50 protein-coding genes (2 of these 50 cut by a window edge) are annotated in these 57,671 nt (G+C 50.2%); 28 read left to right on the top strand and 22 right to left on the bottom strand.

The features are described 5' to 3' along the window. The 3 genes in view from cpdA to parE are tightly spaced (at most 52 nt apart) and all read left to right on the top strand, a layout consistent with a single transcriptional unit that may run on beyond the window. Positions 1-279, top strand: the final stretch of a protein-coding gene (gene cpdA, locus ABWW03_RS01600; RefSeq protein ID WP_353405940.1) for a 3',5'-cyclic-AMP phosphodiesterase. The gene continues 534 nt to the left of window position 1, outside the view; only the last 279 of its 813 coding nucleotides appear in the window; its start codon lies beyond the left edge, outside the window; the stop codon is at positions 277-279. A gap of 52 nt (positions 280-331) precedes the next feature. After that, positions 332-928, top strand: coding sequence for a YqiA/YcfP family alpha/beta fold hydrolase (locus tag ABWW03_RS01595; RefSeq protein WP_353405939.1), 597 nt, complete (start codon positions 332-334; stop codon positions 926-928). 41 nt (positions 929-969) lie between these two features. Continuing rightward, complete coding sequence (gene parE, locus ABWW03_RS01590) at positions 970-2,853, top strand: DNA topoisomerase IV subunit B (RefSeq protein WP_353405937.1); 1,884 nt, start codon at positions 970-972, stop codon at positions 2,851-2,853. A gap of 209 nt (positions 2,854-3,062) precedes the next feature. Here the strand turns inward: parE and ABWW03_RS01585 are convergent, their stop codons facing one another. The 5 genes from ABWW03_RS01585 to ABWW03_RS01565 all read right to left on the bottom strand — a co-directional run bounded on the left by ABWW03_RS01585 (position 3,063) and on the right by ABWW03_RS01565 (position 9,520). Further along, the gene (locus ABWW03_RS01585; RefSeq protein WP_353405936.1) at positions 3,063-4,211 is read right to left on the bottom strand and encodes a GGDEF domain-containing protein; all 1,149 of its coding nucleotides are present in this window, start codon (positions 4,209-4,211) and stop codon (positions 3,063-3,065) included. A gap of 419 nt (positions 4,212-4,630) precedes the next feature. Beyond that, positions 4,631-4,825: a YgaP family membrane protein gene (locus ABWW03_RS01580; protein WP_353405935.1), complete on the bottom strand. Its 195-nt coding sequence runs from the start codon at positions 4,823-4,825 to the stop codon at positions 4,631-4,633. Between the two features lie 12 nt (positions 4,826-4,837). Next, complete coding sequence (locus ABWW03_RS01575) at positions 4,838-6,121, bottom strand: hypothetical protein (protein ID WP_353405934.1); 1,284 nt, start codon at positions 6,119-6,121, stop codon at positions 4,838-4,840. A 50-nt stretch (positions 6,122-6,171) separates the two neighbouring features. Beyond that, a complete protein-coding gene (locus ABWW03_RS01570) occupies positions 6,172-6,975 on the bottom strand; it encodes an outer membrane lipoprotein-sorting protein (RefSeq protein ID WP_353405933.1) in 804 nt (267 codons plus the stop codon). Continuing rightward, on the bottom strand, positions 6,968-9,520 hold the full coding sequence (locus ABWW03_RS01565; RefSeq protein ID WP_353405932.1) for an efflux RND transporter permease subunit: 2,553 nt from the start codon (positions 9,518-9,520) through the stop codon (positions 6,968-6,970). The genes ABWW03_RS01570 and ABWW03_RS01565 overlap by 8 nt, the downstream gene beginning before the upstream one ends. 185 nt (positions 9,521-9,705) lie before the next feature. Between ABWW03_RS01565 and ABWW03_RS01560 the strand changes: the two genes are divergently transcribed. Further along, positions 9,706-10,896: a M24 family metallopeptidase gene (locus ABWW03_RS01560; protein WP_353405931.1), complete on the top strand. Its 1,191-nt coding sequence runs from the start codon at positions 9,706-9,708 to the stop codon at positions 10,894-10,896. Further along, on the top strand, positions 10,883-11,269 hold the full coding sequence (locus tag ABWW03_RS01555; protein ID WP_353405930.1) for a hypothetical protein: 387 nt from the start codon (positions 10,883-10,885) through the stop codon (positions 11,267-11,269). The genes ABWW03_RS01560 and ABWW03_RS01555 overlap by 14 nt, the downstream gene beginning before the upstream one ends. Here the strand turns inward: ABWW03_RS01555 and ABWW03_RS01550 are convergent. After that, positions 11,250-12,254, bottom strand: a complete 1,005-nt coding sequence (locus ABWW03_RS01550) for a helix-turn-helix transcriptional regulator (protein WP_353405929.1) — start codon at positions 12,252-12,254, stop codon at positions 11,250-11,252. The two genes, ABWW03_RS01555 and ABWW03_RS01550, sit on opposite strands and share 20 nt — an antisense overlap. Positions 12,255-12,504: 250 nt before the next feature. On the opposite strand from ABWW03_RS01550, the gene ABWW03_RS01545 reads away from it, so the two are divergent. After that, entirely contained in the window at positions 12,505-13,476 is a 972-nt protein-coding gene (locus ABWW03_RS01545; protein ID WP_353405928.1) for an SDR family oxidoreductase, read from the top strand. A 42-nt stretch (positions 13,477-13,518) separates the two neighbouring features. Here ABWW03_RS01545 and ABWW03_RS01540 read toward each other — a convergent pair whose 3' ends face one another. Beyond that, positions 13,519-14,400, bottom strand: coding sequence for a LysR family transcriptional regulator (locus tag ABWW03_RS01540; protein WP_353405927.1), 882 nt, complete (start codon positions 14,398-14,400; stop codon positions 13,519-13,521). A gap of 143 nt (positions 14,401-14,543) precedes the next feature. Here ABWW03_RS01540 and ABWW03_RS01535 point away from each other — a divergent pair, with 143 nt between their 5' ends. Together ABWW03_RS01535 and fghA are read left to right on the top strand one after the other, a co-directional pair. Then, positions 14,544-15,668: an S-(hydroxymethyl)glutathione dehydrogenase/class III alcohol dehydrogenase gene (locus ABWW03_RS01535; protein WP_353405926.1), complete on the top strand. Its 1,125-nt coding sequence runs from the start codon at positions 14,544-14,546 to the stop codon at positions 15,666-15,668. A gap of 25 nt (positions 15,669-15,693) precedes the next feature. Next, the gene (gene fghA / locus ABWW03_RS01530; protein WP_353405924.1) at positions 15,694-16,545 is read left to right on the top strand and encodes an S-formylglutathione hydrolase; all 852 of its coding nucleotides are present in this window, start codon (positions 15,694-15,696) and stop codon (positions 16,543-16,545) included. A 66-nt stretch (positions 16,546-16,611) separates the two neighbouring features. On the opposite strand, the gene ABWW03_RS01525 is transcribed toward fghA, so the two are convergent. Further along, positions 16,612-16,986 (bottom strand): nuclear transport factor 2 family protein, encoded by a 375-nt coding sequence (locus ABWW03_RS01525; protein WP_353405923.1) that lies wholly within the window; start codon positions 16,984-16,986, stop codon positions 16,612-16,614. Between the two features lie 107 nt (positions 16,987-17,093). On the opposite strand from ABWW03_RS01525, the gene ABWW03_RS01520 reads away from it, so the two are divergent. Further along, positions 17,094-17,963 (top strand): LysR family transcriptional regulator, encoded by an 870-nt coding sequence (locus ABWW03_RS01520; protein ID WP_353405922.1) that lies wholly within the window; start codon positions 17,094-17,096, stop codon positions 17,961-17,963. A gap of 107 nt (positions 17,964-18,070) precedes the next feature. Here the strand turns inward: ABWW03_RS01520 and ABWW03_RS01515 are convergent, their stop codons facing one another. Further along, positions 18,071-19,504 carry an alpha/beta fold hydrolase gene (locus tag ABWW03_RS01515; protein WP_353405921.1) on the bottom strand — a complete coding sequence of 478 codons (1,434 nt, stop codon included), beginning with the start codon at positions 19,502-19,504 and terminating at the stop codon, positions 18,071-18,073. Positions 19,505-19,745: 241 nt separating this feature from the next. Here ABWW03_RS01515 and ABWW03_RS01510 point away from each other — a divergent pair, with 241 nt between their 5' ends. Continuing rightward, positions 19,746-20,888 (top strand): alkylhydroperoxidase-related (seleno)protein, encoded by a 1,143-nt coding sequence (locus ABWW03_RS01510; protein ID WP_353405920.1) that lies wholly within the window; start codon positions 19,746-19,748, stop codon positions 20,886-20,888. Positions 20,889-20,919: 31 nt separating this feature from the next. Here the strand turns inward: ABWW03_RS01510 and ABWW03_RS01505 are convergent, their stop codons facing one another. After that, positions 20,920-23,391 (bottom strand): putative bifunctional diguanylate cyclase/phosphodiesterase, encoded by a 2,472-nt coding sequence (locus ABWW03_RS01505; protein ID WP_353405919.1) that lies wholly within the window; start codon positions 23,389-23,391, stop codon positions 20,920-20,922. An 11-nt stretch (positions 23,392-23,402) separates the two neighbouring features. After that, positions 23,403-25,037, bottom strand: a complete 1,635-nt coding sequence (locus tag ABWW03_RS01500) for a FecR domain-containing protein (RefSeq protein ID WP_353405918.1) — start codon at positions 25,035-25,037, stop codon at positions 23,403-23,405. Positions 25,038-25,497: 460 nt separating this feature from the next. Between ABWW03_RS01500 and ABWW03_RS01495 the strand changes: the two genes are divergently transcribed. Both ABWW03_RS01495 and ABWW03_RS01490 read left to right on the top strand, forming a co-directional pair. After that, on the top strand, positions 25,498-26,592 hold the full coding sequence (locus ABWW03_RS01495) for a hemolysin family protein (RefSeq protein ID WP_353405917.1): 1,095 nt from the start codon (positions 25,498-25,500) through the stop codon (positions 26,590-26,592). 23 nt (positions 26,593-26,615) lie between these two features. Next, entirely contained in the window at positions 26,616-27,221 is a 606-nt protein-coding gene (locus tag ABWW03_RS01490; protein ID WP_353405916.1) for a pyridoxamine 5'-phosphate oxidase family protein, read from the top strand. Between the two features lie 23 nt (positions 27,222-27,244). On the opposite strand, the gene ABWW03_RS01485 is transcribed toward ABWW03_RS01490, so the two are convergent. The 6 genes from ABWW03_RS01485 to ABWW03_RS01460 all read right to left on the bottom strand — a co-directional run bounded on the left by ABWW03_RS01485 (position 27,245) and on the right by ABWW03_RS01460 (position 34,117). Next, positions 27,245-28,489, bottom strand: a complete 1,245-nt coding sequence (locus ABWW03_RS01485; RefSeq protein WP_353405915.1) for an NAD(P)/FAD-dependent oxidoreductase — start codon at positions 28,487-28,489, stop codon at positions 27,245-27,247. Positions 28,490-28,556: 67 nt separating this feature from the next. Beyond that, a complete protein-coding gene (locus ABWW03_RS01480) occupies positions 28,557-29,690 on the bottom strand; it encodes an LLM class flavin-dependent oxidoreductase (RefSeq protein ID WP_353405914.1) in 1,134 nt (377 codons plus the stop codon). Positions 29,691-29,937: 247 nt separating this feature from the next. Next, on the bottom strand, positions 29,938-31,095 hold the full coding sequence (locus ABWW03_RS01475) for an aromatic ring-hydroxylating oxygenase subunit alpha (protein ID WP_353405913.1): 1,158 nt from the start codon (positions 31,093-31,095) through the stop codon (positions 29,938-29,940). Positions 31,096-31,226: 131 nt separating this feature from the next. Beyond that, entirely contained in the window at positions 31,227-32,153 is a 927-nt protein-coding gene (locus ABWW03_RS01470; protein ID WP_353405911.1) for a sterol desaturase family protein, read from the bottom strand. 10 nt (positions 32,154-32,163) lie between these two features. Then, a complete protein-coding gene (locus tag ABWW03_RS01465; RefSeq protein ID WP_353405910.1) occupies positions 32,164-32,898 on the bottom strand; it encodes a hypothetical protein in 735 nt (244 codons plus the stop codon). Between the two features lie 22 nt (positions 32,899-32,920). Further along, entirely contained in the window at positions 32,921-34,117 is a 1,197-nt protein-coding gene (locus ABWW03_RS01460; RefSeq protein ID WP_353405908.1) for a hypothetical protein, read from the bottom strand. A 186-nt stretch (positions 34,118-34,303) separates the two neighbouring features. On the opposite strand from ABWW03_RS01460, the gene ABWW03_RS01455 reads away from it, so the two are divergent. Together ABWW03_RS01455 and ABWW03_RS01450 are read left to right on the top strand one after the other, a co-directional pair. Then, on the top strand, positions 34,304-36,769 hold the full coding sequence (locus ABWW03_RS01455; RefSeq protein WP_353405907.1) for a TonB-dependent receptor: 2,466 nt from the start codon (positions 34,304-34,306) through the stop codon (positions 36,767-36,769). Between the two features lie 113 nt (positions 36,770-36,882). After that, entirely contained in the window at positions 36,883-37,479 is a 597-nt protein-coding gene (locus tag ABWW03_RS01450; protein WP_353405905.1) for a TetR/AcrR family transcriptional regulator, read from the top strand. Between the two features lie 89 nt (positions 37,480-37,568). Here the strand turns inward: ABWW03_RS01450 and ABWW03_RS01445 are convergent, their stop codons facing one another. The 3 genes from ABWW03_RS01445 to ABWW03_RS01435 are packed head-to-tail and all read right to left on the bottom strand — an operon-like array spanning position 37,569 to position 39,990. Continuing rightward, entirely contained in the window at positions 37,569-38,954 is a 1,386-nt protein-coding gene (locus ABWW03_RS01445) for an amidase (RefSeq protein WP_353405903.1), read from the bottom strand. Then, positions 38,951-39,508 (bottom strand): NUDIX hydrolase, encoded by a 558-nt coding sequence (locus ABWW03_RS01440; RefSeq protein ID WP_353405902.1) that lies wholly within the window; start codon positions 39,506-39,508, stop codon positions 38,951-38,953. The genes ABWW03_RS01445 and ABWW03_RS01440 overlap by 4 nt, the downstream gene beginning before the upstream one ends. Beyond that, on the bottom strand, positions 39,505-39,990 hold the full coding sequence (locus tag ABWW03_RS01435; protein WP_353405901.1) for a flavin reductase family protein: 486 nt from the start codon (positions 39,988-39,990) through the stop codon (positions 39,505-39,507). Before ABWW03_RS01435 ends, ABWW03_RS01440 begins: the two co-directional genes overlap by 4 nt. Before the next feature lie 253 nt (positions 39,991-40,243). Here ABWW03_RS01435 and ABWW03_RS01430 point away from each other — a divergent pair, with 253 nt between their 5' ends. The 9 genes from ABWW03_RS01430 to ABWW03_RS01390 all read left to right on the top strand — a co-directional run bounded on the left by ABWW03_RS01430 (position 40,244) and on the right by ABWW03_RS01390 (position 49,965). Beyond that, positions 40,244-40,633, top strand: a complete 390-nt coding sequence (locus tag ABWW03_RS01430) for a Zn-ribbon domain-containing OB-fold protein (RefSeq protein WP_353405900.1) — start codon at positions 40,244-40,246, stop codon at positions 40,631-40,633. Next, the gene (locus ABWW03_RS01425; protein ID WP_353405899.1) at positions 40,634-41,788 is read left to right on the top strand and encodes an acetyl-CoA acetyltransferase; all 1,155 of its coding nucleotides are present in this window, start codon (positions 40,634-40,636) and stop codon (positions 41,786-41,788) included. 11 nt (positions 41,789-41,799) lie between these two features. Beyond that, positions 41,800-43,428, top strand: a complete 1,629-nt coding sequence (locus ABWW03_RS01420; protein WP_353405898.1) for a long-chain fatty acid--CoA ligase — start codon at positions 41,800-41,802, stop codon at positions 43,426-43,428. Between the two features lie 6 nt (positions 43,429-43,434). After that, positions 43,435-45,555 (top strand): 3-hydroxyacyl-CoA dehydrogenase NAD-binding domain-containing protein, encoded by a 2,121-nt coding sequence (locus ABWW03_RS01415; RefSeq protein ID WP_353405897.1) that lies wholly within the window; start codon positions 43,435-43,437, stop codon positions 45,553-45,555. A 10-nt stretch (positions 45,556-45,565) separates the two neighbouring features. Then, a complete protein-coding gene (locus ABWW03_RS01410; RefSeq protein ID WP_353405896.1) occupies positions 45,566-46,756 on the top strand; it encodes an acetyl-CoA C-acyltransferase in 1,191 nt (396 codons plus the stop codon). A 76-nt stretch (positions 46,757-46,832) separates the two neighbouring features. After that, positions 46,833-48,656, top strand: a complete 1,824-nt coding sequence (locus ABWW03_RS01405) for an acyl-CoA dehydrogenase family protein (RefSeq protein ID WP_353405895.1) — start codon at positions 46,833-46,835, stop codon at positions 48,654-48,656. After that, positions 48,625-49,161, top strand: a complete 537-nt coding sequence (locus tag ABWW03_RS01400; protein WP_353405894.1) for a DUF2889 domain-containing protein — start codon at positions 48,625-48,627, stop codon at positions 49,159-49,161. The genes ABWW03_RS01405 and ABWW03_RS01400 overlap by 32 nt, the downstream gene beginning before the upstream one ends. Positions 49,162-49,173: 12 nt before the next feature. Further along, a complete protein-coding gene (locus tag ABWW03_RS01395) occupies positions 49,174-49,557 on the top strand; it encodes a nuclear transport factor 2 family protein (RefSeq protein ID WP_353405893.1) in 384 nt (127 codons plus the stop codon). Between the two features lie 33 nt (positions 49,558-49,590). Then, positions 49,591-49,965, top strand: coding sequence for a YybH family protein (locus tag ABWW03_RS01390; RefSeq protein WP_353405892.1), 375 nt, complete (start codon positions 49,591-49,593; stop codon positions 49,963-49,965). On the opposite strand, the gene ABWW03_RS01385 is transcribed toward ABWW03_RS01390, so the two are convergent. After that, on the bottom strand, positions 49,960-51,339 hold the full coding sequence (locus ABWW03_RS01385; protein WP_353405891.1) for an MATE family efflux transporter: 1,380 nt from the start codon (positions 51,337-51,339) through the stop codon (positions 49,960-49,962). The genes ABWW03_RS01390 and ABWW03_RS01385 overlap by 6 nt on opposite strands. 95 nt (positions 51,340-51,434) lie before the next feature. On the opposite strand from ABWW03_RS01385, the gene ABWW03_RS01380 reads away from it, so the two are divergent. The 4 genes from ABWW03_RS01380 to ABWW03_RS01365 all read left to right on the top strand — a co-directional run bounded on the left by ABWW03_RS01380 (position 51,435) and on the right by ABWW03_RS01365 (position 54,803). Then, positions 51,435-52,520, top strand: a complete 1,086-nt coding sequence (locus ABWW03_RS01380; RefSeq protein WP_353405890.1) for a TetR/AcrR family transcriptional regulator — start codon at positions 51,435-51,437, stop codon at positions 52,518-52,520. A gap of 23 nt (positions 52,521-52,543) precedes the next feature. Then, the gene (locus ABWW03_RS01375; RefSeq protein WP_353405889.1) at positions 52,544-52,936 is read left to right on the top strand and encodes a hypothetical protein; all 393 of its coding nucleotides are present in this window, start codon (positions 52,544-52,546) and stop codon (positions 52,934-52,936) included. 45 nt (positions 52,937-52,981) lie between these two features. Next, positions 52,982-53,530: a DsrE family protein gene (locus ABWW03_RS01370; protein ID WP_353405888.1), complete on the top strand. Its 549-nt coding sequence runs from the start codon at positions 52,982-52,984 to the stop codon at positions 53,528-53,530. Positions 53,531-53,933: 403 nt separating this feature from the next. Beyond that, on the top strand, positions 53,934-54,803 hold the full coding sequence (locus tag ABWW03_RS01365; RefSeq protein ID WP_353405887.1) for a DUF1295 domain-containing protein: 870 nt from the start codon (positions 53,934-53,936) through the stop codon (positions 54,801-54,803). An 86-nt stretch (positions 54,804-54,889) separates the two neighbouring features. On the opposite strand, the gene ABWW03_RS01360 is transcribed toward ABWW03_RS01365, so the two are convergent. After that, entirely contained in the window at positions 54,890-56,014 is a 1,125-nt protein-coding gene (locus tag ABWW03_RS01360) for an alpha/beta hydrolase (RefSeq protein WP_353405886.1), read from the bottom strand. A 597-nt stretch (positions 56,015-56,611) separates the two neighbouring features. Here ABWW03_RS01360 and ABWW03_RS01355 point away from each other — a divergent pair. Beyond that, positions 56,612-57,671, top strand: partial view of an FG-GAP repeat protein gene (locus ABWW03_RS01355; RefSeq protein ID WP_353405885.1) — the 5' portion only. 164 nt of this gene lie beyond the right edge of the window; only the first 1,060 of its 1,224 coding nucleotides appear in the window; its start codon is at positions 56,612-56,614; the stop codon falls past the right edge of the window.

Raw genomic sequence — 57,671 nt, 5'->3', positions numbered from 1 at the left:
GATCGTTTTAAGGCATTGGTGGCTGAAGCCGGAAATGTCCAAGTGGTGTTGTGGGGGCATATTCACCAGGCGTTTGAAAGTGTTCTGGGTGATGTGAGGTATATGGCAAGCCCATCAACCTGCATTCAATTCAAACCGAATTCCTCGGATTTTGCCCTTGATCGAAAAATGCCCGGTTATCGCTGGTTTGAATTAACGGCTGATGGCCAGTTGGGGACTCGTGTTGAACGCATTAATGAGCGGAATTACCCCATAGACTACAGCTCCAATGGCTATTAATATCCTAGCTTCGGAACAGCAGCACAAGGCGGCTGTGCTTTAGGATATACGAATGCCCGCTCTGCTTTACATCCACGGTTTTCTCAGCTCACCCAACTCCTTTAAAGCCCTTCAGGTAAAAGACTGGCTGCAGACGCATCGCCCGGATATTGAATACCATTGTCCGTTTCTGACGGTCTATCCCGATCAGGTGCAGGCCGAGCTCGATGCTCTGGTTGCCGATATCCAAGCACGCGGGCAAGACCTATACGTGATGGGCAGCTCGATGGGGGGCTTTTGGAGCACCTATTTGGGCGAACGATACGACCTGCCAGCCCTGCTGATTAACCCCGCTGTCAGGCCCTCTATGTTAATGCCGGAGTACATAGGCAAATCACTGAAAAACTACCATACCGACGATGTTTATCAGTTGGAGGCCAGGCATATTGGCCACCTTAAAACCTTGCTTCCAGAAAGCATTACGCGTCCGGGGAACTACTGGGTGCTGTTGCAAACTGAAGACGAAACCCTGGATTACCGTCAGGCCGAGGCCCTCTATCAGAAAGCCCGGTTGACCATTGAAGAGGGCGGCGACCATGCTTTTCAGGGGTTTGAACGATTTATTGAGCCGGGCATCGCGTTTCTCGCCCAGCACTATCAGAAGGCCTAGTGCCTTGATGATAATACAGACGCAATAAGGATCCTGTATTTATGGCAAATTATAATGCCGAAGATATTGAAGTCTTAACCGGCTTAGACCCCGTAAAAAAACGTCCGGGGATGTACACCGAAACCACTCGCCCTAACCACCTGGCGCAAGAGATTATTGATAACTCCGTGGATGAAGCATTGGCTGGTCACGCGAGTCAGATAGAGGTTGTGCTGCACAAAGATCATTCCATGACGGTGATTGATGATGGTCGTGGCATGCCGGTGGATATCCACCCGGAACAAGGGCGCCCAGGGGTTGAGGTTATTCTGTCGACGCTTCATGCCGGGGGCAAGTTCAGCAACGACAATTATCAGTTTTCTGGTGGTTTGCACGGTGTGGGGGTGAGTGTTGTTAATGCGCTCTCCAAGCAGTTGCTGGTCACTATTCGCCGCGGCGGCGAAGTTCATCAAATGGAATTTCGCGACGGTGATAAGCACAGTGATCTTGCGGTAATCGACAGTTGCGGCAAACGCAACACGGGTACGGCCGTTAAGTTTTTACCTGACCCGCAATACTTTGATTCGAACAAATTTTCCATTTCACGCATGCGCCATGTTTTGCGTGCCAAGGCCGTGTTGTGTCCCGGCCTAAAGGTTGTGTTCAAAAACGAGCAGACCGGCGAAAAAGACGAATGGCATTATGAGGATGGTCTGCGCGACTACCTTAAGGCGGCCACTCAAGGTTGGGAAGTATTACCTTCCGACCCTTTCGTAGGCAGTTTCAGTGGCGACACCGATGCCGTTGATTGGGCTGTGCAGTGGTTGCCTGAAGGTGGCGAAGTGACACAGGAAAGCTATGTGAACCTGATTCCGACAGCCCAAGGTGGCACCCATGTCAATGGTCTGCGATCGGGTTTGCTGGATGCGGTGCGCGAATATTGTGAGTTTCGAAATCTTTTACCGCGCGGTGTAAAACTGGCGCCCGATGATATCTGGAACAACTGCTGTTTTGTCTTGAGTGCAAAAATGGCCGACCCGCAATTTTCGGGACAAACCAAAGAGCGTTTATCTTCCCGTGAAGCGGCCGCCTTTGTCTCCGGTGTAGCAAAAGATGCATTTGGATTGTGGTTGAATCAGCATACCGAAGAAGGCGATAAGCTCGCTGAGTTCTGTATCAGTAATGCGCAAAAGCGTGTTCGTTCCTCGAAAAAAGTTGCTCGTAAAAAAGTGACTCAGGGGCCTGCGTTGCCCGGCAAGTTAGCCGATTGCTCCAGCGGAGAGCCAGAGCGCGGTGAGCTGTTTCTGGTGGAAGGTGACTCAGCGGGCGGTTCGGCAAAACAAGCTCGTGATCGAGAGTTTCAAGCGATCATGCCGCTGCGCGGAAAAATTCTGAATACCTGGGAAGTCGATAGCGGTGAAATTTTGGCGTCTCAGGAAGTGCACGATATCTCGGTTGCTCTGGGCATTGATCCAGGCAGCGATGATTTGTCCAAATTGCGTTATCACAAAGTGTGCATTCTGGCCGATGCGGATTCCGATGGCTTGCACATTGCAACGTTGTTATGCGCTTTGTTTTTACGTCATTTTCGCCCAATGGTTGCGGCAGGGCATGTGTATGTAGCTATGCCCCCCCTGTATCGTATCGATGTGGGCAAAGACGTTTACTACGCATTGGATGAGGCTGAAAAAGCAGGGATTCTTGAACGCATCAAAGCCGAAAAGAAAAAAGGTAAAGTCGGCGTTCAGCGCTTTAAAGGTCTGGGGGAAATGAACCCCATGCAGCTGCGTGAAACCACCATGGCCGTCGATACTCGTCGTCTTGTTCAGTTGATTCTAGAGCCCGGTGATGACACTAATCAAGTTATGGATATGTTGTTGGCGAAAAAGCGTGCAGGTGACCGTAAAGTTTGGCTGGAACAGAAGGGCAACTTGGCGGACGTGTAGTCTTGAATGCAGCTCGCTTGCCAAATTGAAGGCCGGGCTGTTTCAACTTTTTCGAGGTTTTCGATGATGGCTTTGAAGTGGCTTTAATATTTCATGTGCCGTCGTTGAGATATCTACGCTAACGCTGGTGTATGCAATTCGTTAGCTATTCTTAAAATCTTTCAACGTTTAACAATAAAAGCACGATGATTTTCTGAACCCCTTTTTCCTCAGCTGCGACTCTTCCGTCGGTGATGGTGGTTCTCGTTGAGTGCAGTGGCCAACAATGTTTCATCGATTTCATGGGATGAGACGACCTTGTTTCGGCCGCTTCGTTTGGCTTCATATAAACAGATGTCTGCGAGTTTTAACCATTCGCTTTCATCATGATCCCGCTCTAACATGGCGACTCCCGCACTGATGGTGACAGTATTGTCTGGCAAAAGAGTTAACTTCTCCACATCCACTCTCACGGTTTCGGCCAGGTTCTCCAATGCATAAAGTTGGAAGTCTTTTGCCAGGAGTAAAAATTCTTCTCCTCCGATGCGCATAGCTTCTATGTTCCCGAGCTCTTCTGTTTTGCTGAGTATTGAGGCGATGCCGATGAGCACATCGTCTCCTTGTGAGTGTCCGTACTCATCGTTAATACTTTTAAAAAGATCGACATCCAACATGACTACACCATAGACAGTTTTGGGGTTGTCTGAAAAATCGCTCATGGCCTTTGCTATTTGTTCAGACATGTAGCGTCGGTTTTTAAGTCCGGTTAACGAGTCAGATTTGGACTGCATGACCAGGCGGTGTTGGAGGTTGAGGAGAATGGTCAGCATACCGTAGGAAATCCCCATGAGCACAAGTGCTGCGCCGACAAACTCAAACGCCACACTGAATATTTTTGTGCTGCTGTAGAGCAGCAGACCGCTGGTAGTAATCATGAAGAGGTTGTATGGGATTGAGATGGATCTATTGACCACGATTGCATGGCCCAGGATCAAGGGGAATAGCCAATAGCTGGAGGGCACGCCTTGAATATAAATATTGCTCAAGGAAATGGTGGATATCATCAAGGTGAAAATTGCGGGGGGTAAGAGCAGGTTTTTTTTTCGAAAGTATTGATAAAGCAAGCCGCCGATCACCAGAAGAAATGCTGCATCCAGAACGGTTAATAGGGTTTGCCCACGGCTATGGTGATATATCGTACTGGGAATGATAACCAGAAACGCGGCAATCGAAACCAGGATAATGACTTTTTGCTGAGACTCGGGCAGTTCATCTGGGGGTGACAGTAATGCCCAAAGATCAATTTGAAATTCGAGATTGGAAGGGCCTTTTGGAGTTTTTGATTTCAAAGGTACTGATTGCGACTTTGAATCTGACATTGTCTCTCGGTCCAATTGGATGGGGCATGCTGCTCAAAAGGTCTATCGCGACCCTCTCAAATAATTCTAGACCGTTTTGTCAATTTTTTCTCTTAAAATTCTATCAGTGGTCGTCATGTTGTTGTTTGCTATGAAAGGTGTTGCCGTTTGCCAATCGATGGATGGTTTCGCGCCAGGGTCTTAAGGGCAACTGAAAGCCAATAGTGTCGGAGGAGTGTCCTGAAAAGTGTGTTTATCGGTGCCCTCGAAGCCAAGTTATTAGGGTGGCCTCTATCCAACACGAATGGTGACAGCGGGAATGAAATAAGTTTACGCCGACAAAAAACGCAGGATTAAGTACTGATGCAGTGGCCAAATCAATCTTGGCTATTGCGAAAGTACTAGGCATTCATGATTTTTCATTCTCTATGCCCACGCTTTCAGGTCTCATCTCTGAGGCCGAATTTTTTCAGTATATCGGCCATCAGGCACCAGTTGCTAAAACCCGATTGAAACAGATTGGCACCCACAAAAAATGTAAAGATGAAAAACCAAGGGCTCATGTAATAGCCGAGTACAACGCTGATCATGATGAAAGTACCGGCAATAATGTGCAGGACGCGATTTACGGTCATTGTTGTTTCCTGTTAAAAACGAAAGCGGACTCGAAGGTAGACATTGCTGGAAGGCTCGAATTGTCCCCATTGTTGTTGCAGGTTGCGGCCACTAAATTCATTCATTCCTAAAGTGAAGCTCCAGTGATCATTGTGGCGATAGCTGACTTTGGGTTTGAGATAAACGTCACCTTCATCGGGCGAATAGAAGGTAAACAAAGACCAGTGCAATTTTTGCTGCATGCTCAGATAGTTCAGGCGCAAACTGATGGTGTGGTGCCAGCGTGCATTGAGAGGAAGGTTCTCCGGCTGGGCAGATCGGGCTGCCGTGTAGTCAAGTGTCAGTTCACTGAGCCACTGCAGGCCAAGGGTAAATTCGGAAGCCAATTCTCGCTCAAAGCCGAGTAGCATTTTGATCTGGCTATTGGGGCGAAATGGATCTGTGCCGGCTGTATCATCCCGGGATTGCCAATAGGCAAATTCGGCATTGGCTATTCCACCGGCTGCAGGCAGTCGAATGCTGGCTCCGTAGGCGTTTAGGGTTGAGAAATAATAACGATTATTTTCTGGGTTGATGCTGTTAGGTTGGGTATAAAAGCCGTTGTAGAAATACGCGGCGTATTCAACACTGTTATGTTGCTTTGATAATCGCATCGCCAGTTGACCATTGCTGATACGATCTTCGGGGTTATCTGCGAGCAAGCGTTGGTTTGTTGGTTCTCGAGAGTTTGGTTGTGCATAGGCGAAGCGTTCACCGCTAATATAAATGTCTGGGTGAAATTGAGGTGTCCACACGATATCCGCATTAAATGCTGTGTTGTAATAACTTAATTTGATGCTGGCTGATGGAGCTTTAAGGTATTCATCGTCCCTCCCGGAAAACATAGCTTGCCAGTTTTTGGGAAAGAAATCGTTGAGAAAAACAAAATCTCCAGTACCCCAAGTTAGAACCTGTTGGCCGAAACGCACATTGATTGAGTCAGTGAGAGGGGAGTCAATGTACAGCTCTCGCCAGCTGAATTGCAATGAATGGTCATCGACGTCATCGTATAGAATGTCCAACTTTGCACTGAGGTAGTGCTCGCCCCAATAACGTGAGGCAGAAAACTGATTGCGCCACTCGGCTAAACTATTGCCGTCTGGATTGGGGCTTGCCCGACGAAAGACGCCCAGGGCGAGCTCACTGTAAGCTCCCCACTCAATGGGGTTCGCGCTGTCCGTCCAGTTGGAATCCGGCCAGGAATCAGCCCATGGGTCTGGGCCTTCATTGGGGCTGGCAAGTGTGTGTGTGGACGCGATGCTGATGCTCAGGGACACACCCAGACAGGCTCCACTGACATGCCTCCATCTAATGTTTCTCAAAACAGTCATTGGCTTCGAAGCCACTTTCTGGGGGGCATGCGCAGCGAGCGTTCATTGAAAATGGAGTCAGGTAATCCCAGGCCGTATTCCACGTTGCGCAGTTGATTGATGCTAAAACTGCCATCGCGAAGATTTTCAGCTTTCATTTCGACAACCGTTGGAAACCCCTGTATCTGGGCTGTTTTGAGTACGGACAGGCGTCGATAGACTTCGTTATTTGAATCAAAGTAGTCAGCGGAAATGGGCAGCAATGTCTGCTTATCGATACGGATGTGATAATAGCTGAACTCTACGTTATTTGGGGTTTTTGGGGTGGCTTTGAGCGTCCAGGCCCGCTTATCCTGCTGGACGATTTCGTAAGTGTCAGCATGGATGTCCCGGCCTGAAATGTCTTCGTAGAAAAAAGTTGACCCCACAAAGCTGGTTCGTTTGTCTCCGGCGGAGATGCGTTTCAGTAAATCCAGACCAGGAAGGTACAGCCAGCGATCGTCGTCGCTACCGGGATGTTTGTCGACTAAAAAGCTGGTGCGCGCGACATCGCTTGGACGAGAGAAAATCAATAGAAATTGTTGATCGCCGCCGTTCTGTATATTTCGCCTCAAGAGGGTGAACTGGCGAATCTGTTTACGCCCCTGCTTGTCGACGATCAACATGCGGGCCTGAGCGCGGCCATCGTCACCGGCGTAAACCGTCGCGAGGTTTGAGCGTTGGATGATTTTCAGAGCGTCAGCGTCCTGAGGAGAAGGCGATGCCAGTACATTCGCGCAGGCGGATAAAGCACTGATTAGAGTGATGAGGTATTTATTCATGGGTAAGTTCTCCGCGAGCGTGGGGCTTCAATGTGGCTGGCGCAAACAAAAAGTTATTCAATACAGAAATGATGCTGGGGATGAGCAATAAACTGCTGATACAGGAGATCACCATAATGGACGCCAGAAAGAGACCTACGGTTTGATAGGGCACCAAGGGGGCTAATAGCAGTGGCGTAAAACCAAGCGCGATAACAATGGCATTGCGGCTGATGGCTCGTCCCGGTTCTTCAAACATTGCTGTGCGCACGTCAGACCAGTTGCCATAATGCTGCATAAGAGCACGGCAACGTTCAATAAAATGAATGGCAAAGTCGATACTCATGCCCAGAGTCAATGCTGACAGCACTGCAACAGGCATATCATAATTTTTACCACTAAAACCAATCAATCCATAAATCAAACTGATGGTGATGCTGAGTGGCAGCATGGCAATTAACCCCCAGCCGATTGAACGAAAGAGCACCATCATCATCACGGCAACGATCACAAATGAAGACAGTAAGCTTTCTAGCATGCCGCTGACCATGGCCTCTTGCCAGGCGACATTAATATAGGTCAATCCGCTCCAATGAATGTCGAGGCCTGCCGGAGGTGGGTTGTTGTCGAACCAGCGATCCATGGCCTCGAGAACTGCGCTCATATCCTGGTTATCGCCGGAGCTGAGTTGTAACCAGATGACGGAAGAACGGTAATCCGGCGTAACAAAATGCCAAACATCGCCAGGGCGATGGGAGCTTTGAAATGTCAGAAGCGCCTGCGCCGTGGCTTGGCTGCTGTCAGGCAATTGATAGAACGATGTATCTCCGCCGTGCAGCTCTCGATTGACGGTTTTAAGTAGATCAACCAAACCATTGGTTTTTCCAATATGGCCTGTGGCAATCAAGGCCTTTTGCACGTTTTCGAGATACTGCAGATATTCGGGTTGCAGAAACAAGCGTTGCTCATCGTTGGCTCGATCGATGGCCAGAGCAATGTCATCCCACCAGAGCAAATCGTCATCGCTGGAGTTCATCTGCTGATCAATCAGGGTTTCGGCGATGTCGTTGCTGTTTGCCTGCAACGTTTTGAATCGGCTTTGAATGTGTTCGGGTGCTCTTTCGAGAATGGTTTTAAGCTCTGAATGATTTTCCTGGGGCTGTTGGGCGCTAAAACTCAAGTACGCTTCATAGGTGCCCGCAAAATGTTGGTTGAGTGTTCGGTCGGCTTTGCGAATGGGGTGTTCGCTTTCAAACCAATTCATAGGGTTGTCATTGATTTGAATGTTGTGAATGCCCACGACGGAAAACAATAAGCTTCCTATTGCGGTCGCAATAATTGCATAACGAAAACGATGGCTGAACTGAGGCAGTAGACGCAGCATGCGAGCCAACGGGCTATTGGGTGTTTCATCGCTGTGTACCCGGCGTGCCATGGCTGCCAGCGTCTTATCAGATAGACTCGATATATACGCGGGAACCAAGGTAATGCTCAACAAAAAGGCGACGCCGATACCTAAAGCGACAAAACTGCCAAACACTCTGACCGGTGGAATGTCTGCAGTATTGAGAGAGGCAAAGCCAACCATTGATGTGATGGAAGTGAAGAGCATAGGTTGAAACAGTTTCTCCACGACTTCGCGGGCCAACTTGGTTTTATCCATGCCAGGTCGGTAGTGGTCATTGAATTCCGAAAGGAGATGTACGGAGTCCACGACGGCGATGGGCATCAGAAAAATCGGAATCATTGATGACATGATATGGACGGGAAAACCAAGACCGATCATGGCTCCCATGGTGATAATGACGGTAGCCATTGCGACAATCATGGGGGCGGCAACCAGCGCCAGAGAGCGAAAGAAAAACAACATCAGCGCAAAGATCAATAGGCCTGCGGCTGGTGCTGAGATTGCCATCTGTTTGAACATTTCCACGCCAAAGGTATCTTCGGCTACTGGCAAACCGGTGATATAAAACTGTTCGTCGCCTTCGGGTAACTCTTCGATAACGCTCAAAAGCTGCTGATAGATTCGATAGCTCTGGTCTTTGGCAACAATGGGAATATAGAGTGCTGCGGCTTTTTGATCATCGGAAACCAGTGTGTTGTTCAGCAGGGGCAGGCGTTTTATCCAACGGGCGATTTGTTCAGCAGCTTCGTCATTGACAGGGGGGGTACGCATCATCCAGTGAAAGGCAATTTCCCCATCTGTGCCCTGCGTAATGTTGTCACTGAGAGAGAGGCTCATCACATCTTCGTCAATTACACCTTCCATCGCCAGGGCGGCTTCGCTGATGTGGGCCAGCTTCCAAAGGCTGCGAGCATTGTAGATCCCTTGCGCGTGCCGCTCGTTCACTATGCCCAGCACCACCATGTCAGAAAGCCCAAAGCGTTGCTTGATTTCCTCATGCAGTACCCGTGCGGGGTGCTGATGGGGCAGCATATTTTCCGGGTCTGTATCGACTGACAGACGCGGGAACATTACCAGCGCCAGCAGGCATAACAGGCCGGTTGCCCAAAAAACGCGTTTAGGGTGATCGAATGACCACTGCATCAAACGGTGTTTCATTGTAATACCATGATTAATTTGTATCTAATTTAGTATTATCTAATATAGGTGGTTTGTAAAGAACAAAGTCCGATGTGGATGATGAAAAGGCGCGTTGATATACGCCGCAGGAATGTCTGAAGGGTTGCGTTGTCGGCACAAAAACTCGGTTCGGCAGCAGAGCATGAACGGCGGGGCTCGTTAATATGGAGGAAACCGTCAAAGAGGTCATTTCTGTGCACGCTATCGCCCATAGTCAACACCCTGAAAACGCTGAAGTGATGAGCCGTATCCATCAGCTGCAAAAGAAACTGGATGAGCAGGCGCTGGATGTTTACTTATGCCACGATCCCGCCAATATTTTTTACCTCTCCAACTTCGCTAACTTTGTGCACGAGCGGCCATTTGTGTTGCTGATCCCTCGCAGCGGTCGCCCTACGTTTATTGTGCCCACCTTAGAACTGGAGCATGTGAAGTCGCGTGTGGTTATAGATTTGGACTACGCTGACTATCGGGAATTTCCGGCCACCATCGGTGACAACTGGTATGACCGTATGGCTGATCACATTCAGGAACACCACAGAGTTGGGGTCGAGAGTCAGTGCCCCTTGTCGGTCTGTCGCGCCTTGGCGAGAACGGCGATACAGAGTGATATTGTCGATGAGTTGAGAATGACGAAATCAGATTTCGAAATTCAGCGCATACAGTATTGTTGCGACCTGTTGAGCCTTGGCCATAACACCCTTATGGAGATGGCCAGTCCCGGTCAGTTACCGCTATTGATTCATAAAGATGTGTCTTCACAACTTATGCAGAAACTGCTGTTGGAAAATCCCACGGTGAACCTGCTCAATAGCAAGTTCAACGCGGTTACCCAGGTGGGTGCCCTGTCGGATGATCCGCATAATTTCCGAGAAGTGTTTGCCACTTTGGAAGAGGGAGGACCGAATGTCAGTATCGTTCAGGGTTTGGCGAATGGTTATGGTGCTGAATTGGAGCGCACTTTTTTCATCAACAGCATTCCTGAAGCCGCGCGTAAACCTTTCGATGCTATGTTGGAGGCCAGGGAGCTGGCCTACGACTTGCTCAGACCCGGCCAATCCATGGCCGATTTGGATCGGCAGGTGAATCAGCGTCTTAGCGAGCTGGGGTACAGCGACAATCTTCTGCACAGAACCGGCCACAGTTTCGGGGTGACGGATCACGAGGGGCCATTTCTCGCAGACGGTTATGAGCGGGAAATCAAAGCCAATATGATTTTCAGTATTGAACCGGGTATTTATGTGCCTGGCCTTGGTGGTTTCCGATTCTCGGATACGGTATTGATTACCGACAAGGGTTATCGAAAAATGACCGAGGCACCCGAAAGCCTGGAGCAATTGATTGTTACTGACTAAGTGGGAAATCAGTCTTGGTTTCTGGTATGTATTGGCCGTTGCCTACAATGTTTATGCTTATTATCAATCCCTGAATGGTGACGTTTTATTGGCTACAAGTCAGCCCATTCGAGGGATAATATTTATTTCCATCCTCATGATGGTTTTGAGTGTCCGGCGAGTTTGGCTGAGTTTGTTTAAACTCGTCTTTCCCTTGTGCCTGCTTGGCTTGGCGTATGGCGGCTTGATCAATCACTGGCGGTATTGGGCTTCTCGCGGGTATTCCATCGGAGAGGAAAGTACAGCGCTTTTCATTGCGCTGAGTCTCAATGGTGTCGCTGTGGTTTGTGGTTTTGTCCTTTGGTGGCAGCAGCTCAGGGGCGATCGTTCTTAGGCGAATGACCGAAATAACGTTTATAGGCTCGGCCAAAAGCAGATTGATCCTGGTAGCCAACAGACAGTGCGGTTTCCAAAACAGTGTTCTTGCCGCTGCGAATGAAACTGCGGGCAGATTCCATTCTCTGTTGTAGCAGGTAATCGGATAGGTTCATGCCAACGCTGGCTTTGAAGGTATTCAGTAAATTACTTCGGCTCAACCCCGTCTCTTTGGCGAGCCAATCAATGTCGGGTGGAACGGCCAGGTTGTTATTGATGCTTTGCAGAACGAAGGCCAGTGCCTTCGCTTTGTGGTGACTGATTTGAGCACCTTCGCCTGGGCCATGTTTGAGTTGGTAAAAACCATTGAAGGTGTGAAAAAGCAATTCTGTAATTTTGGCTTGCAGATAAATACCCGCCATATGATGTTCAAAGGGCATTGCCAGGATGGTTTCCAAGGTATCCTTTATTGGCTTACTCAAATGTGTACTGAACACTTTATCGTTTTTGCTTTGTAGCTGTTCCTGTATGGTTGCAGGGAGATGATCAAACTCCGGTTGAAACATGGTGATGAGCTTATCGGTGTTCATCCAAAGCCCGAGCCCTCGAATGGTCTCGGTTGATTTATGAAACCGCGTTTGCCGCCCCGCTGGACCGTAATGGGTTAGGTAGGTTCTAGGAATGCCATCGCTCAACACCGTATTGTGGTTTAACTCCATGTCACTACCACCGCTTAAGACATACTCCAGGCTCAGCATGTCATTGAGTCGACTGTGGCTGATAAAGTCTTTCTCAATAGTGAAATCACGAATACCGATGAGGCCGATATCCTGATAGGGATACAACCAGTATTGCCCATTAATACAGTGGCTGAATTCCGAATCCTTGTAGGTATGAACACCAAAAGGCCGGTTGGGGGCGTTATGCTGAGCATGGTAAAAATGACTGAGATCCTCAGCGCCCATGGCGAGTACGGGGATGTTGGAGTGATCCGGAAAATTCATGGGCACTAAGGTGTTGTCGTGATTCAGAAACTATACTGCAGTGTTGGCTCGATTCAAAGCCACAATTTTCTTGTTGTTTTAATAGCGTCGTTTGTCGGGTGGGTCGTCTTTTCAATCGTTTGACGATGTGTCTCATTCCATGGTTTTCTTAAACTAGTTATCACTTTTGACCCTATTATTTCCAAACGGCCTCCCTTACTGTAGGTGCAGACGTTCATATCGATTTACTTCCAATTCACGGGATCATTCTATGAAGCACTTCAAGCTTATTGTTGTTATGGTGATTATGTCTTTTGCGGGTTTCTCCCAGGCGGCAAAAGAACAAACAGATACGGCTGCCCAAAAAGCAATATTGGTTACCGGCGCCAGCTCCGGAATTGGTTTGCGAATGACGCAGTTGTTGTCCCAAAATGGCTTCTATGTCTACGCCGGCGTTTTGCATAAAGATGAAATGGGAGCGTTGAATGCGCTGGACAATGTGACGGCGGTTCAGTTTGATGTGCGTAAGCAGGACGAAATCGATGCGGCCGCCAAGTTTGTTCAAGCGCAGGGGCGGGGCCTCTATGGCTTGATTAATAACGCAGGCGTATCGATTTTTGGTCCGATGATCGAGCTTCCTGTTGAGCAACTGGAATACCAGATGGACGTGAATGTTTACGGGCCATTTCGAGTCACCCAGGCATTTGCTCCACTGATTATGGAAAGTAAGGGGCGAATTGCAACGACCGGTTCGATTGCGGGTATTTTGTCTCCTGCTTTTATGGGCGCATACAGTATGAGCAAACATGCCATCGAAGCGTACACCGATGCCATGGCTCAGGAAATGGCACGATACGATGTGAGTGTGCATGTTATTGAGCCGGGCAACTACGGCACCAACATCGGCAATGCCGCAAAACAGCGTCTATTGGCACAGAACTATTGGAATGAAAAATCCCGTTATAACAAAGAGCGTCAGGGTTTGTTGGCTAGACTGGATCAAACGGAAAAAGGTCCGGACCCGATTGATGTTGCCGAGGCAGCTTTGCACCTTATGCAGAGCGATTCACCGAAAAGCCGTTACATGGTGACAGCAACACCGGCTCAGGCTGACATTACGTTGCGCCGACAAATCAGCAAAATGCTGGAGCTGAATGCAGAACAGGTTCATCAATTCAATCGCGAGCAATTGATTAAACTGTTGGATGAAGAACTGGCAAAAACGTCTGGCTCGAAGAAATAAGTCTATGGTCAGCAGTCCGCCGATTGTTTTGATCGACCCTGTTTATGAGTTTTGCCTTTTGGCAAGATGTTCAGCGAGGTAATCGATCAAAATTCTGATCCGAGGCGATAGATATCGGTTGGGGGGGTACACCCCCCAAACCCCTTCACTCTTATCCTGATACGGTTCCAGTAAAGCGTGCAGCCTGCCGTTATCCAGATGGGGCTGAACGTAATAGTCGGGCAATTGCACTATGCCTATGCCTTTGAGGGCCGCATCCAATAAGGCTTCTCCGCTGTTGTACCTTAGCCGACCTTTCAGGCGAATATTTTTATCATGTCCTTTTTGATTAAAACGCCAGTAGTTCAGAGTTCCGAGCAAGCAATTATGCTGTTTCAGTTCTGAAAGGCTGTGTGGTGTTCCTTGGCGTTCCAAATAGTCGGGTGAGGCGCACACGTAATTACAGCGGTTGCTCAAACGCTTTGCGATCAGGGCGGAGTCTTCCAGCTTTCCCAGTCGAACCGCAATGTCATAACCCTCTTCCACAAGATCAATCTGGCGGTTAGTGAAATAAGCGTTGATTTCAATATCTGGATGCTGGATCAAAAAATCATTCAGCAGAGGGGCGAGGATACGTTCGGCGTAGGTAACCGGAGCGGTAAGTTTTATCTTTCCACGTGGCAGTTCTTGCAGTTGGCTGACCGCTTGTTCGGCGGCTTCCAGGCCGTCCAGTATGCCCCGGCAATGCTGGTAAAAGGTGTTGCCTTCTTGAGTGAGAGATACTTTGCGAGTGGTGCGGTACAGCAGCTTAACGTTCAGGCGTTTTTCCAATGCGCTGATTTGCCGGCTCACTTGTGCTGTTGATATGCCCAGTTTTTGAGAGGCTCGGGTGAAACTCTCGCTTTCCGCAACGTGAACAAATTCAGTAATGCCTTCCCACTTCACTATTGTTACTCATTGGTAATAATGTTTTACCAAAATACCCAATTATCATTATTTTGGCAATTATTATAATAGGGCTCTAATCGGGTGCGGCCTTTTGGAGTCCGTTCCCTGAGTGAATCCTGCCACGAGTGAAAAGGTTATCTATGTCTGAGCAGTTTATTAAATCCAATGCCGCAATCGCCTGGGGGCCAGGTCAGCCCCTATCCATTGAAGAGATCGATGTCATGTTGCCGAAAGCCGGTGAAGTCATGATTAACATTCAGGCATCCGGTGTTTGTCATACCGATGCGTTCACGTTGTCAGGTGATGACCCAGAGGGCATCTTCCCTTGCGTCCTTGGTCACGAAGGTGGGGGTGTGGTTACCCACGTGGGAGAGGGCGTAAGCAGTGTCAAAGTGGGTGATCACGTGATTCCCCTTTACACACCGGAATGTGGAGAGTGCAAGTTCTGCTTGTCTGGAAAAACCAACCTGTGTCAGAAAATTCGCGAGACCCAGGGCAAGGGTTTAATGCCTGATGGCACTACCCGCTTTTACAAAGATGGCCAGCCCATTTACCACTATATGGGTTGCTCCACTTTTTCGGAATATACCGTATTGCCTGAAATTGCCTTGGCCAAAGTAAACCCCGAGGCGCCGCTGGAAGAAGTGTGTCTGCTGGGTTGCGGTGTGACCACCGGAATGGGGGCCGTAATGAACACGGCGAAGGTGGAAGAGGGGGACACGGTTGCCATTTTTGGATTGGGTGGGATTGGTTTGTCCGCCATTATCGGGGCGACCATGGCAAAGGCTTCCCGCATCATTGCTGTCGACATCAATGAGAAAAAATTCGAGCTGGCAAAAAAGCTGGGCGCTACTGACTGCATCAATCCTCAGGCCTTCGACAAACCCATTCAAGATGTAATTGTTGAGTTAACCGACGGTGGTGTTGATTATTCTTTTGAGTGTATTGGCAATGTAAATGTCATGCGGTCCGCACTGGAATGCTGCCATAAAGGTTGGGGAGAGTCGGTCATCATTGGGGTTGCCGGTGCCGGGCAGGAAATTTCAACTCGACCTTTCCAGTTAGTGACGGGTCGTGTTTGGCGGGGCTCGGCCTTTGGTGGTGTAAAGGGACGTTCTGAATTGCCTGAATACGTAGAGCGTTATCTCCAGGGGGAGTTTCCGCTGAATGATTTCATCACGCACACCATGGCGCTGTCTGAAATTAATGAAGCCTTTGACTTGTTACACAAAGGCGAGAGCATTCGCTCCGTTATTCATTTCTGAAGACGCAAGGCGAGGTTCTGACATCATGACGATCGAACATGTAAGTGCAAATAGGAGCTTCGGGGGATGGCACAAGCAATATCAGCACTATTCATCAGTATTGAAGTGTGCGATGAGGTTTGCGATTTACTTGCCGCCCCAGGCTTCTGCCGAACACAAGGTGCCGGTGCTGTATTGGCTGTCCGGGCTGACGTGTAGTGATGAAAACTTTATGCAAAAGGCAGGTGCCTTGCGGATAGCGGCGAGCTTAGGAATGGCGATTGTTGCACCAGACACCAGTCCTCGCGGCAGCGCGGTGCCGGATGATGAGGGCTACGATCTTGGGCAGGGGGCCGGTTTTTATATCAATGCCAGCGAAGCGCCTTGGGATCAACACTATCGGATGTTTGACTATATCAATGCCGAGCTGCCAGACCTGATCGAGTCTACGTTTCCGGTTACAAAACGAAAGTCTATTGCCGGCCATTCAATGGGTGGGCATGGGGCGTTGGTCAGTGCGCTGCGCAATGCAGATCAATACTGTTCGGTTTCAGCATTCAGTCCCATTGCTCACCCAAGTGATTGTCCTTGGGGGCGCAAAGCCTTTGAAAGCTATCTTGGTAAGGATCGCAGCCGATGGGGTGAATACGATACCGTGCAGCTGTTAAACGATGGCAAAGCCTGTCCGCCTGCTTTGATTGATCAGGGAGAAAGTGATGAGTTTCTAGCTGAGCAATTGAAAATTGATGTATTAGAAAATACTGTTCGTAATAAGAATTTGTCGATTACGATTCGTCGACAGGAAGGTTATGATCACAGCTACTATTTCATCGCGAGCTTTATTGAAGACCACTTGGTTTTTCACGCCGAACATTTAGCCCTGAAGTTTGCTAAGTGATGAGTAAAAGAGGCAAGGTGCGTGAGCATCTTGCCTCTAAAACATTGATAGGCCGATACAGGACTATCAGCGCTCACCCTGAATTTCAAAAAGATCATCTTCCAGGCGGGCTTTACCGTCCTCATCAATTACCCAATGCTCGGAATGAACCACGCCGTAGGCTTTGTTCATCGTCCAGCTTGAGCTCAGGATATAACCTCCTTTTTCAGACGCTGTCCATTTCACATCAGAGTAATCTACATCGGCATAGCCTTGGTCGATAATACCCTGCCAGAATTCCTGAATGGCCTGTCGGCCTTTAAACACGCCAAACGGTCGTGCTTCCATAACCGCGCCTTCTCGATATTGCTGTGCGCAGCCCGCCGCGTCTTGTTGATTGAACGCTTTTTGCCAGTTGCTGATGCCTTCTTTGCACAGCGTGAGTTCGTCTTTACTCGACATAATCTTGTCCTTGGTCAGTGGGGGAGTCGAGAGCAGTATAGGTTTGCTATTGGCTCGAAAAAACAGTCTAATAAAAAATGTATGTTTAATTAAATAGAACAATACTTATGAATCAATTACGGCATATGTCTGTTTTTGCCCATATTGTTGAGAAAGGTTCGATTACGGCCGCAGCTGCACATTTGGACGTTTCCAAGTCCGTGGTGAGTCAGTACCTCAGTCGTTTGGAGAAAGCGTTAGGCGTGAGTTTGTTGAAGCGAACCACGCGGCAACAAGTTCTAACCCCGGCTGGACAGGCATTTTACGAAAGCTGCCATGCGATCAATCAGCAGGCCGAACAGGCCTGGCAGCACGCTCGGCAAACGCTCGAAGAACCCCAGGGGCGAGTTCGCATTACCGCTCCCGACGCCCTTATGAGCACATTGGTCGCGCCTGCGATCAGCCCGGTGATACAGCAGTATGCATCATTGAGCATTGAGCTGATCAGCAGTGATAAGCGTTTGGCAATCAACGCCGATGATATCGATCTGGCGATACGGGTAGGGGAATCTCTCGCCAGCAATGTAAAACAGCGACGAATTGGTGAGTTCAGAGACGTGCTGTGTCGGAGCGCATCGACAGCGAGTCAGAAGATTAATGATCAAACGGTGTATATTGCCAACACTTGGCAGGGCTCGACCATTCAACATCGCCTGTATGATCCTAGCCGTCGCAAGCGTTTGAATTATGTGCCCGATACATTGTGCCGGGTGGATTCCTACCACACGTCGATGGCATTGATTCAAAGCGGCGCTGGCATTGGCCTGATTCCGGACTTTCTCGTGAAGGCATCCGCTGGGATGATTTGTGAGGCATTTCCGGGTTATCAGTTGCCCGCCAATACCGTGTATGCCCTGCACCCCTATCGGCAGCACATGCCATTGGGGGTTTCGGTGTGCCTGGATGCGATCAAGAACAAGCTCGATGAATCGATATGAGGCGTGTGGATGTCCGAACGAAGCACTGCAGGTGTCAAAGAAGGTTTTGAAAGAGCTTGCAGGCCTTGTTTGAGTTGCCTGCAAGCCAAAGAATAGCGAACCTATTTTTAGAAATGGATTCGGCTGGTCTGGTCCACACAACGGCTGCCTTTTAGTTCAGCGTTGTTGACGAAGGCCAGTGAATATTCCTTGAAACAGTTTGGCGCATTGAGAGCAACAAAGTGAGGAGCGTCGCTCATGGTTACGAGTTCAATGGTGGACTGTTTATTCAAGTGTTTCAGTTTCTGGACGTGTTTCTGAGCACCCTTATAGTGGGTTTTCGGGTCCATATCGCCATGCAGGACAAGCGTGCGAGGCATTTTTTTGGGCAGTTGAGCAAAGTAGTGATCGCGCGTATAGCGAGGCAGGGTTACTTCGGCCATGAGCATGGGCAGCGGGCTACTGAAACTCAACTCGGTTTCTTCTTGGGCGATATCAGATTTCTTGGCATTCGGGCGCAAATTATTTTCCGCAGCAGTGATGACTTGTACCAGAGGGACTGAACTGCCGAAGTTGGCATAGTCCTCGTTAAACTCACCATAATATGTTTGTGCGTTTTTCAGAGCGTCCAGTAAGGGTTGGCTGTTGCCATTGTGTAAAGCCAACAGAATGGAAGGGATCTCATTGCGCAGATGAGGAATGTCCAACAAAGTACCCAAGCTGTTTGATAAACTGAGGGCTTTCAATTTGGGGTCGAGTGATTCCAGGCTGCGGTATTGTGCGCTGAGCGATTTGCTGATAGCGAGAAGATTGTTACCTTTGCTGCAGTCGTTGCTTTGTTCGCATCGCGTAAGAAGGGTTTTACCCACCTCATCAATGACGAAGGAGCGACGACTCAATTCGTAATCCTGATCGTCTTGCAAGGGCACCAGAGAATCCAGAATAAGGCCGTCAACGTTTACCTCGGGTAATTGCAAAAGGCGCAGGCTTAATTGTGTGCCGTAGGACACGCCGTACAAGTATTGCTTGCCTGAGCCACGGAACTGCTTCATCAGCTGACGCAGATCTTGAGCGGCATTGCTAATTGAAAACGCCTTCACATGATCCGGTTTGGCGTACATGCTACCAAAACAGCTCCCCCATTCGGCACCGACCAAGGCAACGCCACCTTCGGAATCCAATTGTTCTTCTTCACAAATGGTACCTGAGGCACCGGTGCCACGGTGATCGGGAATATAAATGTCCAGATTGGGAAAAGCGCTTTGGTAGTGGTCGATAATGCTGTAGAAACTAGCGCCGGATTCGCCAGGCCCGCCGGCAATCAGCCAGATGCTGCCTTCGGCGTTTTGTTGCGCGGGGAATTTACGAACAAAAATCTCAATACTCTCTTTCGATTCAGGCTTATCGTGGTGCAGAGGCATGGCCACATTAGCGCAAAGTGAGTTTTCCAGAGCTGGATGTTGCTGGGCGGCGGTGCAGGTTTTGAAGTCGTCTGCGAAGGCTTTGATGCCGGCAAGAGTGAGTGCGCTACCCAGCAGGGCAAGTTTGAGAGTCTTATTCATAAGTGGGCCATTGTTCACTGCGATTTTTGTTGGTTGTGCGAGCTTAGACGGCAGGGATAGCGAGATTGGATGCAGTGGAAACACGATTGATTGAAATTGCTAGTTCGACACAGCGCCAATGGCTTGTTGCGCCCCTAAAAAGCCCCTAGAATTTGGTTTAAATCATAATAAATGAATCGGTTTTGCCGCCAAGTTTCTCGACTGAATCTTTTCGGTGTACCAGGATTGCTGGAGCTTCTTTATGTTTTTCTCCGTAGACTCTTTTCCCCATCTCGTCAGCGATGAACTCTGTTTACAGTTTAATCGTGTTTGGCAGCGTTTGTCCGAACCTGGGTACTGGTGGTCGGCGGAGCAACGCATTGCTATTGCTCAAGCTATGCGAGAATCCAAACCCAGGCCGGTTTATGACCGGCAGCGTATCGCGCCAGAGTTGTTAGCACATGATCACGGCCGTGCCGAGCTCAGCCCGTTGTTGATCGATACCATTGAGCGAGTGAGCACCGAGTCGGGTCAATTGGATGAGGCCTGGTGCAAAACCGTGTGCTCACGAATCGGTGAAGGGGCTTACGCTGAGCTGGTGGCCATTGTCATTCTTGTCTTACCCATTGATCGTTTTTGTTTGGCCGTCGGGCGCAAGCTGCAAGCGTTACCTGACCCTCAGGCCGGAGAGCCTTTGCGTGAATACCCCGAAGATCTGGTCGATAACGGGGCTTGGATTCGCCAGACTGCGTCGGCGGTTGCGAATAAAGAGCTGGTGAACGTTTCGCGTGCCCTGAGTGTCTGCCCAATCGAAAATGGCTTGCGTCGGGATTTGGTGGACGCCATGTACATGGAAGGTCACAGTTTCTTCGATAAGCTCTGGGATCGTAAATCCCTTTCTCGTACTCAACTGGAAATAGCGGCTACTCGTACCTCAGTGATTAATCGATGTTTTTACTGCGCTAACGGACACACAATGATTTTGGATATGGCCGCCAAGGCCAGCGGGGATTCGGTTGATTTGGCTGCGCCACAGGGTGCGGAAGTGAAAGACATTGGAGTGGCGCATGGTGAATTGATTTTGGATTACACCGAGTTCGCCAATCGAGAACCGGAAAAAGCCTATGAACAGTACGCCCAGTTGGAAGTGTTGCTCGGTGAGCGAGGGGCGATGGAATTGGCCGCAGTTGTCGCCATATTTAACGGTTTGAACCGCACCAGCGACCCCACCGGTGTGCCGATGGAGGAAACCCTGATGGCTTACGGCCGCCTTGGAAACAAAACGGAGAAGCTCGGCTTGGCGACCATGGCGGGCATCAACAACACGGAGCGACCAACGCTCTGGCAAAGCCTTTGGATTTTGATCAAGTTTCAATGGCGCCGTTTAATGGGAGAAGGTCAATAAAGTGAGTAATCAAACCGGTATAAAGACACCGTTACGCTGAGGCGCTCAATCCTTCTTTCTGCTGTTCCAGATATTCACACAGTTTGTTGAACGGCAGGGCGGGGCTGAATAAAAAGCCCTGTAATTCATGACAGCCATTATTACTGAGGAATTCGACATGCTCTTGTTCCTCGACCCCTTCGGCCACAATCGCCAGATCCAGGCGTTTGGACATTTCAATCACGCTGAGAATAATCTCACGAGCGTTCTGGCTCTGGCCAATTTCCCGAGTAAAGGAATGGTCGATTTTGATGCGCTTATACGGTAATTTTTTAAGATGGCTCAGTGAGGAATAACCTGTGCCAAAATCATCGATGGTGAAATCAATGCCGAACTGGGTCAATTCACTCATGACTTTGATGGCGGTGTCCATGTCTCGCATCAGCGTGCTTTCGGTGACTTCAAATTCCAGGCTCGACGGTGGCAGTCCTAATTCCAGTACAATCAACTGAACTCGGCTGACAAAATTGTCCGACATGAATTGCTGGGGTGAAATGTTGAGCCCCATTTGGATATCGTCAAAACCCAATTCGCGCAATTGTTTCAAATGCAGGCAGGCTTTTTTCAGCACCCAATCACCAATGGATGAAATCATGCCGGAGTGTTCAGCGACAGGAATAAAACTGTCTGGAATGATCCAGCCCAATTTGGGGTTTTTCCAACGCAGCAGTGCTTCCACGCCGTTCACGCAATTGCTTTGGCTATCGATGCGAGGCTGGAAGTGCAATTCAAATTCCAGACGGTCAATGGCATGTACTAAAGCCTGCTCCAGTTCGTAACGCGCCTGGACTTCCTGGCCGATGGTTTCGGAATAAAAACAGTAACTGTTTTTTTCATCCATGCGGGCTTTAAACAGCGCCGTTGCAGCATTGCGTAAGGCTTCGCCAGCGTCATGGCTGTCTTTGGGCCAACAGCTGACGCCCATATTTGTCGACAGAATCAGGCTCTGGCGTTCTCGGGTAATGGGGCGGCTGAAACTAGAGCACAGGCTGTCCAGCAGTTCCATAGTATGATGGTTCTGGGCATCGTCAGGCACCAAAAAGGCAAAGTCATCGCTGTTGAGTTGCGCCATAAAATAATTCGGGCGGTTAATTTCTTTCAGCTGTTCGGCGATTTGCAGCAAGCTGCTTTTTCCCAGTGTTTGATCGTAGATGCTGTGGCTGGCATCACTCCAGTTAAAATGACAGATCACCAAAGCCAATTGCTTGTGGTTCTGGGATTGAATGCTGTCGGCCAATTCTCGTTCCAGTGCGCCCTGATTGGGTAGCTCGGTGAGAGGGTTGCGGCTGCTAAGCTCATCGAGTTTTTCTTGCAGTGCACGCTGGGATTGAGCTTGGGAATGCAAGCGCCACAAATTCCACAAGGGCCAGCAAATCATCAGACAGGCAATGGCGGTTGCAGGTGCAAACCAGTATCGGGTGCTTGCCAGGAGAAAGGCTGAGAGGGCAATGCATAAGCCGATGAATATGAGCGTGAGTGCAAAGCCATACCGCAGTGGGACCATCATGATGGCGATCGCGCCCAATAGGATAATGGCGGAACTGATCAACCATTGTTGAATGCCATTGAACTCTTGCAGAATTTTCCCCTGCAGCAAACCATTAAGTTGTTGGGCGAGCAGTTCTACCCCGGGCATGCGCTCGTGCTCACGGTACAACGGGGTCGCAATGCGATCGCCAATGCCGGCGGCGGTGACACCCACAAATAGATATTTATGGTTCAGGACATCAAGATCAATTCGTTCACGCAGAACATCGGCGTAGGAAAGGCGCAGGGTTTGATGCTCTCGTTTGGTAAACGGAATCAGGCCGCGCTTGTCTCGAACCCAGCCTACGGTCAATTGTGCGTCCAGGTCATGCCCCTTCAGCGTGTCGAGTTGTGGAATCTCTTCCCCGGTAAACTGCGCCATCGCCAGTGGCAGTGATGGCCAATAGGCGTCTCCCATTCCGGCGTAGGCGTGAAATTTTCGATTTAAACCATCGAGGTCGAGTTCGACATCGACATGACCGATGCCCGCGGCGCCTGCGGCCAAGCTGGCCATGGGCAAAAGCTCGCTCACTCCCGAGGCTTTGCTGAGTAAAACCGGGGCCGTAATCAGGAACGTTTTGCCGTTATTTTCAATGGCCTCAGCGAGTGCCTGATCGACATCGGGTTGTTGGGATTCAGAGAAAATAATATCCAGGGCGATGGCTTTGCTGTCGTACTTGCTGAGAACATTGATGAGATCGGCGTGAATATTACGGGGCCAGGGCCAGCGGCCCAGTTCCATAATACTGGCATCATCAATGTCGATGATGACAATGTCCGGAGACATGGTAGGGGCTTGAACCGGCAGCAGGAGATCATAGCTCAGGGTATCGAAACGATTGAGCAATTGGCTGTAGCGTAACCCGCTGGCCAAGAGCAGCAGGCCAGCGAGTAGCAGGAGTGCAATGCCCAGTGTTTGTCGATGTTGCCCGGGCATGTCGCCGCCTGTTAGATAATCAAAATGGCAATAATACCAAGAATAAGTGCCCAATGACTGTTATCGGGCAACCCTTCAATGACTTGAGTGCTGCCCCAGGGACTTTCATAGCCGTCCGACTCGATGGTCTTAACGCGCATATAACGGTTATTCCCGCTGTGTGGATCAAAAGCAAACTCCGGCACGTTGGTCATTTCATCGACGATGATGTGCTTAAAGTGTTTATCGCGCGCAATTTGCACTTGATAGCGCTGGCCTTCACCGGTTTTTTCCCAGCTGGCGAGTAGCTTGCCATTGTGGGTTTCCAGTGAGGCTTCAGGTTCTTTGGGGATGGGTTTCACCTTGTAGTGGCGGGTGACGCCCACCGGGCCATGTTCACCGTCCGCAGCAATGCTGGTTAAGCGCCAGTAGAAATCACCCAGCTGGGCAACGGCATTGCTGTCGAAGCGACGCGCATTGGTTTCTTCTTTTAGCAGTACATTATTAAATTGTTCGTCGCCAGCGATTTCCAGGAGATAGCGTTGTGCATCGGTAGATTCGGTCCACTGCAGTGTTGGCCATTCGCCACGATAGCTCTGCTTGTTGTGAGGTTTGAGTGGCAGCGGGGGTTGCGGGCGCGCATCGAGAACAAAGCGGGCCATGCGTTCTAAGCCTTCCAGGCCCAGTTCGTCGATACCGCGAACGCGAACAAAGTACTCGCCGTCAGGAAGATCCGGCAGTGCGGCTTTATTGTGTTCGCCGACGCCTTGCCACAGCAGCGTTTCGAACGCTTCATTGTCCGCAACTTCGGTGCGGTATGCTTTGGCACCGGCCAGAGCGTTCCATTCCAAACGCCAATTCAGTTGGCGAATGGCAGAGGGTATCGCCTTGAAGCTTGGGGGAGGCAGCAGCTCACGGGGTTTGCTAGGTGGTTCACCAGCCTTCACTTGGGTACCAAAGCCGGCAGGTACCAGAGTTTGGGATTGGCCGCCGGACACAGCGACTTTACCTTCGACGACTTCGATATTGGACACCTCGCCAGAATCATCCGCGACGGCACGGTAGGCGGTTCCGCGCACGGCACTGATGGCAGAAGGGGTGTGGATTTCAAAGCGTGAGCCCGGGCCAACAGCCGTCGTCACTTGAGAGCTCAAGCGCCCTTGCAGCAGCTTAATGCGAGAGTCCACCATACCTGTGCTGCCATGGGCACTCAGGTGATCAAAACGAACAATACTCTGATCAAAAATGGAAACAATGGAGTTGTCGGCGAACTTAATGGCCACGCCGCTGTTTTCGCCAGTGCGGATAATGTCGCCGAGGTAGATTTCCATCGACTTACTGGCTTGCAGCTGTTGATTGCCTTGGGCGCGTTCGATTTCCGCCTGGCCGGTAATGGAATGAATGCGAGCGGGAACCACATTGGATTTGATCCAGGCCATCGGTACTCGAATGACCGAGCCCGGTTTCATACGGGTGGGTTCACTGATGTTATTGATTCGGCGCAACTGTTCAAAGCGGGTAACTTTATCGAGATGTTTTTCGCTGAAGTTCCAGAGATTATCGCCGTCGACCACGGTGTATACCCAGTGGTCCGCCAGACTGCTGTGGGTAAAACAAAGGCTTAGAAGGCATAGTGCCAGCTTGAATCGCAGATGGTTGCGCATCATATTTATATTCCAACGATGAAACGGCTGAATCTTTGTATGTCTTATGTAGGGGCCAGTCGTCGGCTTCGCCGTTGTCTCTACTCGGGTCGTGACGAGTCGATCTCGCGCCCTTTCCATGTCTTATGACGGCTTAGTCTATCAAAAAAACCGACAAATCCTATTGATAAGGGCGAAAGAGGCTGAACAACGTTCCAGTTTGAGACTGGGCACACGTCACTGATGACGGGACCTCTAAGTGGACCGGTCTCCCGGAGCCTGACAAGACGCGGCAGCATGGGACTTGCAATATGAACCTAGGCTGAAAATTTGAGGGTATTTACGCTTTGCGTGAGGCGTGTTTAACCTTGAGGCGCCGACCCGGCTATTTTGCCTCGTTCGCGGTAGGTATCTGCCGACTTGGTTGAACTCAAATGATAATGATATGGTTAGCCCTCCTTAATATAGACCCGGAGACCCTCCCTTGCTGTTATTGATCACCTATATGGTGTTGGCCATTGTTATTTCTTTTTTATGTTCTGTGATGGAAGCGGTGCTGCTCAGCATTACCCCGAGCTATATCGGTGTGTTGCGCAAAGACAATGAGCCCCTGGCCAAGCGAGTGCAGTCCCTGAAAGACAATATCGATCAACCTCTGTCGGCCATTCTTACTTTAAACACCGTTGCGCATACCGCTGGCGCTGCGGGTGTGGGCGCCCAGGCGGCCGTGGTGTTTTCAGATGCCGCTGTGGGTATTGCCTCGGCGGTGATGACTCTTTTAGTGCTGGTGTTATCCGAGATTATTCCCAAAACTCTGGGGGCGAGCTATTGGCGTGCGCTGACCCCTTCCGTGTCGATCAGCCTGTTGTTCTTGGTAAAAGTGTTTAAGCCCTTTGTTTGGATGGCCGATCGCCTGACGCGTTTGTTGGGTAAGAAGGAAGACGAAGCGCACTATATTCGCCAGGAAATCGAGGTGATGGCTGAACTGGGTTCCAAAGCGGGTGCCTTGAATCAGGACGAATCGGATACCATTCGTAGCCTGCTGAATTTCCGGACGGCCAGTTTAAAAGATCTGATGACACCCCAGACGGTGCTCTTTAAAGTGCACAAAGACATGACTGTGGACGAGTATTTATCCGAGCATGGTTCAGTGCCGTTCTCCCGAGTGCTGGTTTACGATGAAGATGGCGATGATGTCATTGGCTTTGTGCACAAGAATGATTTGATGCTGGCTTACCATCGCCTCGGTCATGATTATCGGGTTGGGAAGCTGGTGAAGTCCTTGTACACCGTGCCGGAAACTTTATCGGCGCCCAGCCTGTTTCAAAATCTGCTGCAACGTCGTGAGCACATTGCTTTGGTAGTGGATGAGTATGGCGCAGTGCAGGGAATTGTAACGCTGGAAGATCTGCTGGAGTCACTGATTGGTGTCGAAATTGTCGACGAGCACGATCGCGTCAGTGATATGCAGGCCGAGGCTCAGGAGCTCTGGCGAGAGCGCCTGGAAAATCAGGATAAGATTATTGATGCCAGTGATGGATTGTCACCCGAGGCCGACACAGATCAGAAAGCAGACTAAATTTTCAAGGCAGGAGCGATGCGGTGTTTATCGAAAGCGAATCTGAATTGCGGGAAATTTATGGTTATCCGGTTGGGCGTGCTAAAGACAAACAATTAGCGGCGTTGGAAAAGCACAGTATTCATTTTATCCATCACTCCCCGTTTATGTTGTTGTCTACTGCCAACCAAGCTGGGCGGATGGATTGTTCACCTCGAGGTGGCGAACCGGGTTTTGTTCGTGTGCTTAATGAGCGCTGCATCCTAATTCCCGACGCCAAGGGCAATAGGCGTCTGGATAGTTTGGTCAATATTCTCGATACCGGGAGCGTGGGTTGTGTGTTTCTGATTCCTGGCGTAGACGAGACTCTGAGAGTTAATGGGCGTGCGAAAATCAGTCGAGATGCCTCTTATCTGGAGAATTTTGACGGTCAGGACAAAGCGCCAATCAGCTGCATCGTGTTGGACATTGAAGAGGTGTTTTTGCATTGCGCCAAAGCTCTGATGCGCTCCCGTTTGTGGGCAGAAGACAGCAAGATTGAGCGCAGCAGTTTCCCAACCATGGGGCGCATGATCAATGATCAGTTGAATATAGCCGGTGACGTTGAAACCCAGGAAGACATGGTTAAGCGATATATGAAGGACCTTTAAGTCCTTCATATACGGTATGTGATTCAGTTTGCTTCAGCTCTACTTTTTTCGAGGCACTCTTCGATCAAGGTTTTTAATTCCACCGTCTCATTCGCCAATTGTTCCGCTGTTAATGGAATCTTGAGCTTTAACACTTGCTTGGCGGCCATAAAATCTTTGGGGCGATTGATGCAGTCTGCAGCAATCAGTTGGCCTTCTCGGAAATACCAAACGCTGAACTGTTCTTCGTCTGGTTGGCCTCGAAGCACGTACTCGCTGTAAGCCATATTGACGCCGGCAATCTGTAATTTGACATCATACTGGTCCGACCAGAACCAGGGGTGCTCTATATTGGGAGCTGGTTTGTTGCACAGTGTGGCGGCGATAATCCTGGCCGTGTCGTTAGCACTGGGCACGGATTCCAGGCGTACCATTTGCTTGAGTTTGGGGTGAGGGTAAGCGCAGCAATCGCCAGCGGCAAAGATATCCATATCGCTGCTGCGGCCTTGCTCGTCTACGACAATACCATTGTCGGTGCTAAGCCCGGCGGCTTCGGCGAGTTCAATATTGGGAACAACACCAATGCCTACGATGACCATGTCGGCAGGAAATTCGCGGCCGTCCGAGGTGACAACGGCATCGACCTTGTGTTCACCTTTGATGCATTCCAGCTGCGTGTTTTCATAAATGCAAACACCTTCGCGCTGATGCTTGTGTCGATAGAAGTGAGACACCTCTGGGGCCGTTACTCTTTGCAGAATACGCTCCGCCGCTTCCAATACAGTGACGTCTGCACCCAGTTTATGTAAGGAGGCTGCGGTTTCCAGGCCAATATAGCCCCCGCCGATAATCACCACCCGGCAGCCGGCTTTGAGTTGGTGTTGGATATGTTTGCTGTCCTCGGCATTGCGCAGATAATGAACTTGAGGAAGTTCTGCGCCCGCGAGAGGTAACGGTCTTGGGCGGGCTCCGGTACACAGCGCCAGTTTGTCATAGCTCAGTTGTTCGCCATTGCTGAGTTGTAGCTGTTTATGTTCCCGATTGATGTGTTGAACTTTAACGCCCAATTTCACATCCACGTCCAGCTTGTCATAGGCCTGACTCGGGCGGATGAATAACTTTTCTTCGCTCAGCTCGCCACTCAAAAACGCTTTGGACAGAGGCGGCCGTTGGTAGGGCAGCAGTGTTTCTTCACCAACGAGCGTGATCGGGCCAGTCCAGCCTTGCTGTCGAAGGCTGGCGATGAGTTGCGCGGCGGCGTGGGAGGCGCCAACAATGACACAGTGCATAATCAAACTTCCATAAACAAAAAAGGCCACACAAAGGGTTTGTGTGGCCTGATACAAGACCGTGTGATCAAGAGACCGCTTTGATCACCTGGGAGAAGTTGTCCAACATTTCCAGCTCTTCTTCCTGTTCGAAGTAACCTACGTGGTGCCAGCAGACAAATTCTTCGGTGCCGTATTTTTCTTTCAGGGCACCCACCTGGTCGATCACTTGGTTTACGGTTCCTTTCCAGACGCGGCCCATCGGCACATTGTACGGCGGCGCGTTGTAGGCGAAATTAAACAGCTCTTCAAAATCGCGGTAGTGGCTTTCGGCCTGGGCTTCGGTAGAACCAATGGTTAGGTGACCACCCAGCACCAGGGTATTGCCTACGGTGCATTCGGTATGACCGTGCTTATGGGCTTCTTCGATGTACAGATCCATGGTCATATCGATGAATTCTTCTTTCGATACAAAGGCCACCAGCTTGGCACCTTCCTTGGCCCAGAATTTGGCGGTTTCCATTGACCAGGAAAACGGTACATACAACGGTGGGAAGTCTCGACCCTCTCGCTGGCGGGGGCGTGGCACGATGCCGGTCTTTTTCAGAATATCGCCCTCACCCAATGCATCTTCACCGCCCCAGGCTTTGGTCGGTGGGAATGGCCAGGTGATGTCCGTAGGCGGGATGTCCCAAAACTCGCCGTAGTGGTTGAAGGTTTTGTTGGTCCAGGCTTTTTTGATGACTTGCCAGGATTCTTCCATCAGACGGCGGTTACGGGCATCGGCTTTGGAGCGGTCCGACTGGGTGGTAGTGATGTCCAGATACTGGGACAGATTGTTCAACCAGCGGGGTGTGTTGCCGCGTACAAACCCGACGAATAAACGGCCATCGGTCATGTGATCCAGCATCGCCAGATCTTCCGCCAGGCGCATGGGGTGATGTGCTGTCAGGGCCATACCGACCTGGCCCACCATCAGGTTCTTGGTGTTCTGGGCAATGTGCAGGTTCCACAGCAGGGGGTTGGTGGTGGTTTCGATGCCTTCCACCTGGAAGTGGTGCTCGGTCATACAGAAGCCCGCGAAGCCATTTTCGTCGGCAAATTTCATCTGTTCGGTGGTGCGCTGTAACAGTGTGTCAAAGCGATCCGGGTCGCCACCAGGAAGCTCAACGTCTTCGCCTTTGCTGCGCATATAGGGCTGTACAAGTATATGGGCCTTCATTGCAAATCCTCTGTAGTATGATCGTTCGTTCGATTATAGGGCGGCGTCTCGCGTTTGTATAGATCAGTGTGTTTTCGACTGGGTAAACGGCTGGGCGAAACGCCGGTTTTTCAGGCCTTTATGGCCTTAGGTCATTGATCGTAAAGTGTTTTTTAAAACGGGTGCGGCGGGAGAACTTTGGGAGCGATATGGTCGCGCTGAAAAACCCGAAGGTCGGCCCAAGGCCGACCTTCGGGTTGTGTTCGGTTTAATCCATCAATGGTTTGGCTTTCTCATCGACGATATGGCTGTCGATTTTGAGGTCGAACAGGCGCTCGGCGAGGTAGTGGTGAAAATCCACAACGACCTGCTCCAGTTCAACCAGCTTACCGGGTTGCCCGTGACGGGATTTCATGGATTTTTGATTGCGTTCGCAAATCCATTTGTCTTCTGCGAAGAACGCTTCCACAAATTCCTGCTCGGATTTTCCAGGATTAATTTTGCTGGAGGAAATGGTGCCTGCACGGATAATGGAATTTTCGGCGTCCACAGGAATGACCGACAGATAACCCAGGCTGTCGCCAAGCAAAATGCCAACAAAGTTGGGGGGCAAGCTGAACAACACATAATGTTCATACAGCCGTTGAGTAGCTTTAGGCATCAAGGCCATCATGGCGGACTCGGTAAAGCTGCGGCTCTCTCCCACCAGATTGCCGCCGGTCAATGTCCAGTCGGGCTTGCCTTCAATATAAAACGCTTCGCGTGTCGGGGTGTTAAGCTCCAGAGTTTCCTGGTGCACTTTGAAGAGATGGTAACTTTCAATGCCATTTTCGATGGCGAGTTTCCAATTGCTGTTCCAATATTCGTTTTCACCACCGCTGCCTTCAGTAAACGAGCCGATATTGTATCGCTTCAGATACTTGTCGATGCCGGCGTAACGTTCTTTCAGTGGCTCCGCATTACCGTTGATGTTCACAAACAGCAGTCCGTTCCAGCTTTCCAGTTTGAAGTGGGGCAGGCAATGATCGCTTTTTTCGACGGCGATGGTGCCCGGGTGCGGAACGCCGATCAGTTTACCTGTGTCGGTGTAAGTCCAGGCGTGATACGGGCAGACCATGCGACCCTTGTTTCCAAAGCCTTCGTCGTTCAGGGGGGTGCCGCGGTGACGGCAGACGTTGGACATGGCTCGCAACTCGCCATCGCGACCGCGAATGATAATGATAGGCTCATCGGCGATGGTCAGTGCATAGTAATCACCGGGTTTGGCAACTTCGCCTTCGTTGCAGACAAATACCCAATCGTTGCGAAAAATGTTGTCCATTTCCAACTGATAAACTTCGTTGTCAGAATAAGCGGCAAATGGCAGTCCGGTTGCGTCATCAATCTTGGCGCTGGCGACCTGCTTAATAGAGTCTAAAAGTGTCATCGTCATCTCCTTCAAGCCATCTTTGGCTGAAATCAGTTTAAATTGTTTATTGTAATATGTTACAAACAACTGCTTAAAAAAATACCTTTTGCCCCGGTGCGTGTAAGCGGGAGGCAAAAGGTTGTCTGGGTTTAGCTGGCGTTTGCTTCGGCCTTAGCGGCTTCGCGTTTTCGCTTTTGCTCCTGTTCCCAGGCCCAGATAGGTGGGCGAACCAATAATTGGAAGCGATAGCCCCAGCTCGGCGCTTCCCACAGTTGCTTGCCCAATTTGGTAAAGCCATGGAAGAACACGGTAATCGGATTCACGCTGTTAATGCGTGGGTATACGCCGAATTTAACTTTTTCATCTTCTTCAGCAAACGTGCCAAACATGCGATCCCAAATGATAAAAATACCAGCGTAATTTTTATCAATGTATTTTGAGTTGGTCGCATGATGCACGCGGTGGTGCGACGGCGTGTTCATAATGTATTCGATTGGCCGTGGCAGTTTGTTTACCAGTTGAGTGTGCAGGGCGGTTTGATAAAGCTGAACCAGCGCCTCGGCCAGGAAGACTACGAAGGGGTGGAATCCCAGCATCACCAATGGCGCGTGGAAGAAGAACGGAAAGAATCCATCCAGCGGTCCAAAGCGATAGGCGACAGAAATATTAAAGTGCGGTGAGCTGTGGTGTACGGTATGGGTTGCCCAGCCGAGACCGCAAACATGCATAAAGCGATGTTCCCAGTAATAAATAACGTCGGCCAACACAATACAGCCCAATAGAGTGAGCCAGGTCATCGGGAGCTGAGTGATGCTGAAGTTTTCGTAGATCCAGAAAAAACCGGTCAGGTAAAACAACAGGTAAATCAAACCACCAATAAAGCGATAGGCAAACAGCGTAATAAAGTTGGTGATGGAGTCACCCACCAGATCCCAACTGAAATTTCGTTTGATCGCCATGACGATAAGTTCGAAGGCGAACAGCCCCATCATGGCCAGAAAAAACCAATAATTAATGTATTCATTCCAGCCATGAAACTCGAGATCGGTCAGGCGTTGTTGTAGAAAATCTATCATGACAGGCACTCTATTTATAAATCACGAATAAAGACGTCAGTTCGCTGTTCTGGGTGTAGTCGCGGCGTTCGACTACGGCCTCAACAGCTCGACTGTAGTCAATATCCTGCCACGCATTGAACAGATCATTGTTTCCGTATTTACTGGGTTTCAACAGAGTTTTAATATCCCCACTTGGGATGGGGTAATGCTCGCCGCTCATGTTGGCTTTGTTATAGCCAATGCTGATGGTGGCTCGGCTGAAGTCGCTGTTGAAATCGCTGTATATGGCAAACACGCTCACGGTGTAACTGTTCAGCTGATCGCTGAGGGTTTTGTTGTTGGAAAATTCCTGCCAGACCGTATCGGCTTTCATTAATTCAGTGGTGCGTTGAATACCCACAACCGATTTGGGCCAGTTGTTCCCTTTGGATTGTGGTTTTGCCTGTGGTTTGGCCTGGTTTTGTTCAGGCGCGGCAGTGGCAACCTGCAGCGGCGCATCGCTGTGTTGCTGTTGCTCTTCCGGCAATTCCGCTGCGGCCATTTGTTCATAGGCCTGGTAGTCTTTCAGGTCAAAATAGTCAGCCGTGGATTGGCGGCCGAAAGCGGCCATGGCGTAACCGACCTCACTCATGGTCGCAAAATCCATATTGGCACTGCTGTATTTTTCAAATTCAGTTGGGGGTTCTGCTTTTTGCAGACTTAACGCAAAGCCAACCACCAGACCGAGCAGTAAGGTGCTTAAAACAGAGATAAAAAAGTTCATAGGCCTACCTATCATCACGCATTTACACTTGGGAATAGTTTTCGTCATTAAGCGCATCGGAGCCGTACTGCTCCTCCAGCTCACCATAAAACAGGGGCAAACGCTTGAAGACATAGGCATAACAGCCTAAACAAATGGCCATAAAAAACGTTGCCAGAATCATTTTTCCGTCCTCATCCAGTAAGCCATTGAATTGAGTGCCAAAGGTCATTCCCACCACCGTGGCCGGCAGGAACATCGCCGCGAAACGACCGTCGATACTGAATTCGCTATATAAACCCAGTTGGAAGGGGGTGAATATCGCCCATGAGACTGAATAAATCAGTACGGCCAAGGCATATATCCACTTGGCTTCCGGGGTGGTCGAGAGGTAAAACATAAAGTAAACCATGAGGTGAACCCCACCGGAAATCAGCATCGGGTATTTGCGGTCAAAACGATTGGCCAGGTAAATTGCGATGCCGTTGCCCGTCAAGCTGGCCAGGTAGCCAGACGCAAAAATACTACTGATAAAGGTAGCAGATAATCCCATTTCCATCCCGCGATTCGCCGAGTCAGCCCAGAACAAGCCCAGCGCGGCGTACCAAATCACTGTCGTCATCACCACAATGATTTTTAAACGTTTGAGCAGCGGGGTCTGCCGGTAATCCTCCATATCCGCTGCTTGTTTGTTGTTCGTGGGCGTCCACAGTGTGGTGGGAATGATGGCGATCAGACCGCACACCAGCAAAAACGAAAACGACAGTAGAGGGGTGCTCTCACTCAGTACTGGCATTGCAAAAGAGGCCACAGCCGACCACAGCACCTGGGCGATCAGTACCAAGGCGAACAACGGCTCCGGGTTTTTGTGGCTGCCAATAATGGCGAAGGCGTGGGAGGTGACAATGCCGGCGCCCAGCCCGCAGAGGAGGCGGGCAAACAGGGTGACACTGAAATCCCCATCGGCAGCCATGGTGATGCCATTGCCCGCCACAAAGAGCAGTAAGCCGAGCAGGCAGCTGAGGGTCAGGCTCAAGCCGTTACGCCAATAGCGAAAAGTCAGGCCGCTAACACAAATACCAAATAGCTCGGCTGTGGTCAGGGTGGCGGTTGCCTCGATATCAAACACCAGGCTAAAGGAGGAAAAAATAAAGGGCAATATATTGGCGGCTGAACCGCCGATTACCGCTAGAAACAGAAGGCTGCTTATTTGTTTTTTATTAAAACTGGTCTGAATCATCGTTCGCTTCTCGGCTAAAAATCGTTATTCCGATCAAATTCTCATTGACAAGGGCTTATTGAAATTTGTAGTCTCGCCAATAATACGATCGAACGTTCGGTCATGCAATGATTCAATGCTGTGAATCATGGCGGCAGTCGAGTGGTAGTGATTTTTAAAAACAATAAAGCGTGAGAGGCTAGGAGTATGTCTGAAATGAGGAGTTTCCCTGTAAAACCCCTGCTGGGGGCTATGTTGGCGGGATCGATGCTGGCTGCCGACTGGGCAGCGGCACAAATTGAGGAAGTGATGGTGACCGCCCAGAGGCGAACTGAGTCCGCCCAGGATGTACCGGTCTCCCTGACGGCGTACAGCGCGGAAGACCTGAAAATTGTCAATGTTACCCGCAGCAGCCAGCTGGCAGCGCAAACCCCGAACATGGTGGCGGTTGATGGCAACTTTGGTCTGTCGGCCCCGATTATCAGTATGCGCGGAGTGAGTAATGTAGACTTTAGTGCCATCTCAAATACCCCGATTGCGGTGTATAGCGATGGGGTGATTCTCAACAATATCCAGACTCATGGTTTTGCCATGTTTGATCTGGAGCGCGTGGAAATTCTGCGAGGCCCGCAGGGCACCCTGTTTGGGCGGAACTCCACCACGGGCGCAATGCAGGTGTTTTCCGCCCGCCCTACCGAAGAATTCAGTGCGGGTGTTGAGGTCACGCTCGGGCGCTTTGATCGCTCCCGTCAGGAAGCTTTTGTTTCCGGCAAGCTGACCGACAGCGCACGCGCACGACTGGCCTATGTCAGCAACCGCTCTTCAGGTTATGTGAAAGATCAGCTCGGTCGCGATGCCCAGAACGAAGATGTTCAAGCAGCCCGTTTCAGTCTGGATTGGGATGCTACCGAAGCGCTTAAAGTTGAATGGCGTCTTGCTCACCAGCAGATTGATAACAAGCCAGTAGTCTTTCATAACCAATTGCCGACGAACGTGTTTGACCCCACTTCGCCGGGCGGTTCGGCCTCTGATTTCCGCCGAGTTACCTTGAGCCCGAGCTACGAGCGCAAGGAAAAAGGTGAAACCATCATGAGCTCGCTCACCGTGGATTGGGATCTGGGTGATGTGAATCTGGTGTCGGTAACGGGCATTGTGGATCACGATTTCCAATACCAGAACGATGAAGACGCCAGCACTCAGGCATTAGGTCACAGCCAGGCGTTCACCGGGCAGCGTCAATTGACCCAGGAGTTTCGCTTACAGGGACAGACCGACCGACTCGATTGGGTTGCGGGTGTGTTCTTTATGGATGAGGAAGTTGAATCGCAAACCTCCTACGACATCAACGGCATTTTGGCCGCCTTGCCTCATGGTTTTGTTCCCGGCAGCGATGGCACCATTGGTGGTTTTGATGCTGCATTGGGTTTGGGGGGAGCCTGGATTGGTTCTGCTCAACTGGCCGGCTTTGAAGCCACGGACAGCATTTCAGTCGCGCAAGCCTACAACGTTTTGCAGGCCGTGGGTCGCCTACCCCAGGGCAATGTTTCTACCCGAGCGAACAAGCACAAGCAAAACCTGGAAAGCATGGCGGTATTCTCGCATCTGAAATATCGCATCAACGATTACTGGGGCGCGACCATGGGTTTGCGCTGGAGTCGTGATGAAAAAGACCTGAATGGTCAGTACCTGGGTTGTTATGTTGGGCAAAATCCGAATCGGGGTCAGGGCCGTTTTGATCTTCTGCAGGGCATTGGGATCGACCTGAATGCGCCGGGTGGTTTCGATCTTGCCAGTTTGGTGATGGACCCGGAAATCTGTGGCGTGAATAATGGCCAGCCGGAAAACTTTGGTGGCGATGCCAGTTGGGACTCCCTCAGCGGCAAGCTCTCTTTCGAATACACGCCTGACGAAGAATCTCTGTACTACTTCGGTGTGTCTCGCGGCTTTAAAGGCGGCAGCTTTAACGGAACCTTCTACAATCGCTTGGTTGAAGTCGAGCCAGAAAAATTGACCTCCTTCGAGTTGGGCACCAAGCATTATCTGCTGGACCGTCGTATGACATTGAACGCGGCTCTGTTCCAATACGACTACACCGACTTCCAGGCGGTGATCGCAGTTACTCTGCCATCGGCCTTGCAGGGCACGACGGTTGTCAACGAACTGGTGAACGTGCCGGATTCCACCATTCGTGGTGCCGAGCTTGAAATGGCCTACAACCCGATCACGAATCTGGTGTTAACTCTGGGGGCCTCCTGGCTGGATTCCAAAGTGGATAAGCAGCCCACCGTCAGTGCGGGCACCATTCCAAACATTCGCGGTAACGAGTTCCGTTACGCACCTGAATTCACGTTCAACGGTGTGTTGAGTTACACCATTGAGATGAACGATTGGGGTTACCTGACTCCGCAGTTGGATTGGTCGTACACCGATGCTTACTTTACCGACATCGGCAATAACCCATTAGGTCGAACCGATGACAACTGGATGACCAATGTACGTTTGAACTGGTCAAGTTCCGATGAACGATTGAACGCCACTCTGTTTGTAGAGAACGTGACGGATGAGGTGTACAACAGCTCCAACACCCGCGAGTTTACGGCCTCATTCGGAACGACTTTTTCTACGTATAGCAAGCCTCGCACCGTTGGCTTAACACTGTCATATCGTTTATAGCGTTTAGCGACGGTTAGGTGAGATCCTCACCCAATTGCTTAGCGGGCCTCTGGCCCGCTTTTTTTTGCCCGCAATGCTTTGTAAGATGGCCTCGTTGGAAAATCGAGGTAGCTATGGCAAGACCAAGCGTAAAAGAGGAAAGGGCAGAGGCCATTTTGGCGGCGTTCGAGCGATGTGTGGCAAGGTACGGCGTGGAGGGCGCCACCCTGGAGCGTATCTCCAAGGAGTCGGGCTTGCACCGCAGCTTGTTGCGTCACCACGTTGGCAATCGAGAAGCTCTGTTGGATCGTTTGATTGAGCGTTGTATCGACACCGAGCAGGACGACATCAGGTTACTGTTCGAAGGTATCGAAAAAGAGGGCAGCAAACCGGATCCGTCGGATGAGGCCATTATTGCGTATCTGTTCGGAGAGATGCCTGAGGCGGAACGGATTAAAATAAAAGTCGCCTTAGCGCTTCTGGCCGCTGTCGAAAATTACCCCAGCATTAAAAAATCTTTGTTCCAATGGAACAAAGATTTTATCTCAAGCCTGCAGGCGATATTGCAAAGCGTTTACCCTAAGGCCGATGAGCCGCAATGCGCTGCCGTAGCTTGGGGGCTGGCCAGCATTTCCCTGAGTAGTTTATCCATTGCGCCACTGGGAAGTGGTCACACCTTTCAAGAAAGCAGCTTGCAGGCGGCGAGAACATTGCTGAAAAGTTTGCGATGAAAAAACCTGGAGCATCCGCTTGTTGATGCTCCAGGGTATTACAGAGTCGATTGGATTCGACTTCCAAACTTATCAATAAAAGAATGGTGTCAAATCGGGAAGGGTCTCTGTTGCGGACGGATGTTCTCGTACTGCTTGGCCAGCTGTAACACGCCGACATCATCAAACCTTGGCCCCACAATCTGCAAACCAATCGGCAAGCCCATTTCGTTGTAGCCACAATTAATCGAAGCGGCCGGCTGCTCACTGATATTAAACAGAAAATTATTGCACCACGGATCAAACAATTTATTGCAATCGTCGGCCGGCAGTTCCGCCGCAAAAGCCGGTCGTGGCGTTGACGGCAGCAGCAGGTAATCCACCGCCGAGCACATCTCTAGCGTTTGCACGCCCAGCTTACGCATCGCCATAGTGGCATCGAATAAATCTACGGCTGAAATGTCTTCACAGTGCTGAGTAAACTGATCAATATACGGACTTTGTTTTCTGAGTGCTTCTGGGTATTGCTTGAATTCGTGATAGCAGCGCTGTTGATAATACAGTTCTGCGCAATCTTCATCGCCGGATGTGAATGGGCTTTGGATGGGAATTATTCGATGGCCCAAATCTTCCAATTGCTGAGCCGCCGCACTGACCGCGCGAATGGTTTCCGGATCCGGACTGCTGCCAAAGCCAATGTCCAACAATAGCCCCAAGCGCAAGGAGGGTCGAGCGGTCTGCAAGTGCTTGCTGTAATCCACATTCTGCCAGGCCAAAGATCGAGCGTCGCGGTGATCGGGGCGGCTCAAAATATTTAAATACGCCGCTGAGTCGCTTACAGAGCGAGACATTGGGCCCGCCACTAACGTGTCTGCATTGCTTGGGTAATAGGGTACTCGCCCTTGGCTGGGCTTCAGACCAAATAAGCCTGTGTAGGAAGCCGGCAAGCGAATTGAGCCTACGATATCCGTACCGGCCGCCACCGGATTCAGGCCCGCGCAAATCGCCGCGGCGGTTCCCGAGCTGCTGCCGCCGGTGGTGGCGCTGCCATTCCAGGGGTTACGTGTAATGCCGTGTTGGGAACTGTAGCCCGAGGCCAGAATGCCAAAATCAGGCATCGTTGTTTTACCCAGAGAAATCATCCCGGCTTCATTTTGTCGCGCAACCAGCGGGCAATCTTCCTTCCAGTCAAGTTCGTCGGAATTGTTGGCAATGGAGCCGCGATAACTTGTTTGGCCGCGACTGAGCAGTGCGTCTTTTACGCTGGTAGGAATGCCGTCAAACGCACTGTTTGGTTCGCCATTGAGCCAGCGTTGCTCGGATTTTTTCGCCGCTTCTCGCGCACCGTCGTGGTCGATAAAATAAAACGCATTGTATTTTGGATTGAGGGATGCCAAGCGATTCAATTGACAGTCGATGACCTCGACAGGGCTCAGGGCCTTGCTTTTGTAGAGGCGGCTGAGTTCCAGGGCGCTCAGGGTTGACACATCACTCATGAGGCATTTCCTAACAAATTGGCTTGGCTGCTGATCGATTCGTGAATCAGTGGAAACTGACCTCGCTTTTGATCCATAAAAAATTGCTGAAGGGCTGCGGCGATGCTCGGGTAGGCCAATTGAGACCAGGGAATATCGCCTTGTTTGAACAATTGTGCGTCCAGCGTTTCCAGTCCGGCTTCTACCTGGGGTGTGAGTAGTTTGGCGAGATAATACATATAGGTTTGGTTGATGTGCGGTAAATTGTACACCGCATACAGCGATTCAATTTCCAGTTGCGCGCAGGTTTCTTCTTTGGCCTCACGCATTGCTCCTTCGTCACTGGACTCGCCGTTTTCCATAAATCCAGCGGGCAAGCACCAAAGGCCTTTCTGGGGCTCAATGCCCCGGCGACACAGCAAGACCTGATCCTGCCAATGGGCAATAACACCGACAACCAATTTGGGGTTTTCATAGTGAATACGGCTGCAGTGATTGCAAATATGACGTTCGCGCAGATCACCTGCAGGAATGGCAACAATCAGCTTGTGACCGCAATCGCTGCAGAATTTCATGCCGACAACCCAGCGAATTTTCCGCGGTGGAAGGCCAGTGCTTCCCCCTCATTTTGTTGCAGCTGTTCGACCTTACCGATCAGCAAGCGATGATCGCCACCCTCATGATTGGCGTGCATCGCGCATTCAAATCGTGCCAGGCAGTTTTCAATGGCCGGCGCCTTGCTGTCGCTCTGTGCCAGTTCCACATCGGCAAAGCGGTCCCCATCCTTACTGGCAAATTGATACGCCAGGGCGTCCTGTTCACGTTTGAGTACGTGGATATTGAAATGGCTGCAGGTATTGAACGCGTCGAAGTTGCTGCTGTTCTTGCCGATGCTCCAGAGTACCAGAGCGGGGTCCAGGGACAGGGAGTTAAAACTGCTGGCGGTCATGCCGACGGCATTGCCTGTCTTGTCGTAGCAGGTGACGACGGTTACTCCGGTTGCAAATTGGCCTAGGGCATCTCTCAATTCTCTTGGGTCGATTTGGCTTGATTCCACGATTCCGTACTCACTGTCTAGAAGGTTCAGGGGGTTCGTTGCGTCTGCCTTGCTTGTGCCGGTGCTTTACGGGTGTCATTGGCCCGTTTTCATGCGTCGAACGAACGTTCGGTAATATTAAGTATGATTCTCTTTTGTGTCAAATATTAGGCATTGTCGTTTGCATAAATTGGTCTTGACACGAACGATCGTTCGATGAAAGTATAGCGCCATCAAAGCCATACCCAGAGACAAGCGGTACGAGGAGCACAGAGTGGGGCAATCAATCAATGGTCACGGGCCATGGGCGGAGTATCAGCAGCGCCTGAACGCCGGTCAGTTTTGCATTCAACAAGGCGGTAACGGCCATTATTTCTTTTATCCACGGGTCAATACGCCCGCAATCGGAGGTGACGACTGGCAATGGGTGGAAGCCAGTGGTCAGGCCAGTATCTATTCCTTGAGCCGTATTCCCCAGCGCCCGGAGCGTGGGGGCGATTACTACGTTGCGATTGTGCAGCTGGCCGAAGGGCCGCGCTTGATGAGCCAGTTGCGTTTGAGTTCCGAGGTGCCGCCTGTTATCGGCGATTCGGTGAGAGCGCACATTGAACATTCGGAAGACGCGGATGCGTTGTTGGTCTTTCAGCATGGGGAGGCCGTTTAAATGAGTGCTGAATATTTACGTGGAAAAACGGCGGTTGTCGGTGTTGCCCAGGCGGGCATCGGTCATTGTGCAGGCTGGCAGCCCTTGGAGTTAATGGGGGTGGCCGTTCAGCGGGCTCTTGATGATGCGGGTATCGGCTTGGATGAAGTGGACGGTTTGTGTGCGACAACCGGTTCCCACTATTTCGCCAGTCTGAGCGCGGCGGAGTACTTGGGTATTCAGCCCAGTTTTAGCAGCTGCGATATGAATGGTGGTTCATCGTTTATGTCGCAGTTATTGCAAGGTGTGATGGCCATCGAAGCGGGTCTGTGTAAAACCGTGGTGATTGCCTACGGCAGTAACGCCCGCAGCAATGGCGGAAATCATGCCGGTTTGATTGAAACCCCGGAGTGGGAGCAGTTGTATCGCCCTCGAATTCCGGTCACCGGTTACGCCCTGGCGGCGGCGCGTCATATGCATGAATACGGCACTCGTCGAGAGCAGCTTGCGGAAGTGGTCGTGGCGGCGCGAGCCTGGGGCGCTATGAACCCGGAAGCGTTTGTGCAGGAAGCGATCGATCTTGAAACGGTGTTGGGGGCAAAAATTATTTCAGACCCCCTGTCGGTGATGGATTGCTGTCTGGTAACAGATGGTGCTGCGGCGATGGTACTGGTAGCAAAAGATCGAGCCAAAGAGTATGGCAAAAAAGCGGCTTACGTTTTGGGCGCTTCCTCCGCGACCACGCATCGACAAATCGACCAAATGCCCGACCTTACGACCACTGCAGCGGTACAAAGCGGTGAGCGTGCTTATCAAATGGCCGGTGTGCAGGCTCGGGATATCGATGTCATTCAGCTATACGACGCCTTCTCGATCAATGTGATTTTGTTTTTGGAAGACCTGGGTTTCTGTCCGAAAGGTGAGGGCGGTGCTTTTGTGTCGGGTGGAAGAATCGCGCCAGGAGGTGAACGACCGGTGAATACCAATGGTGGCGGTATCTCCTGTGTGCACCCTGGGATGTATGGATTGTTCTGCATGATCGAAGCGATTCGCCAACTGCGAGGCGACTGTGGCGATCGACAAATCCCCTCGGCTGAACTCGCATTAGCGCACGGCAATGGTGGGACCTTATCCAGCCAGGCCACTACGATTTTTGGCACAGAAGCGTGCTTGTAAGAGGAAAAGACATGCTCGGTAAAATGATGGATTTTCAGTTAACCATACCGGCCGTGATGCGTCATGCCCAAAGCATTCATGGCGAGGCCGAAATTGTGTCCAAGCTGGGGGATGGCAGCCTGCATCGCTACCGCTATGCCGATGCCTTTGCGCGGGTTGCGCAACTGGCATCCGCCTTGACCAAGCTCGGCGTCAAGCAGGGTGATGTCATCGGTACACTGGCCTGGAACAGTTATCGCCACTTTGAATTGTATTACGGTATTCCCGGAATCGGTGCGATTTGCCACACCATAAACCCGCGCCTTTCCGACGAACAATTTGATTTCGTTTTGAATGATGCTCGCGATCAATGGGTTTTTGTCGACCCTGATTTTCTGCCGCTGATGGAGCGTTTGCAGGGCACATTCAATACCGTAAAAGGTTACATCGTATTGTGCGATGAAGCCGATATGCCAGCGCACAATCTGGCCAATGTACATTGCTATGAAAGCTTGTTGGCGGAGCAGCCTGCGCAATTCGATTGGCCCGAGCTGGACGAAAATCTGGCGTGCGGTATTTGCTATACCTCCGGTACGACCGGCAATCCCAAAGGTGTTGTTTACAGCCATCGCTCAACGGTTTTAATCAGCCTGACGGCCAACACCAACAGTTCGGTGGGGATGCAGGTGGAAGATTCTCTTTTGGCGGTTGTGCCGATGTTTCATGTGAACGCGTGGAATATTCCCTACGCTGCGGCGATGGCCGGAGCAAAAATGGTCTTCCCGGGTCGCTTTATGGGCGATGGTCAGGCATTGGCAACGCTCATGAATGAAGAGCGTGTGCGGTTTGCATCGGGAGTGCCAACAGTTTGGTTGGCGTTGCTGCAATATTTGCGGGACAACAAGCTTAAGCTGGAAACGGTTGAGTGTTTGATGGTAGGGGGCGCGGCAACGCCATTGGCTTTGATGAAAGCTTTTGAAGACGAGCAAGGCATTTTCATGCAGCAAGGTTGGGGCATGACTGAAACCAGTCCTCTCGGCACCATGAATGTTCTCACACCAAGCATGGCAAAGCTCGACAAAGACACGCAATTCGAATTGCGTAAAACCGTGGGGCGCCCAACCTTCGGCGTGGAAGTACGTATTGTTGATGAAGCCTTGAATGCGCTTCCCTGGGATGGCAAAACGCCGGGCGCCTTTCAGGTGCGCGGCCCTTGGGTGTGTTCTGAGTATCTTGGCATCGAGCAATCCGACGCTCATACCAAAGACGGTTGGTTCGACACCGGCGATATCGCCGTGATTGATAAGCAAGGCTATGTCTCTATTACTGATCGCAGTAAAGACGTCATTAAATCGGGTGGCGAATGGATCAGCTCGGCAGATCTGGAAAACGCCGCCATGGCTCATGACGCTGTGTTGGAAGCCGCAGCCATTGCGGCGTATCACCCTAAATGGTCTGAGCGCCCATTACTGATTGTGGTGTGCAAGCCCGGCGTTAACGTCAATGAAGTCGAGCTCAAGGAATTTTTATCCACTCAGGTCAGTCGCTGGTGGATCCCGGAAACCATTTTGTTTGCCAGTGAGTTGCCGCATACCGCGACGGGCAAAGTCAGTAAAAAAGATCTGCGTGAGCAATACCGCGATTTTTCATATCAGGAATAAAATCGAATGTCTGAAGTGAACCAATATGTCGACTATCGTCGAGAAGGTGACATGGCTTTTTTGAGCATGTGTCACGCCCCGGTGAACACCTTGTGTTACGAACTGCGCTGTGCCATTGATCACTACCTGAGCGTTGCTGAGCAGGATGACAATGTCCAAGTCGTGGTGTTGCGCTCGAATCTGGTGGCATTTTCCGCGGGTGCGGATATCAGTGAGTTCGGTACAGAAAAATCATTCGCGGAACCCAGTTTGCCGGCGTTGTGTGATCGTATCGATCAATTTCCAAAATGGGTCATTGCCGAAATCTCGACTTACGCCCTGGGCGGAGGCTTGGAGTTGGCCTTAGCGGCAGATAAGCGCATAGCGACCCAGGGCTGCAAGCTGGGTTTGCCGGAAGTCAATCTGGGCATTCTTCCCGGAGCCGGCGGCACCCAGCGTTTGCCTCGCTTAATTGCCTCAAGTACGGCGGCAATAATGATGTGCGATGGCAAACCGATCTCGGCCGCGCAGGCTGCTGAGTTGGGTTTGATTGATGTGGTGCTGGAATCTGCCGAGCATGCCGAGGCTGCCCTTCTTCAATTGTGGAAAGCCTGTGCAGGCACGAAGCCTGTCAATATGTTTGAGCAAGCCTATACGCTTGAGGCCGATGAAGCGGCTGCATTGAACGCTTATCAAGAGCAGCAGGCGCGACGCTGGTACGGATTGAAGTCACCCTTCGCGATTGTCGACGCTGTGACACAGGGAATGGCAATGCCGTTGGGCGAAGCCCTGGCCTTGGAAAGAACGCTGTTTGATGATTGTGCGGCGAGCCCGCAGGCAAGGGCGCTGCAGCACGCCTTTTTTGCTGAAAAAGAAGCATTGAAAGTCCCTGGTATTGGCCGGGACGATGCTCATTTAGCGATTCAGGAAGTGGCCATCATTGGTTCGGGATTGATGGGTTGCGGTATTGCCATCAATTTTTTATTGGCGGGCATTCCAACTCGTTTGCTTGATGTCAATGTTGAAGCCCTTGAAAAGGCGCGCGCCTATATTCAAAAAACTCTCGAGTCCAATCGTGACAAGGGCCGCATCAGCGCTCAGAAATACGAACAGGCTCTCATGGCGTTGGCGACAGCCTGTGACTATGAAGACATTGCGAATGCGGATCTCGTGATTGAGGCGGTGTTTGAAGATTTAGCGGTTAAGCAGTCGGTGTTTAAAGAGCTGGATCGCCATTGCAAACCCGATGCGATTCTTGCTAGCAATACCTCAACGTTGGATCTCAATGCGATTGCCGATGTGTGTGCCCGTCCGGAGAACGTGATCGGCCTGCATTTTTTCAGCCCCGCCAATATTATGAAATTACTGGAAGTGGTGCGCACCGAGCGAACCTCAGCGCCGGTTCTGGCGAGCTCGCTCAAACTTGCGAAGCGGATTAATAAAGTCGCGGTCACCGTGGGCGTGTGTTACGGCTTTGTGGGTAACCGCATGGTGGCGCCCTATTCCCGCGAAGCGTTTCGCATGATTCTGGAAGGCGCACGTCCCAGCCAAGTGGATGAGGCGCTGCGTGAGTTTGGCATGGCAATGGGGCCCATTGAAATGGCCGACATGGCAGGCATTGATGTGGGGTGTATGGCGGCTCTGGCTAATCAGCAGGAATGGCAGGGAGAGGAAAGCTACCAGGCCTTGCAATTCGCTTTGCGTGAGCAGGGGCGCTTGGGTCAGAAAACATCGGCCGGCGTGTACCGTTACGACGATGGCAAAAAGCAAGAGGACCCTGAAGTTCTGGTTCTGGCAAAAAGCATTGCTGAATCCCTGGGCATCGAGCAGCGCAGCCTTACCAAAGACGAAATTATTCAACGTTGTGTATTCAGTTTGGCTAATGAGGGTTTTCGTATTCTTGAAGAAGGCATTGCGCAGCGTTCCGGTGATATCGATGTTATTTACCTGAACGGCTACGGCTTTCCGCGCTGGCGAGGTGGTCCCATGCAGTATGCCGATGAGCTGGGCCTGCAAACGGTTTTGCAGGGACTGGAAGCCCTACAGAAAAACCTGGGTGCTTATGGTGAGCGCTGGTTCTCAGTTGCGCCACTGCTGAAAACATTAGCCCAAACCAATCGCAGCGCCCAATCATTTTCCAACGTTTAGGAGTTTAAGCATGAGCCAACGTGAAGCTTATATTGTGTCTACTGCGCGCACCCCAATCGCGAAAGCGTTTCGTGGGGCGTTTAATATCACCAAATCACCCAGTTTATCTTCTTTCGCGATTAAAGCGGCTGTGGAGCGCAGTGGTGTAGCCGCCGAGCGCTTTGATGATCTCGTCATGGGGACCTCACTGCAGGCGGGCACCGCTGGCATGAACCTGGGGCGTATGGCGGCATTGGCTTCCGGATTGCCGCTGACGGTTTCCGGGCAATCCATCGATCGTCAGTGCTCATCCGGTTTGATGTCGGTGGCCACGGCGGCAAAACAAATCGTGGTCGACAGAATGGATGCCGTGGTTGCCGCTGGTCATGAACACATTTCCATGGTGCAGACACCGGCGTTCGAGTGGATCATGAAAGAAAAAGACGACCGTGTTCTGGCTCATTCCGATACCGCTTACATGCCCATGTTGCACACGGCAGAGCACATTTGTAAAAAATACAATATCTCCCGAGAGTCCCAGGACGAATACGCTTTGTTGTCTCAGCAGCGCACTGCTGCGGCGCAAGTTGCGGGTGCGTTCGATCAGGAAATCATTCCGGTTACCACCACGAAAGCCGTGTTCAATAAAGTGACCAAAGAAACCAGTTTTGCGGAAGTCACACTGTCCAAAGACGAAGGCAATCGTCCAGAAACAACACTCGACAGTCTGCAAGCACTCAGCCCGGTTGTCGAAGGTGGTTGCATTACGGCGGGCAATGCCTCGCAACTTTCCGATGGCGCTGCTGCCTGTGTATTGGTCTCCAGTGAGGTGGCGGTACGGGAAAACCTTGAGCCCCTGGGCGCGTACCGCGGCATGATGGTTGCGGGCCTGGAGCCTGAAGAAATGGGCATTGGCCCGATTTACGCTGTACCCAAATTACTGAAAGCTCATGGCTTGACCGTTGATGATATTGGCCTGTGGGAATTAAACGAAGCCTTCGCCTGCCAGGTTATTTACAGCGCTGAAAAGCTGGGGATCCCACTGGAAAAACTCAATGTGAATGGCGGTGGCATTTCCATTGGTCACCCATACGGCATGACCGGCACCCGTTTGGTTGGGCACGCCTTGATTGAAGGGCAGCGCCGGGGTGTTCGCTATGTGGTGGTGACCATGTGTGTGGGTGGCGGCATGGGTGCAGCCGGTTTATTTGAGGTGTTGTAAGCCCTCTGTCTGCCGTTGTGCTTTCACAGCGGCAACGCTGCACAAAAAAATATTTTGTTTTTGAGAGATAATTATTGTGACTCAGTATCACGTACCCTATGACAGCATTCGCTTTGCCTTTGAACAGGTAATGGATATTCCTGCCTCTTATTCACCTGATCTTGACATGGAATTCGTCTCCGCCGTTTGGGGGGAGGCGGGTCGCTTTGCAGAAGAGCAGCTGGCCCCCCTGAATCAAAGTGGTGATGAGCAAGGCTGTCAGTGGCAAGACACTGAGGTGGCGACACCTGCGGGGTTTAAAGCGGCTTATCAGCAGTTTGTTGACAATGGTTGGCCCGCTCTGGCCCAGCCCGAAAACCTGGGTGGGCAGGCTTTGCCCATGAGCTTGCAGTTTTCTATTTATGAAATGCTGGTGAGCGCAAATTTAGCGTGGACCTTATACCCAACAATTACTTGGGGTGCGATCACCACTTTGAAAACCCACGGTACAGAATCTCAAAAAGCAGACTATCTGCCTGAGCTGGTCAGTGGGCGCTGGCAGGGCACAATGTGTCTAACCGAAGCGCACTGCGGTTCCGATTTGGGTCTGTTAAAAACCAAAGCGCTTGCCAATGATGATGGCAGTTATTCTTTGAGTGGCAGCAAAATTTTTATTTCTTCTGGTGAGCACGACATGGTTGACAATGTTGTGCACATTACGCTGGCGCGCATCGAAGGTGCCCCCGAAGGTGTGCGCGGTATTTCTCTGTTTTTGGTGCCAAAGTTTTTACCCGATGAGCAAGGTAAATTTACGCAGCGCAACTCGGTGGCCTGTGGCTCCATTGAGCACAAGATGGGCATTCATGGCAACGCGACCTGTGTCATCAATTTCGATGATGCCAAGGGTTTTCTTATCGGTGAGCCGAATCGTGGCTTGGCCAATATGTTCACTTTTATTAATGAGTCTCGAGTGGATGTGTGTCTTCAGGCCCAGGGGCAAATCGAAAAGTCTTATCAAAATGCACTGGCCTATGCCAAAGAGCGTTTGCAGATGAAGGCAAGCCCACGCTTCGATGATCGGAGGGCGGCTGACCCGATTATCGCTCACCCGGAAATTCGTCGTTTGCTGCTTACCCAGCAGGCTTTTTCAGAAGCTTCGAGAATGATGGCCTATGAGCTGGCCGCAAAGGTCGATCGTCTGCATGACGGCGGTAACGTGGCCGAGAACGCTCAGGCAGAGTTGGCCTTTCTGACCCCCATTGCCAAAGGTTTTATTACCGAGGTGGCAATGGAGGCGACCAGTCATGGGGTTCAGGTCTTGGGTGGTCACGGCTTTATTCAGGAATACGGCATGGAGCAGCTCTATCGGGATGTGCGTATTACAGCGATCTACGAGGGCACTACCGCGATTCAGGGAATCGATTTGATTTCACGAAAAATAATCGCAGATCAGCAAGTGCAGTTGAATCATTTTATTGAGCAGATTGAGCAAAACTGCGAGCGGGCAATGAATTTGGATAATCAACATTTGAACCAGAGCGCTCGCCGCATCGCCGAGTCGGTTCGAGATTGGCAGCGCTTAAACGCTGTGTGTCTCCCTCAATTCAGTGCTGATCCGGCAGAAGTCAATGCAGCGGCCAGCGAATACTTGATGTATTGCGGTTATATCGTTGCGGCCCATTATTTGTTGCGTGCTGCCTGCAAAGCGGAGCTGTATTCAGGGTCGGATTACAGTCCTGAATTTCTGCAACAAAAAACGAGCCTGCTGACTTTTTATGTGGCTCGCATTCTGCCACGCATCGCCGCTTTGGCAGCGTCCATTGAGTCCGGTAATCAAACAATAGCCGATTACCATTTGCACGATATTACAAATTCAAACGGAGTGAACGATGACAAATCGAACTCTATCGCATACTCGTAATATTCAGGTGCAAGCCTATGAGCGTGACGACGGCTTGTGGGATATTGAAGCGCACCTAACGGATAAAAAGCACTTTGAATTGGGGACACCCGATCGTGCTTTGATCGCCACTGATGAGTATCTACATGATATGAGTCTGCGGATCAGCATTGATCTGGATATGAACATTCGCGAAGTTGACGCGGGTATGGTGGACACCCCTTATCGGCGCTGTCCGGAAGTATTGGCAAGCTACCAACGCTTGCTGGGTGTGGTGATTGGCCCTGGTTGGCAGCGGGAAATTAAACAGCGCCTTGGCGGTGTTGAGGGCTGTACGCATTTGCGTGAGTTGCTGGGGCCTATGGCGACGGTCGCCTATCAGGCCGTCACCGACGCCGTATACCGCCCGGTCGATTACCGCCAAAACCCCCAAGTATTCAAACCCTTGATCGACAGTTGTTACGGCTTGAGTCAAAGCGGAGATGTTATCCCGCGACTTTGGCCTGAGTTTATCGAACAGAATTAGAGGACACACATAATGAGTAATGCACTGACTCAAATTCGCTTGCAGCTCTTAAAAGATTTTGCCCAAGCTTGGAATGATCATGATATCGACGCGCTGATGGCTTGCATGGCCGAGGGCTGCCGTTTTGACAGTTCCGCAGGCAACGATGTCTTTGGCAATCGCGCCGAAGGTGAAGACGCCGTTAAAGCCAGCTACGAGGCGATCTTCAACGTATTTCCAGACGCCAAGTGGAATGAAGATACGCACTTTGTTGATGGTGATCGTGGTGTATCCGAGTGGCGCTTTACCGGTACCAAGGCGGATGGCAGTTCAGTCAATCTGATGGGCTGTGATTTGTTTGTTTTTGAAGGTGAGAAAATTCTGGTGAAAGATTCTTATCGCAAAAACCCGGCCTGATACCTTCGGGCCAGAATCGTTTAGGTGAAAAATATGACAAACACAGATGACAAAGAAGCCATTGAGCGGGTGTATAAAACCCTGGTCAAGTCCTTGCTGAAAAAGGATTTTGCCAAAGCCCGTGCGCTCTATGTTGAGCAGGGCGCCTATGTGAAATCCGACGGTGAGTTGACTCAAAACGATGGGGAGCTTCATTCCGAACTTGAGCGTTTCTCGGTCATTATCGCCAATATGGCCCTGCTTAGCCGCAGCATTCATGTTGTTGATGACATCGCATTAGTGGTGGTCGTCTGGCATTGGGCCGATGATCAATCCGAGACGCCAGAGCTTCAACGAGCCATTGATATGCTGCGCAAATCTCCCGAGGGCGAATGGCAGTTTGTGATTGATAACCCCATGGGTTTATAAATGCCCCCGGCGCATTAAGGTGGCAATGCTGTATTTCTTGTACAGCAACACCGCCAGAATTAAGGTGCCTGCTTCGGCCAAGGTGATGCTCAAGACCGGAGAGTACTGGGGTAGAGCGTAGATAAATACGGCAATAAACGTTAGCGGCAAAATCAGGCTGCGGCTGAGAGCAATAAACGACGAAGCGGCTGCCCGATGTAGGGCCGTTAAATACGCCGACAGGGTGATGTTCAAGCCATTCAAGATAAATACCGGCCACAGAATGTCGGCAAACAGGTTGGCTTGATTCAGCAGCGCCTGTTGGTCGCCCTGAATAAACACCGACATGATGTGCTCTGCTGAGCTGAGCAACAGAACACTGAAGGCCATGCCGACGCCGACACTGGCGCCCAGGGCAATCAATAAAAACCGGCGTAACTGTTGCCACTGCTTGGCGCCGTAACACTGGCTGCTGAGCGCCTGTAGGCAATCGGCAATGCTGAAGCTCACCAGCAGGCCAATGAACATGGTGTAGTTCACCAGGCTGAATGCCGCTAGCCCCTGGGTGCCCAGTTGTTTGATGATCAGCAGATTAATAATAAAAGCGACCGTGCCGGCCGACATTTCATTAATGAATTCAGATAGGCCATTGAACGAACTTTGGGCAAGGCTGGCCCAGTTCTTTTGGCGAAATGAGAACGTTAATATTCTCTGTTTGTGCAGAAAATACAGCGACAGCACTAGTAGGGCGCTCAGTTGAGATAAGCCTGTTGCCAACGCTGCTCCGTACAGGCCGAGATCGAGCCGGGCGATAAAGAGATAGTCCAGGGCGATATTGATAATAGCGGCAGCGATCAAAGCCGCAGACGCCAGAGCAGGTTTGCCAGCAATGCGCACAAAGAAATACAAGCCGATGCTCAAGGCCTGAATGGGTAGAAAGGGGAGAAGGGTTTTGAAGTAATCGTTCAGCAAAGATTGCAGGGAGGCGTCGGCACCCAGTAGGCGGTAGAGCGGCTCGGCCAGCGTAAAACTCAGTGCACAAAATATCAGAGCGGTGCCTGCGAGAGCCATCAGGGACTTGCTGAAAATATTTGAGCAATCCAGGTAGTTTTCTTCGCCAATCCATTTGCCGGCGGAAACAGAGCCTCCGACCGACAGCATATAAAAGAGCCCGGCGTAAACCGAAAAAATCGGAATCAGCAGGTTAATGGCTGCCAATGCCGCTTCACCCTCAAAGCGTCCGATAAAGATGCCATCGACAATCGAGGCCGATGAAATAGCCAGCAAACCAATCAGTGAAGGCAGTAAATACTTTAGAAAGGTTCGGCCAGCAGGAGCGTGGCTGACCGCTTGCGGGGAAGGTGTTTGTTCGGGGGCGGTTTGCTTGTCGGGCATGGTGTTAATTGTAAGTATTGATGATCAATAATTGTATAATAATGCGTTCATTATTCAATGGATTTGCTACAATTGGGCAAAATTTGGGGGACCCAATGGCCGAAGTCACACAAACTGCAGAACAAAGCTTGGAGCATAAGCTCAACAAAATAGAAAGCAGCTACAGCATACGCAAACGCGCCCATGAAAAGGGCGTCTGTGTAGAGTCGGATCTAACCAAGGAAGACATCGGGAATCACGCTTGGGTGTTGGATGATGCCTGTGCTCGGATGGCTTGGGTAGCCGCCCATGAGTTGTTGCGCAGCCAGGAAAAAGATCGTCTGTTACGCATCGAAAACACCCACTTGAATGCCTTTGCCCAAGGCGAAGGCGACAGTCTGCAAGCCATTGCCGAAGTGATTTTTAAAAATGCCGAGCGTTGCGCCATTCGTGTACAGCTCTTCCGAGGTGCCCCCGAACATAAGGCCAGCCCAGACAGTCTTATTGCGGAATACAATCTGCAAGGGCTGTGGTATGACCTCGGTGACGTTGTTGCCAAAACGGAAGAGATTGTGGCCGCTCGCAAAGAACAGGTGGTAACGACTAAGAGCCAGCCGCTCAGTCCAAAAGAACAGGCTGTTGAAGATAAGAAACGCCGGATTTTTGAAGGGGCTTGTGAGGTTATTGGTCGCGAAGGTTATGCGGCAACCACGATTCGTAAGGTAGCTAAGGCCGCTGGCCTGCCTATTTCTACTATGTACCAGTACATCGAGAGCAAGGAAGATCTGCTCTTTATGATTACCAGTGGTTGCATGGAAGAAATCTTCGATTATATGTACGAAGAAATGAGCACAGACCACCCGCCTGTTCAAAAGTTGGAAGAGGCGGTGTCGGCGTATATGAAATACATTTCCAAAAATCGCCGTTACATTAATCTGGTGTACCGCGAAACCCGCGCACTGAGTCGCCATAACCGCGAAAAGGTTTTTGATATTGAGCGCAAGTTCACTCAGTTGTGGGAAGCGATCATTATCGAAGGCAACAAAGAAGGGGTATTCGATGCCCCGAAATCTCGTTTGGCCGCCAATATGGTCTACTTCTTCTGTAATGTCTGGTCGCTGCGTTATTGGAGCGTACAGGATTACACTGAAGAGGAAGTGAAAGAATACCTGATGCGATTTATTCGTCAGGGGCTGAACTAAGCGCTGATTGCCAGGGAGAGGCTGTGACAAGACTACTTTTGGGTTTTATCCTACTCCCTTTGCTGGCCTGCAGTGCGGCGCCAGCAAAGCACTCCTTGAAAGTAGATACTTTTGGCGATGGCCAAACTCAGGAAGTATTCTACAAAAACATTTCCAGAAAAGACGCTATCGCTTTACTGAATCATTATACAAAAGAGCAGCAGCTCAATATTAAACCTTCAAATGAGCTGGAGTTGAGTAATTTATCCGGTGCTGAAGTGAGTCGTTCCTTAACCCTTGATGATCTATATTTTGTTATCGCTTTTGAAAGGCGAGTGCGAGCTTATGTCCGAGAGTGTTGGGGAAGTAAATGCCGCTTTGTGTTTGCGACATCGAATGAAAAACGTTGTGGTGTTGAGCCGATTGCCATCAAATAGTTATCAATAAGAAGACCAGAACACGTAATGTTAAAGGAATTAAATATGAAGTCACTTTCCGTTTTTTTTATGGTGTTGTGTTTGTTGCTGCTGCCTTATGGTTCGGCTGCGGCTGGCGCAGAAGTCTTTGCTCCTGGCCCGCAAATTAAAAACTTTGGTGAAAATGCCAAGGTGAATCAAAGCAAGCCCGTCAGCAAAGACGCCAAGTTTAAAGTGGCCTTTGATGTTGGCAAAGCTGCTGAGCCCGGCAAGCTTAACCGAAATTTCAATTCCCTCGCCCGTTTTATCAATATGCATGCAGCCGCTGGCGTAAAGCCAGAGAATATCGAGTTAGCCTTAGTGGTGCACGGAAAAGCCGGTCTTGATCTTCTGCACAATAAAGCACGCAAAGCCAAAGAGCTGGCAGACAACCCTAATTTACCTTTGTTGCAAGCCTTGATGGGCAATAATACTCAAGTCTTCCTGTGCGGTCAGACAGCAGCGTATTACGATATTAAAAACGACGATTTGTACGAAGGTGTGCAAATGTCGCTGTCGGCCATGACGGCGCATGCGCTTTTGCAGCAGGATGGATATACGGTGAATCCGTTTTAGCTTTCAGGTGGGTTTCTTTTAAACTTCGGTAGCTGATCAAAGGGGCCCAAAGCCCGGCTTCACGATCGGCGGCCTTCCAGGCTTCCCTCACTCACAAAAAAGCCTCGCCAAAGGCGCGAGTCTTTTTTGCTCCCTCGGCGCGCGCTCTGAATGGTTCAGCAGGGCTTTGGGCCCCTTTGATCAGTATGAAGATGCGTGAGGTCAGAGATGCGGGCAATCAGCTTTGTGGTTTGTTTTCCGCTCCGTACCTCCGAATCAAGTCTAAATCAGTAGATACACGTCGTTTTCGCATTGGCAGGTATCACTTGCTTGAAATTCCTTTAAGTCTTATAGTGATAGTAACTTGATCTTATGATCCTAATTCTCTGGCAATGCGTAGAAAATAATGAAAAGCGGAGGCCTTATGGCGAAGTATATACGGGCATTGAAATTCTTATTGCTTATCGCGGTGGTGGCGGTAGGGCTGGGCTATGCGGGCAGTAGCCACAGTTTGGTGGCCTTCGATTGGCCGATTTTTGCTTTGTGCATGGGCTTGGCCTTTGTCGTGCAGTGGTTGATGTTTATTCCGGCTTATATCTGGCAAACCGAGCGCTACTTTGATTTGACCGGCAGCCTTACCTACATCAGTGTGACACTACTCGCTGTTTTTCTTGCTGCCAAAGAAGATATGCGCAGCATTGTGCTGACGGCCATGGTGCTTATCTGGGCATTGCGCTTAGGCAGTTTCTTATTTACTCGCATCTTGCAGGACGGCTCAGACCATCGTTTCGATCAGATCAAGCCCAATGCGCCTCGCTTCTTTGTGGTGTGGACGCTACAAGGCCTATGGGTATCTTTCACCGCCGCAGCCGCACTGGCTGCCATCAGCAGTGACAAGGTGTTAGAGCTGCAGCTGTGGGATGGTTTCGCCATCGCGCTATGGGTTTTGGGCTTCGCTTTCGAAGCAATTTCAGATCGCCAAAAACGAGTCTTCCGTGCTGACCCAGCCAATAAAGGCCGCTATATCAATACCGGGTTGTGGGCCTATTCTCGCCACCCCAATTATTTTGGCGAAATCTGTTTATGGATTGGTGTAGCGATTCTTGCCGTGCCAGTACTGCAATCCTGGCAGTACGCCACATTGTTAAGCCCTGTGTTTGTCATTCTGTTGCTGACTCGTATTTCCGGTATTCCAGGTTTGGAAGCCGGCGCGGATAAGCGTTGGGGAGAAGAGGCGGAGTATCAGGCTTATAAGCAGAATACTCCGGTTTTGATTCCGAAGTTAAAACATTGATTGTATTTGGCTCTTGTGGGCTGCTTCGATTAATGTGGCTTACAGTTCAATAGTGCGTTGTAGGCTTTTTATCAGCCCTGTATGTATCAATCTCGAATAAACCATAATGACTTGCCTGAATTGTCTGTGACTTTTTGCAGCATTCTATTGTCTGGAGCAGTTCCATAGTTTAGTAAAAGATAAATGTCCGAAATTAGGGCTCTGTAGTTGGCATAAAAAGAATGTCCGAAAAATTGGTGTGGAATTTCCTCTCTTGTATCGACTGTGTCCATTCCTTCAATTACAAAAAAGTTAGCGGATGAATCACCAAGTCTCGTTTGATTAGAGCCTTCTACAAAATAGTTTACTATTCGTGATGCCTTTAAAACGTTGTCATTTTTGTGGGAGTACAGTGTAAATTTATCTGCAATATTAGAAATTTCATGTGCAAAGAAATTTTTATAGTAATCATCCTTATTGATGTCAGGTGCGGCTAGAATGATTTGGCTGAATATTTTACCATTGTTTTCTTTTCTTCTTTTTGATAGCAATATGTCGTTTTGATTGATTCTATTTTTTATTATAGATAGAGAGTTCATTAGTAAATACGTTCCCATGCTGTGAGCAATGATATGTATATTTTTATTTGTTTTTTCGCTTATATTTTGTAAAAAGTCGGCTAGCATTCCAAAGTTCTCTTGGGCTCTTTTCTTGTCTGTTGAATATGAGACTGGATTTTCACTTGATGGCCAGCTATAAAAAACTACTTTGCCTTTGAAATTTGTGTCATGTGCCAGCTGAGCGCTTCGTTTCGCGCCATTGGTAAATGATGTGTTAAATCCATGGATGAAAATTAGTAAGTCATCATTGGTGAGTTTCGAGATAAAGTCATTCCATGGAATGTTGTGTTGAATTGATAGGGGAGACATTCCAGAGGTCCCACCAATTTTCTTTGAGTATGGAATTCTTACTTTAACTATTCCGTATGTAATGTGGCTTTCGCTATTAGAATTTCCACTGTTTAATCTCGAGGGGTCGTCATTGCAGCTAGTGTTTTTGCAATTGTCAGTTCTAGATGTGCCGTAGTGAACTAATTTAATGTACGAACTGTCTTTATCAATCAAGCCCTCTTTATTGAGAGTGGCAGATTTACCCTCGAGCGGTGTATTTGAGCAGCCGATAATTGAAATAGCTAGTATAATTGTTATTGTTAGAGAGAATATGCGATTCATTATGTTTTGCTCCTGTTGTTAGTTTGACGCTGAATATAAGTTCGACTCAGATTTTCGATTAATAATCTAAAACAGTAATTTTATCTTTCCTACAACTTATCATGAATTACATTGAGGGGTGATGCATGGCGCGACAATTCGATATTGGTTGTTCGTCTTTTAAGAGAAAAACTTTGCGTTTTAGGTAAAGTGTCGCTTTTTACGTTATTACGAAGAGATGTGCGATTTTCAGTAAGAAGAGTTTCTATAGTATTTTAAAAAAACTCTTATTCAAGGTGGTTGTGGAGCAGAGTCTGGATGTTTTAAATGTCACCGATGTTTCTCAACAATGGCGGGGAAATTTGTGAAAGTTAATTTTTCTTCATTGCTGTGGGGCGTAAAAACTAATTATGTTCTTGGTTGTTTATGCGTTTCCTGTGCTTAGCTTTAGAAGGTTGCTTTTGAACGCGTATTCGGTTGGCGCTTAGATTTTCATCCTTTTTATCGGTCTTTCTACCTAAACGCTTATTGTCACAGTGTATATAATGATTATTATCGGAAAAACCTGTGCGTTAAAAATCAACCGCTAGCATTCTAAAACATGAGGACAAGATTTCCATGCGACAAATGTTAATAGTAAAGGCCGCTTTTGTCTTGAGTTTGTTGGTGGTCGGTGAGACGCTGGCGGCGCAGCAGAAGCTGCTTGCCAACGATGGGCAGGCGGAGGATCAATTTGGCTACAGTGTCGCTATTGATGGTGGTACTGCGCTGGTTGGTGCGTTCAGGGCCGACGAAGGAAACGTGAAGGATTCTGGGGCGGCTTATGTTTATACCTTAAACCCTGAAGGTTGGCGTTTTGAGGCCAAGCTTGTCGCCAATGCGCCTCTTGAGGGGGACACGCTGGGTGGGAATTTAGCGTTGAAGAAAGACACGGCGGTGTTGGGGGTTATCGGTCGAGATGATGTTGCTGAAAACGCAGGTGCTGTGTTGGTGTTCGAGCGCGAATCTGGGGAGTGGTTTGAAAAGCAGTGGTTGACGGCCTTTGATGCAAAAAAGGGTGATTCCTTTGGCCAAAGTATCGCGCTCACAGACAATACTCTGGTGATTGGTGCTCCGCGTAGTGACGCATCGGAAATAGATTCTGGCTCGGCCTATGTTTTTCAGCGCAAAAACGATCAATGGCAGTTTCAGGCGAAGCTTACAGCAGGCGATGGCGCTGAGGGTGATCTGTTTGGTATCAGTGTGGCCATTGACGGGAATACCATTCTGGTGGGCGCTGATTTAAATGATGAAAAAGCCGAAAAGGCGGGGGCTGTTTATGCCTTTACCTATGATGGCATGCAGTGGCATCAGCAGGCCAAGCTTATGGCTACTGATGCTGGGGCCGTGGACATTTTTGGTGTCAGAGTTTCGCTATCAGGCGATACCGCATTAATTTCTGCACGACGTGATGATGTTGAGGGTGTGGGGGTTGATGCGGGGTCGGCCTATATCTTCGAGCGATCAAATGGCCAGTGGTCGCAGAAACACAAACTGCTTGCGCCAGACGGCAAGGCCGACGACCGATTTGGCCGAGGTGTAAGCTTGGAAGGCGATACGGCCATTATCAGCGCGATGCACAATGATGAGAAAGAAGACAATGCTGGCGCTTTGTATGTCTATAAGAAGGTCGCGGGTA

This window comes from Pseudoteredinibacter isoporae, from assembly GCF_040372805.1.
In the GTDB taxonomy this organism is placed as follows: domain Bacteria; phylum Pseudomonadota; class Gammaproteobacteria; order Pseudomonadales; family Cellvibrionaceae; genus Pseudoteredinibacter; species Pseudoteredinibacter isoporae_A.
The sequence above is the reverse complement of the archived record's forward strand: the minus strand, read 5'-3'. Positions and strand labels throughout refer to the sequence as shown.

Coding starts and splice junctions, on each gene's coding strand:
- ABWW03_RS01595 (WP_353405939.1), top strand. CDS start 332: ATGCCCGCTCTGCTTTACATCCACGGTTTTCTCAGCTCACCCAACTCC.
- parE (WP_353405937.1), top strand. CDS start 970: ATGGCAAATTATAATGCCGAAGATATTGAAGTCTTAACCGGCTTAGAC.
- ABWW03_RS01585 (WP_353405936.1), bottom strand. CDS start 4,211: ATGTCAGATTCAAAGTCGCAATCAGTACCTTTGAAATCAAAAACTCCA.
- ABWW03_RS01580 (WP_353405935.1), bottom strand. CDS start 4,825: ATGACCGTAAATCGCGTCCTGCACATTATTGCCGGTACTTTCATCATG.
- ABWW03_RS01570 (WP_353405933.1), bottom strand. CDS start 6,975: ATGAATAAATACCTCATCACTCTAATCAGTGCTTTATCCGCCTGCGCG.
- ABWW03_RS01565 (WP_353405932.1), bottom strand. CDS start 9,520: ATGAAACACCGTTTGATGCAGTGGTCATTCGATCACCCTAAACGCGTT.
- ABWW03_RS01560 (WP_353405931.1), top strand. CDS start 9,706: ATGGAGGAAACCGTCAAAGAGGTCATTTCTGTGCACGCTATCGCCCAT.
- ABWW03_RS01550 (WP_353405929.1), bottom strand. CDS start 12,254: ATGAATTTTCCGGATCACTCCAACATCCCCGTACTCGCCATGGGCGCT.
- ABWW03_RS01545 (WP_353405928.1), top strand. CDS start 12,505: ATGAAGCACTTCAAGCTTATTGTTGTTATGGTGATTATGTCTTTTGCG.
- ABWW03_RS01535 (WP_353405926.1), top strand. CDS start 14,544: ATGTCTGAGCAGTTTATTAAATCCAATGCCGCAATCGCCTGGGGGCCA.
- fghA (WP_353405924.1), top strand. CDS start 15,694: ATGACGATCGAACATGTAAGTGCAAATAGGAGCTTCGGGGGATGGCAC.
- ABWW03_RS01525 (WP_353405923.1), bottom strand. CDS start 16,986: ATGTCGAGTAAAGACGAACTCACGCTGTGCAAAGAAGGCATCAGCAAC.
- ABWW03_RS01520 (WP_353405922.1), top strand. CDS start 17,094: ATGAATCAATTACGGCATATGTCTGTTTTTGCCCATATTGTTGAGAAA.
- ABWW03_RS01515 (WP_353405921.1), bottom strand. CDS start 19,504: ATGAATAAGACTCTCAAACTTGCCCTGCTGGGTAGCGCACTCACTCTT.
- ABWW03_RS01510 (WP_353405920.1), top strand. CDS start 19,746: ATGTTTTTCTCCGTAGACTCTTTTCCCCATCTCGTCAGCGATGAACTC.
- ABWW03_RS01505 (WP_353405919.1), bottom strand. CDS start 23,391: ATGCCCGGGCAACATCGACAAACACTGGGCATTGCACTCCTGCTACTC.
- ABWW03_RS01500 (WP_353405918.1), bottom strand. CDS start 25,037: ATGATGCGCAACCATCTGCGATTCAAGCTGGCACTATGCCTTCTAAGC.
- ABWW03_RS01485 (WP_353405915.1), bottom strand. CDS start 28,489: ATGCACTGTGTCATTGTTGGCGCCTCCCACGCCGCCGCGCAACTCATC.
- ABWW03_RS01480 (WP_353405914.1), bottom strand. CDS start 29,690: ATGAAGGCCCATATACTTGTACAGCCCTATATGCGCAGCAAAGGCGAA.
- ABWW03_RS01475 (WP_353405913.1), bottom strand. CDS start 31,095: ATGACACTTTTAGACTCTATTAAGCAGGTCGCCAGCGCCAAGATTGAT.
- ABWW03_RS01470 (WP_353405911.1), bottom strand. CDS start 32,153: ATGATAGATTTTCTACAACAACGCCTGACCGATCTCGAGTTTCATGGC.
- ABWW03_RS01465 (WP_353405910.1), bottom strand. CDS start 32,898: ATGAACTTTTTTATCTCTGTTTTAAGCACCTTACTGCTCGGTCTGGTG.
- ABWW03_RS01460 (WP_353405908.1), bottom strand. CDS start 34,117: ATGATTCAGACCAGTTTTAATAAAAAACAAATAAGCAGCCTTCTGTTT.
- ABWW03_RS01455 (WP_353405907.1), top strand. CDS start 34,304: ATGTCTGAAATGAGGAGTTTCCCTGTAAAACCCCTGCTGGGGGCTATG.
- ABWW03_RS01450 (WP_353405905.1), top strand. CDS start 36,883: ATGGCAAGACCAAGCGTAAAAGAGGAAAGGGCAGAGGCCATTTTGGCG.
- ABWW03_RS01445 (WP_353405903.1), bottom strand. CDS start 38,954: ATGAGTGATGTGTCAACCCTGAGCGCCCTGGAACTCAGCCGCCTCTAC.
- ABWW03_RS01440 (WP_353405902.1), bottom strand. CDS start 39,508: ATGAAATTCTGCAGCGATTGCGGTCACAAGCTGATTGTTGCCATTCCT.
- ABWW03_RS01425 (WP_353405899.1), top strand. CDS start 40,634: ATGAGTGCTGAATATTTACGTGGAAAAACGGCGGTTGTCGGTGTTGCC.
- ABWW03_RS01420 (WP_353405898.1), top strand. CDS start 41,800: ATGCTCGGTAAAATGATGGATTTTCAGTTAACCATACCGGCCGTGATG.
- ABWW03_RS01415 (WP_353405897.1), top strand. CDS start 43,435: ATGTCTGAAGTGAACCAATATGTCGACTATCGTCGAGAAGGTGACATG.
- ABWW03_RS01410 (WP_353405896.1), top strand. CDS start 45,566: ATGAGCCAACGTGAAGCTTATATTGTGTCTACTGCGCGCACCCCAATC.
- ABWW03_RS01400 (WP_353405894.1), top strand. CDS start 48,625: ATGACAAATCGAACTCTATCGCATACTCGTAATATTCAGGTGCAAGCC.
- ABWW03_RS01395 (WP_353405893.1), top strand. CDS start 49,174: ATGAGTAATGCACTGACTCAAATTCGCTTGCAGCTCTTAAAAGATTTT.
- ABWW03_RS01390 (WP_353405892.1), top strand. CDS start 49,591: ATGACAAACACAGATGACAAAGAAGCCATTGAGCGGGTGTATAAAACC.
- ABWW03_RS01385 (WP_353405891.1), bottom strand. CDS start 51,339: ATGCCCGACAAGCAAACCGCCCCCGAACAAACACCTTCCCCGCAAGCG.
- ABWW03_RS01380 (WP_353405890.1), top strand. CDS start 51,435: ATGGCCGAAGTCACACAAACTGCAGAACAAAGCTTGGAGCATAAGCTC.
- ABWW03_RS01370 (WP_353405888.1), top strand. CDS start 52,982: ATGAAGTCACTTTCCGTTTTTTTTATGGTGTTGTGTTTGTTGCTGCTG.
- ABWW03_RS01365 (WP_353405887.1), top strand. CDS start 53,934: ATGGCGAAGTATATACGGGCATTGAAATTCTTATTGCTTATCGCGGTG.
- ABWW03_RS01360 (WP_353405886.1), bottom strand. CDS start 56,014: ATGAATCGCATATTCTCTCTAACAATAACAATTATACTAGCTATTTCA.